General features: G+C 72.6%; 51 protein-coding genes (2 of these 51 only partly in view). 19 read left to right on the top strand and 32 right to left on the bottom strand.

The window, feature by feature from the left end; all coding sequences use genetic code 11:
- From ACIOD2_RS05895 to ACIOD2_RS05920, 6 genes are all read right to left on the bottom strand, one after another.
- A protein-coding gene (locus ACIOD2_RS05895; RefSeq protein ID WP_400534845.1) for a beta-ketoacyl synthase N-terminal-like domain-containing protein crosses the window boundary here: on the bottom strand, nt 1-117 show its 5' portion. Its footprint begins 5193 nt before the window's first position; 117 of the gene's 5310 nt are visible here — the first part of the coding sequence; its start codon is at nt 115-117; the stop codon falls past the left edge of the window.
- Nucleotides 114-3776 carry an amino acid adenylation domain-containing protein gene (locus ACIOD2_RS05900; RefSeq protein WP_400534846.1) on the bottom strand — a complete coding sequence of 1221 codons (3663 nt, stop codon included), beginning with the start codon at nt 3774-3776 and terminating at the stop codon, nt 114-116. The genes ACIOD2_RS05895 and ACIOD2_RS05900 overlap by 4 nt, the downstream gene beginning before the upstream one ends.
- A 60-nt stretch (nt 3777-3836) precedes the next feature.
- Complete coding sequence (locus ACIOD2_RS05905; protein ID WP_400534847.1) at nt 3837-7268, bottom strand: beta-ketoacyl synthase N-terminal-like domain-containing protein; 3432 nt, start codon at nt 7266-7268, stop codon at nt 3837-3839.
- 405 nt (nt 7269-7673) lie between these two features.
- Complete coding sequence (locus tag ACIOD2_RS05910; protein ID WP_400534848.1) at nt 7674-7925, bottom strand: hypothetical protein; 252 nt, start codon at nt 7923-7925, stop codon at nt 7674-7676.
- An 87-nt stretch (nt 7926-8012) separates the two neighbouring features.
- A complete protein-coding gene (locus tag ACIOD2_RS05915; RefSeq protein WP_400534850.1) occupies nt 8013-9281 on the bottom strand; it encodes a PucR family transcriptional regulator in 1269 nt (422 codons plus the stop codon).
- Between the two features lie 81 nt (nt 9282-9362).
- Nucleotides 9363-10121: an ATP-binding protein gene (locus ACIOD2_RS05920; protein ID WP_400534851.1), complete on the bottom strand. Its 759-nt coding sequence runs from the start codon at nt 10119-10121 to the stop codon at nt 9363-9365.
- Nucleotides 10122-10268: 147 nt separating this feature from the next.
- Here ACIOD2_RS05920 and ACIOD2_RS05925 point away from each other — a divergent pair, with 147 nt between their 5' ends.
- Both ACIOD2_RS05925 and ACIOD2_RS05930 read left to right on the top strand, forming a co-directional pair.
- Entirely contained in the window at nt 10269-10856 is a 588-nt protein-coding gene (locus ACIOD2_RS05925) for a hypothetical protein (protein ID WP_400534853.1), read from the top strand.
- A 246-nt stretch (nt 10857-11102) separates the two neighbouring features.
- Complete coding sequence (locus ACIOD2_RS05930; RefSeq protein ID WP_400534854.1) at nt 11103-11543, top strand: DoxX family protein; 441 nt, start codon at nt 11103-11105, stop codon at nt 11541-11543.
- Nucleotide 11544: 1 nt separating this feature from the next.
- On the opposite strand, the gene ACIOD2_RS05935 is transcribed toward ACIOD2_RS05930, so the two are convergent.
- Together ACIOD2_RS05935 and ACIOD2_RS05940 are read right to left on the bottom strand one after the other, a co-directional pair.
- Complete coding sequence (locus tag ACIOD2_RS05935) at nt 11545-12060, bottom strand: VOC family protein (protein WP_400534856.1); 516 nt, start codon at nt 12058-12060, stop codon at nt 11545-11547.
- A gap of 304 nt (nt 12061-12364) precedes the next feature.
- Complete coding sequence (locus ACIOD2_RS05940) at nt 12365-13138, bottom strand: D-Ala-D-Ala carboxypeptidase family metallohydrolase (RefSeq protein WP_400534858.1); 774 nt, start codon at nt 13136-13138, stop codon at nt 12365-12367.
- 197 nt (nt 13139-13335) lie between these two features.
- Here ACIOD2_RS05940 and ACIOD2_RS05945 point away from each other — a divergent pair, with 197 nt between their 5' ends.
- Both ACIOD2_RS05945 and ACIOD2_RS05950 read left to right on the top strand, forming a co-directional pair.
- Nucleotides 13336-14202: an alpha/beta fold hydrolase gene (locus tag ACIOD2_RS05945; RefSeq protein WP_400534860.1), complete on the top strand. Its 867-nt coding sequence runs from the start codon at nt 13336-13338 to the stop codon at nt 14200-14202.
- A gap of 4 nt (nt 14203-14206) precedes the next feature.
- Nucleotides 14207-14797, top strand: a complete 591-nt coding sequence (locus ACIOD2_RS05950; RefSeq protein ID WP_400534862.1) for a TetR/AcrR family transcriptional regulator — start codon at nt 14207-14209, stop codon at nt 14795-14797.
- Here ACIOD2_RS05950 and tsaA read toward each other — a convergent pair.
- Nucleotides 14794-15294, bottom strand: a complete 501-nt coding sequence (gene tsaA / locus ACIOD2_RS05955; protein WP_400534864.1) for a tRNA (N6-threonylcarbamoyladenosine(37)-N6)-methyltransferase TrmO — start codon at nt 15292-15294, stop codon at nt 14794-14796. The genes ACIOD2_RS05950 and tsaA overlap by 4 nt on opposite strands.
- 39 nt (nt 15295-15333) lie before the next feature.
- Nucleotides 15334-16461, bottom strand: a complete 1128-nt coding sequence (locus ACIOD2_RS05960) for a S1 family peptidase (protein ID WP_400534866.1) — start codon at nt 16459-16461, stop codon at nt 15334-15336.
- A gap of 1125 nt (nt 16462-17586) precedes the next feature.
- On the opposite strand from ACIOD2_RS05960, the gene ACIOD2_RS05965 reads away from it, so the two are divergent.
- Nucleotides 17587-18675, top strand: coding sequence for a mandelate racemase/muconate lactonizing enzyme family protein (locus ACIOD2_RS05965; RefSeq protein WP_400534868.1), 1089 nt, complete (start codon nt 17587-17589; stop codon nt 18673-18675).
- 68 nt (nt 18676-18743) lie between these two features.
- Here ACIOD2_RS05965 and ACIOD2_RS05970 read toward each other — a convergent pair whose 3' ends face one another.
- The 3 genes from ACIOD2_RS05970 to ACIOD2_RS05980 all read right to left on the bottom strand — a co-directional run bounded on the left by ACIOD2_RS05970 (nt 18744) and on the right by ACIOD2_RS05980 (nt 21487).
- Nucleotides 18744-19073, bottom strand: coding sequence for a hypothetical protein (locus tag ACIOD2_RS05970; RefSeq protein ID WP_400534870.1), 330 nt, complete (start codon nt 19071-19073; stop codon nt 18744-18746).
- 188 nt (nt 19074-19261) lie between these two features.
- Nucleotides 19262-20971, bottom strand: coding sequence for a sulfatase (locus ACIOD2_RS05975; RefSeq protein ID WP_400534871.1), 1710 nt, complete (start codon nt 20969-20971; stop codon nt 19262-19264).
- Nucleotides 20972-21088: 117 nt separating this feature from the next.
- On the bottom strand, nt 21089-21487 hold the full coding sequence (locus ACIOD2_RS05980) for a PPOX class F420-dependent oxidoreductase (protein WP_400534873.1): 399 nt from the start codon (nt 21485-21487) through the stop codon (nt 21089-21091).
- Nucleotides 21488-21692: 205 nt separating this feature from the next.
- On the opposite strand from ACIOD2_RS05980, the gene ACIOD2_RS05985 reads away from it, so the two are divergent.
- The 7 genes from ACIOD2_RS05985 to ACIOD2_RS06015 all read left to right on the top strand — a co-directional run bounded on the left by ACIOD2_RS05985 (nt 21693) and on the right by ACIOD2_RS06015 (nt 27151).
- Nucleotides 21693-21887 (top strand): antitoxin, encoded by a 195-nt coding sequence (locus ACIOD2_RS05985; protein ID WP_400534874.1) that lies wholly within the window; start codon nt 21693-21695, stop codon nt 21885-21887.
- 75 nt (nt 21888-21962) lie between these two features.
- A complete protein-coding gene (locus ACIOD2_RS05990; protein WP_400534875.1) occupies nt 21963-23138 on the top strand; it encodes a VanZ family protein in 1176 nt (391 codons plus the stop codon).
- A 103-nt stretch (nt 23139-23241) separates the two neighbouring features.
- Nucleotides 23242-23628, top strand: a complete 387-nt coding sequence (locus tag ACIOD2_RS05995) for an STAS domain-containing protein (RefSeq protein ID WP_400534877.1) — start codon at nt 23242-23244, stop codon at nt 23626-23628.
- Nucleotides 23629-23717: 89 nt separating this feature from the next.
- On the top strand, nt 23718-24107 hold the full coding sequence (locus tag ACIOD2_RS06000; protein ID WP_400534878.1) for an ATP-binding protein: 390 nt from the start codon (nt 23718-23720) through the stop codon (nt 24105-24107).
- Nucleotides 24100-25728, top strand: coding sequence for a PP2C family protein-serine/threonine phosphatase (locus tag ACIOD2_RS06005; protein ID WP_400534880.1), 1629 nt, complete (start codon nt 24100-24102; stop codon nt 25726-25728). Before ACIOD2_RS06000 ends, ACIOD2_RS06005 begins: the two co-directional genes overlap by 8 nt.
- On the top strand, nt 25725-26801 hold the full coding sequence (locus ACIOD2_RS06010; protein WP_400534882.1) for a B12-binding domain-containing protein: 1077 nt from the start codon (nt 25725-25727) through the stop codon (nt 26799-26801). The genes ACIOD2_RS06005 and ACIOD2_RS06010 overlap by 4 nt, the downstream gene beginning before the upstream one ends.
- Complete coding sequence (locus tag ACIOD2_RS06015) at nt 26798-27151, top strand: STAS domain-containing protein (RefSeq protein WP_400534884.1); 354 nt, start codon at nt 26798-26800, stop codon at nt 27149-27151. The genes ACIOD2_RS06010 and ACIOD2_RS06015 overlap by 4 nt, the downstream gene beginning before the upstream one ends.
- Here ACIOD2_RS06015 and ACIOD2_RS06020 read toward each other — a convergent pair.
- Entirely contained in the window at nt 27148-27942 is a 795-nt protein-coding gene (locus ACIOD2_RS06020) for an MBL fold metallo-hydrolase (protein WP_400534886.1), read from the bottom strand. The two genes, ACIOD2_RS06015 and ACIOD2_RS06020, sit on opposite strands and share 4 nt — an antisense overlap.
- 54 nt (nt 27943-27996) lie before the next feature.
- Here ACIOD2_RS06020 and ACIOD2_RS06025 point away from each other — a divergent pair, with 54 nt between their 5' ends.
- The gene (locus ACIOD2_RS06025; protein WP_400534888.1) at nt 27997-28380 is read left to right on the top strand and encodes a MerR family transcriptional regulator; all 384 of its coding nucleotides are present in this window, start codon (nt 27997-27999) and stop codon (nt 28378-28380) included.
- On the opposite strand, the gene ACIOD2_RS06030 is transcribed toward ACIOD2_RS06025, so the two are convergent.
- A complete protein-coding gene (locus tag ACIOD2_RS06030; RefSeq protein ID WP_400534890.1) occupies nt 28361-29887 on the bottom strand; it encodes a carboxylesterase/lipase family protein in 1527 nt (508 codons plus the stop codon). The genes ACIOD2_RS06025 and ACIOD2_RS06030 overlap by 20 nt on opposite strands.
- A 46-nt stretch (nt 29888-29933) precedes the next feature.
- On the bottom strand, nt 29934-32006 hold the full coding sequence (locus ACIOD2_RS06035) for an MMPL family transporter (RefSeq protein ID WP_400534892.1): 2073 nt from the start codon (nt 32004-32006) through the stop codon (nt 29934-29936).
- Between the two features lie 74 nt (nt 32007-32080).
- Between ACIOD2_RS06035 and ACIOD2_RS06040 the strand changes: the two genes are divergently transcribed.
- The gene (locus ACIOD2_RS06040) at nt 32081-32524 is read left to right on the top strand and encodes a MarR family winged helix-turn-helix transcriptional regulator (protein WP_400534894.1); all 444 of its coding nucleotides are present in this window, start codon (nt 32081-32083) and stop codon (nt 32522-32524) included.
- A 320-nt stretch (nt 32525-32844) separates the two neighbouring features.
- A complete protein-coding gene (locus tag ACIOD2_RS06045; RefSeq protein ID WP_400534896.1) occupies nt 32845-33282 on the top strand; it encodes a hypothetical protein in 438 nt (145 codons plus the stop codon).
- Between the two features lie 65 nt (nt 33283-33347).
- Here the strand turns inward: ACIOD2_RS06045 and ACIOD2_RS06050 are convergent, their stop codons facing one another.
- The 5 genes from ACIOD2_RS06050 to ACIOD2_RS06070 all read right to left on the bottom strand — a co-directional run bounded on the left by ACIOD2_RS06050 (nt 33348) and on the right by ACIOD2_RS06070 (nt 39483).
- Nucleotides 33348-33974, bottom strand: a complete 627-nt coding sequence (locus tag ACIOD2_RS06050) for a DUF4360 domain-containing protein (protein WP_400534898.1) — start codon at nt 33972-33974, stop codon at nt 33348-33350.
- Nucleotides 33975-34157: 183 nt separating this feature from the next.
- On the bottom strand, nt 34158-35027 hold the full coding sequence (locus ACIOD2_RS06055; protein WP_400534900.1) for a spermidine synthase: 870 nt from the start codon (nt 35025-35027) through the stop codon (nt 34158-34160).
- Entirely contained in the window at nt 35027-35386 is a 360-nt protein-coding gene (gene speD / locus ACIOD2_RS06060; protein WP_323328806.1) for an adenosylmethionine decarboxylase, read from the bottom strand. The genes ACIOD2_RS06055 and speD overlap by 1 nt, the downstream gene beginning before the upstream one ends.
- Complete coding sequence (locus ACIOD2_RS06065; RefSeq protein ID WP_400534901.1) at nt 35379-36527, bottom strand: type III PLP-dependent enzyme; 1149 nt, start codon at nt 36525-36527, stop codon at nt 35379-35381. Before ACIOD2_RS06065 ends, speD begins: the two co-directional genes overlap by 8 nt.
- Nucleotides 36528-36936: 409 nt before the next feature.
- A complete protein-coding gene (locus ACIOD2_RS06070) occupies nt 36937-39483 on the bottom strand; it encodes a glutaminase domain-containing protein (RefSeq protein ID WP_400534903.1) in 2547 nt (848 codons plus the stop codon).
- Nucleotides 39484-39749: 266 nt separating this feature from the next.
- On the opposite strand from ACIOD2_RS06070, the gene ACIOD2_RS06075 reads away from it, so the two are divergent.
- A complete protein-coding gene (locus ACIOD2_RS06075; protein ID WP_400534904.1) occupies nt 39750-41369 on the top strand; it encodes an amidohydrolase in 1620 nt (539 codons plus the stop codon).
- A 1-nt stretch (nt 41370) separates the two neighbouring features.
- On the opposite strand, the gene ACIOD2_RS06080 is transcribed toward ACIOD2_RS06075, so the two are convergent.
- Nucleotides 41371-41637, bottom strand: a complete 267-nt coding sequence (locus ACIOD2_RS06080; RefSeq protein WP_400534906.1) for a DUF1883 domain-containing protein — start codon at nt 41635-41637, stop codon at nt 41371-41373.
- Between the two features lie 75 nt (nt 41638-41712).
- Complete coding sequence (locus ACIOD2_RS06085; protein ID WP_400534908.1) at nt 41713-42432, bottom strand: hypothetical protein; 720 nt, start codon at nt 42430-42432, stop codon at nt 41713-41715.
- On the opposite strand from ACIOD2_RS06085, the gene ACIOD2_RS06090 reads away from it, so the two are divergent.
- The gene (locus ACIOD2_RS06090) at nt 42398-43000 is read left to right on the top strand and encodes a hypothetical protein (RefSeq protein ID WP_400534910.1); all 603 of its coding nucleotides are present in this window, start codon (nt 42398-42400) and stop codon (nt 42998-43000) included. The two genes, ACIOD2_RS06085 and ACIOD2_RS06090, sit on opposite strands and share 35 nt — an antisense overlap.
- Before the next feature lie 451 nt (nt 43001-43451).
- Here ACIOD2_RS06090 and ACIOD2_RS06095 read toward each other — a convergent pair whose 3' ends face one another.
- Complete coding sequence (locus tag ACIOD2_RS06095; protein WP_400534912.1) at nt 43452-43931, bottom strand: MarR family winged helix-turn-helix transcriptional regulator; 480 nt, start codon at nt 43929-43931, stop codon at nt 43452-43454.
- Between the two features lie 52 nt (nt 43932-43983).
- Between ACIOD2_RS06095 and ACIOD2_RS06100 the strand changes: the two genes are divergently transcribed.
- The gene (locus ACIOD2_RS06100; protein ID WP_400534914.1) at nt 43984-45429 is read left to right on the top strand and encodes a phenylacetate--CoA ligase family protein; all 1446 of its coding nucleotides are present in this window, start codon (nt 43984-43986) and stop codon (nt 45427-45429) included.
- Between the two features lies 1 nt (nt 45430).
- Here ACIOD2_RS06100 and ACIOD2_RS06105 read toward each other — a convergent pair whose 3' ends face one another.
- The 4 genes from ACIOD2_RS06105 to ACIOD2_RS06120 form a co-directional block, all read right to left on the bottom strand.
- Nucleotides 45431-46492, bottom strand: coding sequence for a hypothetical protein (locus tag ACIOD2_RS06105; RefSeq protein ID WP_400534916.1), 1062 nt, complete (start codon nt 46490-46492; stop codon nt 45431-45433).
- A 75-nt stretch (nt 46493-46567) separates the two neighbouring features.
- The gene (locus ACIOD2_RS06110; RefSeq protein WP_400534918.1) at nt 46568-49129 is read right to left on the bottom strand and encodes a hypothetical protein; all 2562 of its coding nucleotides are present in this window, start codon (nt 49127-49129) and stop codon (nt 46568-46570) included.
- A gap of 50 nt (nt 49130-49179) precedes the next feature.
- Entirely contained in the window at nt 49180-49488 is a 309-nt protein-coding gene (locus ACIOD2_RS06115) for a DUF4326 domain-containing protein (protein WP_400534920.1), read from the bottom strand.
- Between the two features lie 664 nt (nt 49489-50152).
- Nucleotides 50153-51085 (bottom strand): aminoglycoside phosphotransferase family protein, encoded by a 933-nt coding sequence (locus ACIOD2_RS06120; protein WP_400534921.1) that lies wholly within the window; start codon nt 51083-51085, stop codon nt 50153-50155.
- Nucleotides 51086-51320: 235 nt separating this feature from the next.
- On the opposite strand from ACIOD2_RS06120, the gene ACIOD2_RS06125 reads away from it, so the two are divergent.
- A complete protein-coding gene (locus ACIOD2_RS06125; protein WP_400534922.1) occupies nt 51321-51695 on the top strand; it encodes an STAS domain-containing protein in 375 nt (124 codons plus the stop codon).
- 1 nt (nt 51696) lies between these two features.
- On the opposite strand, the gene ACIOD2_RS06130 is transcribed toward ACIOD2_RS06125, so the two are convergent.
- From ACIOD2_RS06130 to ACIOD2_RS06145, 4 genes are all read right to left on the bottom strand, one after another.
- Nucleotides 51697-52404 carry an RraA family protein gene (locus tag ACIOD2_RS06130; protein WP_400534924.1) on the bottom strand — a complete coding sequence of 236 codons (708 nt, stop codon included), beginning with the start codon at nt 52402-52404 and terminating at the stop codon, nt 51697-51699.
- Between the two features lie 9 nt (nt 52405-52413).
- On the bottom strand, nt 52414-52743 hold the full coding sequence (gene cutA, locus ACIOD2_RS06135; protein ID WP_400534926.1) for a divalent-cation tolerance protein CutA: 330 nt from the start codon (nt 52741-52743) through the stop codon (nt 52414-52416).
- A gap of 70 nt (nt 52744-52813) precedes the next feature.
- Nucleotides 52814-54418, bottom strand: a complete 1605-nt coding sequence (locus ACIOD2_RS06140) for an Hsp70 family protein (RefSeq protein WP_400534928.1) — start codon at nt 54416-54418, stop codon at nt 52814-52816.
- Nucleotides 54419-54423: 5 nt separating this feature from the next.
- Nucleotides 54424-55634, bottom strand: the 3' portion of a protein-coding gene (locus tag ACIOD2_RS06145) for a hypothetical protein (RefSeq protein ID WP_400534930.1). 19 nt of this gene lie beyond the right edge of the window; the window shows 1211 of its 1230 coding nt (coding positions 20-1230); its start codon lies beyond the right edge, outside the window; it ends in the stop codon at nt 54424-54426.

The raw sequence follows: 55634 nt of genomic DNA on the forward strand, positions 1-55634 counted from the left end.
GAGGTTGCGCCAGAACTGCCGGAGGTCGCCGGCGCCGGGGACGCGGGCGGCCATCCCGACGATCGCGATCGGCTCGGCGCCGGGTTCGCCGGTGCCGCTTTCGAAGTCGTGGGTCACTGGTGGCGCTCCTGTTCGTGGCCGTTCGTGGCGGCCGGGCGGCGGGGTCTTCTGGACGGGGTGCGTCCCCGGCGGGCGGCGACCCGCTCGGCGGCGCGGGCCAGCGCGGTGTCGGGCCGGGCCTCGGCCGCCGCGTGCAGGTGGGCGGCGAGGGCGCGGACGGTGGGGTGGCTGAACAGCTCGACGACCGGGATGCGGCGGCCGAGCCGTCCGGTGATCTGGGCGTGCACCTGCATCAGGGCGAGCGAGTGGCCGCCGACGTCGAAGAAGTTGTCGGTGACCCCGACGCTTTCGACGCCGAGGACCTCCCGCCAGGCCTGCGCGATCACCGCCTCGGTCGCGGCCAGCGCCGCGACGTCGATGACGACCGGGTCGGGCGCGGGTTCCGCGCGGGTCATCGCGCCCGGCGCGGCGGTGCGCACCGCGGGCCGCGGCGTCTCGGGCAGGCACGTCCCGACCGGCCGGTCCGGCGTGGCGGCCAGCCCGGCGAGCAGGTCCGCGTAGTCCGCGGCGAGCGCGGTCATCCGGGCGGCGTCGAACAGGTCCGGGTTGTAGAGCAGCTCGACGCCGTGGCCGAGGACGTACACAGTCAGGTCGAACGGCGACCCCGGCTTGGCGACCGGCAGCCAGCCCGCCCGCACACCGGGCAGCTCCAGGTGCGGCACGGTGAAGTTCAGGACGTTCACCATCACCTGCACCAACGGCGCCCGCGCCGGATCGCGGGGCACGCCGAGGGCGGTCACGAGCTGTTCGATCGACGCCGCCGGGTGGGCGGTCGCGGCCAGCAGCTCGGCCCCGCCTCGCCGGGCGTGCGTGGCGAAGTCCGCGTCGTCGTCGGCGCGCAGCCGCACCGGCACGATGTCCACGAAGAACCCGGCGACGTCCTGAGTCTCGGGCAGCTGCCGGTCGGCGACGACGGTGGCGACCAGGTGGTCGTCCCCGCCGGTGAGCCGGCGCAGCAGCTGCCCGAACGCGGCCAGCAGCACCCCGGCCTGGGTGGTGCCGGTCCGGGTGGCCAGCTCCCGGACGGCGTCGGGGGCGCCGTCCGGGAACACCTGGTGCACGCTCGCGCCGTGGTAGGTCTGCACGGCGGGGCGTGGTCGATCGCGTGGTAAGTCCACTGTGGATGGTGCCCCGGCCAGGTGCTCGGTCCACCAGGCGAGGTCGACGGCCTCGCGACGGCCGTCGCGGTCCGCGCGCCACGCCGCGTAGTCCGCATAGGACGCGACCAGCGGCGGCAGCGACTCACCGGCGTAGGCCGCCGAGAGGTCGGCGCACAGCAGGTCCTGGGACCAGCCGTCGAACACGGCGTGGTGCAGCGTGAAGCCGAGCACGTGCTCGTCCGGCCCGAGTTCGTAGAGCCGGACCCGCCACGGCGGCTCGCGGTCGAGGTGCACCGGGGTCGCCGCGTCGACGGCCAGCCGGTCGTCGAGGAACGGCTCGGTCAGGCTGGTCGTCGGCAGCGGAATGTCTTCCACAGGAAGGCATTCGGCCTGCGGGACACCGTCGACCGGGCGGATCCGCCAGCGCAGGATGTCGTGCCGCTCGGCCACCGCGCGCAGCGCGGCGTGCAGCCGGGTTACGTCCAGCGGGCCGGACAGCCGGAAGGCCATCGCGATGTTGTACGGCGCCGCGTCCGGGGCGAGCTGGTCCAGGAACCACAGGCGCCGCTGCGGTGGGGACAGCGTGGGTGCGTGTCCCGTGGTCAGGCCGGGTCCGGTCAGCGGAGCGGCGGCGGCCACCCGCCGGGCGACGCCGTCCAGGGTCCGTCCGGCCAGGACGTCCTCGGTGGCGACGTCGGCGGCCAGATCCGCGCGCAGGGCCGCGACCAGCCGCATCGCGGCGATCGAGTCGCCGCCGGAGGCGAAGAAGTCGGTGCCTGCTCCGGCGCCGAGGACCTTCCGCCACACCTGCGCGACCGCTTGGGCCACCGGCGTTTCCGGCTGGCCGAGTTCGTCCGGCGTATCGACTTCGGCCAGGGCGCGCAGGGCGGGCCGGTCGATCTTGCCGGTCACGGGGTTCATCGGGAGGGTCTCGATCCAGCGGATGACGGCCGGGCGCATCGCCTCGGTCAGCCGCGCGCCGGTGTAGGCCCGGAGGTCTTCGCCGGAAGGCAGGGAATCCGCGGCCCCGTTCGACGGCGCACTCGCCCGGACACCGGTCGAACCGGCGACCCCCACGCCCGGCGACACCGAAGCCGCACTCACCCCGGAGCCACCCGAACCAGCCACCGCACCGCCCGACTGCGCCGAAACCACACTCACCCCGGAGCCACCCGAACCAGCCACCGCACCGCCCGACTGCGCCGAAGCCGGAGTCAGGAACGCGACCAGCCGGGTGCCGCCCGGGCCCGGGACCGCTTCCACCGCCACCGCGCCCACCTGCGGGTGCGCGGCCAGCGCGGCTTCGACCTCACCCAGCTCGATGCGCTGCCCACGCACCTTGACCTGGCGGTCGGCGCGGCCGGCGAACTCCAGCCGCCCGTCCGGCAACACCCGCGCCAGGTCGCCCGTGCGGTAAGCCCGCTCCCCCGGTGTGAACGGGTCCGCGACGAACTTCCGCTCGGTCAGCTCCGGGCGGCCGAGGTACCCGGCGGCCACCCCCGGGCCGCCGATCAGCAGCTCGCCGACCTCGCCCGGCGCGACCGGCCGCAGGTCGCCGTCCACGACGTACGCGCGGTGGTTCGGGGTCGGCGTGCCGAGCGGCAGCGGGTCGGCGGGCCGGCCGGTCACCTCGTCGGTGACCACGACGACGGTCGTCTCGGTCGGGCCGTAGACGTTGAAGAACCGGCGGCAGGGCAGCCAGCGGGCGGCCAGTTCGGCGGGCACCGGCTCGCCGCCGCACGCCACGGTCTGCCAGCCCGGCACGTCCGCCGGGTTCAGCATGGCGAGCAGCGTCGGCGTGATGAAGCCCCAGTCGACGTCGTGCTCGACGACGAACCGGCGCAGCCGTTCGGGGTCGGCGCGGTCCGCCGAGCCGGCCAGCTGCACCGAGCCGCCGCAGGCCAGCGGCACGAAGACGTCCATGGTGAACGCGTCGAAGCCGAGTGAGGAGATGCCCAGCGTGCGGGTGCCCGGGCCGACGCCGAGGCGGTCGGCGAAGCCGGTGACGAACGCGACGACGTTGCGGTGACTGGTCAGCACGCCCTTCGGCCGTCCGGTCGAGCCGGACGTGTAGAGCACGTGGGCGGTGCTGTCCGGGGTGGCCGGGCAGACGCCGGGCTCGCCGGGCGGCGGGACGTCGAGGGCTTCGATCCCTTCCACCGCACCGAATTCCGCGACGGCGGCGTCGCCGACGACGAGCGTGACACCCGCGTCGGCGGCGATCCCGGTCAGCCGGGCCCGCGGGCCGCCCGGTTCGAGCGGGACGTAACAGCCACCGGACAGCAGGACACCGAGGACCGTCGCCACGAGCGCGGGACGCCGGTGGGCGCACACGCCGACCCGGGTTTCGACGCCCGCGCCGCGTTCGCGCAGCAAGGCCGCGACACCCCAGGCGGCGGCGACCAGGTCAGCGTAGGTGAGCCGCGTTCCGCCCTGCCGCACGGCGAGCGCGTCCGGCGTCCGCCGGGCCTGTTCCAGGATCAGTCCGGCGACCGTGGTGTCCGGATAGGACTGTGGCGGGCCGTGCGTGCCCGCGACGGGCAGCGTGTCGGTCACGGTGAACTCCCCAGTTCGGTGTGCGGCCCGGGACCGCGGTGGCGGCCGGGCTGGTGCTGGTCACAGGTGATCACCCGGAACCGGCGGGTCGATCCAGAACCTGGTGCGCTGGAAGGGATAGCCGGGCAGCGGCACCCGGCCCGGCTCCGCGCCGTCGTGCCGGGCGGCCCAGTCGACGTCGCCGCCGTCCACCCAGCGCGCGGCCAGTTCGTGGGCCGCACCGGCCGGCCCGGCGACGCCGGTCGCCTCGGCCAGCAGGACGTCGAGGGCTTCGACGGCCTCCGCGGCGGTCGTCGCGACCACGGCGGCACGGGCCGCGAACTCCCGGCGTCCGACGGCGAGGGTGTAGGCGACGTCGGCCAGCGGCGGCGGGTCGTCCGCGAGCCGGTCGCGCAGACGGGAAAGCGCTTCTTGCAACGCTTTCCCGTCCCGTGCGGACACCGGCAGCACGTACGGGCCGTCGGCGATGACCCGCGGCCCGGCGGCCGGCGCCTCTTCGACGACGACGTGGACGTTGGTGCCGCCCATCCCGAACGAGCTGACCCCGGCCACGCGGCGTTCCGCGTCCGGCCAGTCGGCGGCCTTCACCGGGACGTACCAGGGTCCGCCGGCCAGGTCGACCTCCGGGTGCGGCGCGGTGAAGTGCAGGTTCGGCGGGATCACGCCGTGGCGCACGGAAAGCACGGTCTTGATCAGCCCGGCCACCCCGGCGGCCGCGTCGAGGTGCCCGATGTTCGTCTTGACCGAGCCGAGCGCGCACGTGCCGGACGGGACGTCCCGGTACACCCGGTTCAGCGCGGCCACCTCGATCGCATCGCCCAAGGGCGTGCCGCTGCCGTGGGCCTCGACCAGCCTGACCTCGGCCGGGTCGACCTCCGCGACGGCCAGTGCTTCGGCGACGGCCGCGGCCTGCCCGGCCGCGCCCGGCACGGCGTACCCCGCGCGGTCGGGACCGTCGTTGGTCATCGCCCAGCCGGGCAGCACGGCGTGGATGTGGTCGTGGTCGGCGAGCGCGTCGGCCAGCCGCCGCAGCACGACGACCCCGGCGCCGGAACCGAACCCGGCGCCTTCGGCTGCGACGTCGAACGCGCGGCAGCGACCGTCCGGCGAGGCGAGCCCGCCGCTGCGGTACCGCGGCCAGGTGACGCTCACTCCCCCGGCGAGCGCCAGGTCACAGCGGTATTCGGCGAGGCTCTGGGCGGCGAGGCCGACCGCGGCCAGCGAGCTGGAGCAGGCGCTCTGGACGGCGAGCGCGGGCCCGGTCAGGCCGAGCCGGTAGGCGACCTGGCCGGGCAGGTGGTCGGTGAGCTGGCGGCCGAGCAGCCGGCCCTCCCAGTCGTCCGGGTCGACGTCACCGGTCACCGCCGGATTCCCGAAGAGGTGGAACAGGAAGTAGCGGTTGACCCCGGCGGAGGTGAAGACGCCGACCGGGCCGGTTTCCCGTGCCGGGTCGCGGCCCGCGTCTTCCAGGGCCCGCCACGCCGTCTCCAGGAAGAGCCGGTGCTGCGGGTCGGTGCGGGCGGCCTCGTCGGCGGTGAAGCCGAAGAACTCCGCGTCGAAGTCCTCGACACCGTCCAGGCGCCCGCCGGCGCGGACGTGCGCCGGGTCGCCGCGCAGCCCGGGCCCGATACCGAGCGCGGCCAGCTCGTCGTCGGTGTGGTCGTGGATCGCGTCGACGCCGGCGCACAGGTTCCACCAGAACGCGGGTGCGTCGGGCGCGCCCGGGAACCGGCAGGCGATCCCGACAACGGCGATCAGGTCGCTGCCGTCCGACTCCGACGGCGGCTCGGCCGCTCGCGGACTGTCCGAAGTGGACTCACCGAGGTAGGCCGCCTGCGCCGCGACGGTGGGGTGTTCCAGCAGGCCGAGCAGCGGGACGTCGGTGCCGAACGCCGCGGCCAGCCGCTGCTGGACGCGACCGAGCAGCAGTGAGTGCCCGCCGACGTCGAAGAAGGCGTCGGTGACGCCGAAGCTCGCGTGGCCGAGGACGTCGCGCCAGATCGCGTGGACCTGCTCCTCGGTCTCGGTCATCGGCGGGACCTCGGCGGGTGCGGGCGGACGCGGGTTCGGAAGCGCTTCCTCGTCGAGCTTGCCGGTGACGGTCAGCGGGAACGCCGCCACCACGACCACCCCGGAGGGCACGGCGTAGCCGGGCAAGGCATCGGCCAGCGCGGCCCGCAGGGCGGCCGGATCCGGCTCGGCACCAGGGGCCGGAACCACGTACGCCAGCAGCTCGCCGTCGCGGACGATGGCCCGCGCCTCCGCCACCAGCGGTGATTCGGCGAGCTTCGCCTCGATCTCCGTCAGCTCGACGCGGAACCCGCGCACCTTGACCTGGCGGTCCAGCCGGCCGAGGCAGACCAGGTTGCCGTCCGGCAGGACCTCACCCAGGTCGCCGGTGCGGTACGTGCGGAGCCCGTCCGATGTGGTGCCGAACGCCGGGCTCGGCCGGTCGAGGTAGCCCTCGGCCAGGAACTCGCTCCGGACCTCCAGCTCACCACCTTCCAGCACGGTCAGCTCGTAACCCGGGAGCGCGGTGCCGATCGGCAGCGGGCCGGTGGCGTCCGGGGCGACGTCGGCGCTGGTCAAGTGGTGGTGCGCGGCGAACGTCACCTCGGTCGCGCCGTAACCGTTGACGAACACGCAGCCGTCGGCGAAGCGGCCGCGGCGGACGTCGGCGTAGGTCGACGGCTCGCCGCCCAGGAGCACCGTCCGGACCGACGGCAGGTCACCGTCGAAGCTGTCGAGCAGGTGGCGGTAGACCGTCGGCGTCGAGTGGTAGATCGTCACCTCGTGCCGCGCCAGCTCCCGCGCGGCGTGCGCGACGCCGTGGACGCGCAGGTCCACCGGCACGACGGCGGCGCCGGTCAGCAGCGCCGGGTACAGGTCCGGGATCGCGGCGTCGAACCCGAAGGACGCCAGCAGGCTCAGCCGGTCCGCCGCGGTGATGCCGAGGCTCGCGATCTGGTTTTCCACCACGTGCAGCAGGTTGCGGTGGGTCTGCGCGAAGGCCTTCGGGGTGCCGGTGGAGCCGGACGTGAACAGGACATAGGCAATCGTGTCCGGATCCGGGTCGGGCACCGGCAGTGGCGCGGTCTCCGACCCGACCGGGACGACCCGGGCGGAACCGTTGCGGCACAGGGATTCCGCGAGCTCGACGTGCTCGGCGTCGGCCAGCACGGCCGACACACGCGCGGCGTCGACCTGGTGCGCGAGCCGGCCACGCGGGAACGTCGGGTCCAGCGGGACGTACCCGCACCCGGCGGCGAGCGTGCCCAGGATCGCGGCGATCGCCCGCGTGCCGTGCCCGGTGACGAGCCCGACCCGGTCGCCCGGCCGGACGCCCGCGTCGAGCAGCCGTGCGGCGTGCCCGCCGGCGAGCCCCGCCAGCCGGGCGTAGCTCACCACCGCGTCGTGCTCGACGACGGCGATCCGGTCGGGCGACTGCCGGGCGATTCCTTCGAAGCGTCTGATGCAGCCGGCTTGCGTCATCGCTCGAGGAGGGCCCGTTCCGACCGTGAATGGGCGCGCGGCAGCCAAAGCGGTGACGTGGACTTCATCTCACTCCCCAGTGCGATTCATGGTGAAGAATCACGCAAGGTTAAAGCTCACGACGTCCCCTGTGGATACGTAATCCGCAGAGTTCGGCCGAATGGACTATCGATCCAGGCCGCGACATGGGGTTTTCCCACGTGATCGTCAGCGCCGCACGTCCGGAACGTCGGATTGTGCCGCACTGCCGACCACAGTGGACACCCGGTTGACTACTCCCCGCAACCACTTCGGAACGTTATTCGATCGGTCGGATATTCACCGACTCCCGGCGCGGAAAAGAAGTCTCCGCACGGAACGGCGTGGCATTTTCACGAAATCGATCCAGAACCCGGCCGGCTCGCGTCAGCCCGCGTTCGCCAGCAGCCCGCCACTCGCGGGCGTGTGCGCCATCAGGCACGCGTGGCACGGCATCCCGCGCAGGCCGTCGAGCACCTCGGCCTCGCCGGGGCGGATCGACTCGCCGCACAGGGCCGTCAGGCGCTCGGGCACCGCGCCGGCGGGCGGGACGGGGATCAGGTGACAGACGCGTCTGCTCTCGCCGACGACGCCTCGGCGTAGCCGCACCAGTGCGAGCATCCCACCGTTTTCACCCATGATCGAAAGGTAGGGGAAAGATCCGGCGAAGACTTCGTGCCGGGGACCCAACGATCTTCGCCGCCGGTGGTCCGGGGCACCAAAACCTCAGGTGGCGGCCAGTACCGCGGCGCCGAGCCGGTGGCACAGGCTCAACGCGAGCTCGACGTCCAGCCGGTTCACCCCGAGCTCCCGCGGCAGCAGCTCCTGTGCCTTGCGGACGCGGTACTGCACGGAGTTCTTGTGCATCGTCAGCTCGGCCGCCGCCGCGGTGTAGCTGCCGCCCGAGGTGAGGAACACGAGCAGGGTCTCGCGCAGGCGCTCGCAGTGCTCGTCGCCGGTGCTCAGCGGCCCGAGGGTGCTCGTCACCCACAGCCGGGCGGCGTTGAGATCGGACGTCATCAGCGCCATCGTGCCGACCTCGCGGAAGGTCAGGACGCGGTCGCAGTGCTCGCCGGCCGCCAGCGCCAGCGCGTGCACCCGCAGGGCCTGGTGGTGGGTGTCGCGGAAGCCGTCGACGCCGGTGGCGGGGTCGCCGACGGTCACGCGGACGCCAGGGTCGACCGCGGCGAGCACGTCGTCGAGGTGGGCGCGGGTGATCGCGGTGTCCGGGCCGAGCGGCAGCCAGACCCACGCGCTGGCTTCGTCGCGCGGGACGAACAGCGGGCGGCCGTGGTCCTGGACGCGGCCGAGCACCGCGCCCGCGACCGCCTCCAGCACGGACAGCACGTCGTCCGCCTGGCCGGTGTGCCAGAGGATCATCCCGGCGTGGGTGCCGCGCAGGCGGTAGCCGATGACCGTCTCGGCCGCGTCGACCGAGGCGGCGTCGAGCGGGCCGCGGTTCTCCCCCAGCAGGTCCTGCACCTTGGCCGCCCGCGCGGCACTCCGGTTGAGCAGCCACCGGTCGCGTTCGTCCTGGTAGACCGCGACCAGCTGCCGGGTCACCCGGGTGACGAACCCGAACACGACCTTCAGCAGCTGCCGCATCATCTCCCCGAGCAGCTCCGCTTCGCCGACCTGGCGGGTGCACTCCTGGAACCCGAAGTCCAGCATCGCGGCCTGCCCCAGCTCGTAGGCCCGGATCAGGTCGAACACGGGCGTGCCCCGCTGCGCCAGGCGCCGCGCGTACTCCAGGGCCGCGGCCGGCGCCTCGACGTGGGAGGGGTCGATGCTGTGCTGGAAGATCTGCAGCCCGGTCTCGATGTTCTGGTAGACGCTCGCGGTCAGCAGGCTCACCATGCGCTCGTCGTCGTGGACCAGCTGCGGCAGCTCGGCGGCGTAGAGCTGCACCAGCTCACCGGTGAGATCCCCCGCGCGGCCCGCCAGGGTGGCGGCGACCTGCCGGATGCGCTCCGAGACGACCTCTTCGTCCACCATGGAGCCACCTTAGAGGGCGACGATCATGCTTTCGAGGTGGCTCGTCGATCAATTCGAGTTCTGTCCCGGACAGGTTCGGGCTCAGGGGCCGAGCGTCCCCGACCGGCGGCGTTCCGGCGTGGCCAGGACGGCCCAGACCACCTTGCCGCCCGTCCACCGCTTGCTGCTCCCCCAGGCCCGCGCGGTCTGCGCGACGATCCGCAGGCCCAGGCCGGGCTCGAGCAGGTCGGGGCGGTCCAGCAGCACGGCAGGCCGGGAGTCGCCGTCACTCACCGCGATCGTCAGCAGCTCCTGACGCAGCTCCAGCCGCAGCCCCGGCAGCGACGTCGTGTGCCGGGAGGCGTTGTCGGTGAGCTCGGCCGCGATGAGCGTGCCGTCGTACTCGAGCGCGGGAACACCCCATTCGCGGGTCCGCGCACTGACGAAGGCCCGCGCCTGCGCGATCCCCTGTTCCCCGCGGGCGAGGGTCCGCTCCGCGCGGCGGCGGATCGGGTGGGGCAGCGCCCGCTCGGCAGTTTCGACGTCGGCGTGCACCGGCACGAACCGGTCCAGGCCGTAGGTGTCGAACGCCTCGACGTGCGTGGGCTGGCTGGTGACCAGGGAGAACGGGATACCCGGCCAGCGTTCGAGCCGGGTGGCGACGAACGGGAACAGGCTCGGCGAATGCCGTTCGAGGACGAGGTCGTCGATGTCGGCGATGAGCCCCGGCGGGCTGTCCGCGGCGATCTTGAGAAGGCCGTCGCGCAGGAAGGGATAACCGGTAATGTCGAGCCGCCCGGTCACGACGACCAGCGCGCTCGCCTGCCGATTCCGCAGTTCCAGCCCGATGCCTTCAGGCACGGGCGCCCACAGGACGGCGCCACGGCGCCTTCGTTCGCATGGGTGTCACGCTAGTCCCCGCCCCGGACGGGGCAAAGAGCCGATCGCGCGGGATGCAACCGGTTACGGCCCTCGCGCGTGTACTCCCCGACGTCTGGGGAGGACGACATGGAACCGTACCCGTTGCAGACCGGCGAACGCGTGCTCTGGTCGGGCGCGCCGGTGGTGCGCCGCCACTGGCTCTACGAAAACTACGTGCTGCTCTTCGGCTTCGTGCTGCTGGTGAGCGGTCTGATCACGCTCGTCGCCGTCGGCGAGTCGAACGCGCAGTACTACGGCCTGGGCCTGTTACCTGGCCTCGCTGCCGCGTTCTCGACGGAGTGGCAGCACCGTCTGCAGATCCGGCGCGCGCGCCTGAACGTCGAGACGTACTTCGTGACCGACCGGCGGATCGTCTTCGTGGCGCAGTGGCCGACCGGCGCGGAGTTCCGCTGGGTGTGGCTCAACCTCCTGCAGCCGGCCCGAGCCAGGGTCGGCGACGACGGCACCGGGACGGTCACCTTCGGCACCGACCCCCTCGCCCGGTGGCGGCTGATCAAGATGTCGTACCGGGGCGCGTGGGCGCCGTTCACCCCCGAGCTGTGGGCGATCCCGGACGCCGAACGGGTCGCGGCACTGATCCGTCAGGCCCAGTCCGGGACGATTCCGAAAAGAGCCGGAAACATTCTCGAAACCCCCGGCGGACCACTCGGCTAACTGGTCTGGACCAGACTGGCGAAATGCCAGACCTCCGGGGTTTTCCCTTGCCCGGCAAGGCGGTTAACCGGTAAAGCCGACCGGCCCGGCCAGTGGTACACATTTTCGCGCGTGATGTCCTCACGCGACTTTCGGGGGGTGTGGCAAATCCTGGCGGGCCGGTATATCTGGTCGTACCGAATCCGCGAAGGCCGGCCACACCGCCGGCCCGCCGGATGCCGCCCGCACCCGCCTCCCGGAGGAACCATGGACCGTCTGGCCCCGGCCCGCGAGCACGTCGTCGGGCTCTACCGCATCGTGATCGGCTTCCTGTTCGCCTGCCACGGCGCCAAAACGCTGTTCGGCGTCTTCGGCGCGAAGACGACCGCCGCCGTCGGGGCGTGGCCGGGCTGGTGGGCGGCGGTGATCCAGCTCGTCTGCGGCGTGCTGGTCTGCGTCGGGCTCGGCACGCGGGTCGCCGCGGTGCTCGGCTCGGGCTCGATGGCGTTCGCCTACTTCACGGTGCACCTGCCGGACGGCCTGCTCCCGATCCAGAACGGCGGCGAGGCCGCGACCCTGTTCTGCTGGGCGCTGCTGGCCGTCGCGTTCGTCGGCCCGGGCCGCTTCGCCTTGGGCAACCTCCGTGCGCTGCACCGGACTTCGTCGCCGGCACGCAACCGCGTCCGGGCGAACGAGCTGGCTTCCTGAGTCAGGGACGGGAGATGCCGACGCCACTGCGGGCGTCGGCGCCGTACTTGGCCAGTTCGCCCGCCAGGTCCAGCCGCCCGATCGCCTTGCTCTTGTCGCGGTCGGCGTCGGTCAGCAGCTCGCGCGGGATGATCCAGACGACCTCGAACTCGATCCCGCTGGGATCCTTGGCGTACAACGACTTCGTGGTGCCGTGGTCGGACGAGCCGACCAGCGCGCCCGCCGCTTCGAGCAGGCCGGCGATGCGGTCGAGGTCGCCGAGGGTGTCGACCTCCCACGCGAGGTGGTAGAGCCCGACCGACGTCTGCCCGGCGCCCGAGTCCGCGGCGTGCGCGCCGAGCTCGAACAGGCCGAGGTCGTGGTCGTTGGTCGAGCCCGGGGCCCGCAGGAAGGCCGCGCCGCGGTGCGCGTCGCCGCCCTCGATGTAGTCGAAGCCGAGCAGGTCCCGGTAGAACGCCACGCTCTCGGCCACGTTCCGGACGTACAACACGGCGTGGTTCAGGCGAAAGATCGACATCGGTGCTCCTGGCCCGTGCTGCGCGCGCGAATCGGTTGAAGTTTCAACTTAAGGCTAGGCGCGAACGAGCGGCCGGTCAAGCGAGCGCGAGCGACGCTCGATCAGCACGAAAGACCCACTCTCCGTGGGCCTCGTGACCGACCGGGCGACAAACCTTCGACACCGCATCGAGGCCCTGGTCGGACGGCCCCGGAGTTCGTAGGGTGGTTGGACCGCAGGACATCGTGTCAGCTGTCCCGCGGGCGGTGATGCCCCTGGATCCGACCTTTCCCCGAAGCCTCGCCCGGGGGCATCACCATCGACTTCAGCTGACCGTGCCGCTCTCCCACCACCAGCTCTGCGAGCCGTAGGCGTACTCGATCCGGCTGTCGACGTGCTGGTGCGCGTCCGAGAGCGTGTAGCGCTCCAGCCCGGAGAACCCGCAGGCCTCGGCGAGGACGTACACCTGCCGCGTGCTCAGGCCGCTGACGTAGACGTCCGCCGCCGTGCCGTAGACGTGCATGCTGTTCGACGCGCCGCCGACCGCCTGGTTGTGCGCGACGCTGCGGAAGCCCGACGAGATCGTGATCGCCCGGTTGCCCGCCTTGGTCCGCAGGGCTTCGAGCTTGTACATCAGCCGCCGGACGTTCTCCTTGACCGTCGCCGCGCCGACCTTGCCGCCGCCGAACCCGGTGCCGTCGTTCGACGTGAACTCGCTGAATTCGAAGTGCGCGGTCGATCCGTCGGCGGATTCCAGGGCGTTGAGGGCCGTGAAGTCGTCCGAATCGGCGATGCCGTTGGCGGTCAGGTGGTTGGCCGATTGGAACCGCTTCAGAGCGGCTTCGGTCCCGGGTCCGAAGTCGCCGTCGACGGCGACGTAGGTCTGCCGCGGCCCGTCGGCGGCCCAGCCCGCGATCCGGATCTGCAGTTCCGTCACGGCGGCACCGGTCGAGCCGGACCGCAGCGAAGACGGCCACGAGTAGGCCGCGGCGACCCCGGGGAACGCGGCCATCGCGGCAACGCTGCCGGCCAGGGCGATCCCGGCCCCGGCGGCGGTCTTGAGCAGGGTGCGGCGATCGAAAGCGGCGAACGGGCTCATCAAGGCCTCCGGGTACTCGGCGAGGAGCCCGCAGCAGACACCGCGGGCCCAAACAACCGCCAACACCCCGGCGGCCGCACACCGGTCCCCGCCAACCTCGGCGCCGATCTGGTGAATTCCTGACGACGCTCACTCGCGGTCACCGTGCGCTGAGCCATCTCATTTACATACATGCTGTACGTATGTAATCTGCCGGCATGACACGAAGCGAATCCTTGGGTCGGGAGCACCGGGTCCGGCTGCCGGCCGGCGAGGTGCGGTACTTCGAGCGGGGCACCGGCGCCCCCGTGGTGTTCGTCCACGGGGTGCTGACGAACGCGGAGCTCTGGCGGAAGGTGGTGCCGGACGTCGCCGCGGCCGGGTTCCGGTGCCTGGCCCCGGATCTGCCGCTGGGCTCGCACGACCTCCCGATGCGCGCGGACGCCGACCTCTCCCCCGCCGGCGCCGCCGACGTGATCGCGGACTTCCTGGAGGCGCTGGACCTGCGCGACGTCACGCTGGTCGCGAACGACACCGGCGGCGCGCTGACACAGATCCTGCTCAGCCGGCGCCCGGAGCAGGTCGGGCGGGTCGTGCTCACGCCGTCCGACTGCTTCGAGTACTTCTTCCCGCCGATCTTCAAGCCGCTGCCGGCGATCGCGCGGATCCCCGGCTCGATGGCCGTGCTCGGCCAGCTGTTGCGCTTCCGCGTGCTCTACCCGCTGCCGATGCTGTTCGGCTGGGTGGTGAAACGGCCGCTGCCCGACGACGTCGCGCAGGCCTACCTCGCGCCGCTGCGGAAGTCCGCCGGGGTGCGGCGCGACCTGCGCAAGCTGCTGCGGGACGTGCACCGGCGGCACACGCTGGCCGCCGCGGAGGCGCTGCGGACGTTCGACCGGCCGGTGCTGCTCGCCTGGGCGGCCGAGGACAAGCTGTTCCCGATCGGCCTCGCCCACCGGCTCGCCGCGCTACTGCCCGACGCGAAGCTCGTCGAGATCGCGGACTCCTACACGTTCGTCTCCGAGGACCAGCCCGCCGTGCTGGCCCGCCACGTCGTCGAGTTCGCGGGTGTCATGGCAGATTAGGCGGGTGCGACGTACCCAGCAGGACCGTTCCGCCGGCACGAAGGCCGCTCTGGTCGCCGCCGCGCGCGAGCTGTTCGCCACCCGCGGCTACCAGGCCGTGCCGGCGGACGAGATCACCCGCGCGGCGGGCGTCACCCGCGGCGCGCTGTACCACCACTACGCCGACAAGCAGGGCCTGTTCCGCGCGGTCGTCGAGGAGCTGGAACGCGAGCTGACCGACGAGGTCGGCGCCGCGTTCGACCGGGGCACGGACCCGCTGACCGGCATGGCGCTCGGCCTCGGCGTGTTCCTCGACGCGTGCCTGCGCGAGGACGTCCGCAGGATCTCCCTCACCGACGCGCCGGCCGTGCTCGGCTGGGACGTCTGGCGCGAGATCGAGGCGGAGTACGGCCTCGGCCTGATCGTCCGCGTGCTGGACCAGGCCAAAGTGGACGGCCTGATCGTCGAGCTGCCCGTCCCCGCGCTGGCGCAGCTCGTGCTGAGCGCGGTGATGGAGGCGGCCCGGATGATCGCCGCGGCGGACGACCCGGCGCGCACCCGCGCCGACGTCCAGCAGGTGCTCGGCGCCTGGCTGGCGAGCCTGCTCAAGACCTAGCCGGGTTCCTCGGCGAGCCGCGCCGGGGTGACGCCCTCGGGCACGTCCACGGCGTCGAACCAGCCGCAGGCGGGCTCGCCGGGCGGCCGGTCGAACCGGGTGACGTACGGCTTGAGGTCCAGCACCGGCGTGCCGTCCAGCAGGTCGACCCCGGCGAACCGGATCGTGGTGCCGGAGACGTCGAGCAGCCGGACGAGGCTCAGCCCGATCGGGTTCGGCCGGCGCGGGCCGCGGGTGGCGAAGATGCCCATCCGGCGGCCTTCGCGGCGCAGCAGGTACGGCACCTGCGTGAGGCCGCCCGGCCGGTCGGGCCGGTCCAGCCAGCTGAGCAGCCACGCGTAGTCGAACCCGGCGAGGCCCGCCAGTCCTTCGGCGAAGCGCGCGTCGAGTTCGATCGTGCCTTCCTCGGCGCGGTTCGCGGCCGCCTGGACGGGCGTGTGCTCGAGCTCCGTCCGGGCGGTGCGGACGACGCCGATCGCGGGCAGGGGCGAGGTCATCGGCCCAGCCTAGGTCCCGCGACCGGCGTCGTGCCCCTGCTAGCCCGTGACGAGCCCGACGCCGAAGGTCTGCAGGATCTCGTTCACCGGCTGGAACCACGTCTCGCCGCCGGAGCTGCAGTTGCCCCAGCCGCCGGAGGTGACGCCCTGCGCCTGGTCACCGGTGATGAAGGAGCCGCCGGAGTCGCCCGGTTCGGCGCAGACGTTGGTGCGGGTCACCTGGTAGACGGCGCCCTGGGAGTAGTTGACGGTCTCGTTGAGCCCTTCCACGACACCGCAGTGCCAGTGCGTCGTCGAACCCGAGCGGCACACCGAGGTGCCGACCGGCGCGACCCAGGAGCCGCGGACGATCGCGTCGCTGACGGTGCCCCAGCCGAGCACGACCGGCGCGGTCCACCAGCCGTTGCCGATGCGGATGAACGAATAGTCGTTGCCGGGGAAGGAAGAGCCGGCGAAGGTGCCCATCGCCGAGCCGTCCCAGCCGACGACCGAGCTGCCCGCGCCGCCGCAGTGGCCGGCACTGACGAACCCGCCGTTGACGGAGAAGCCGATCGAACAGCGGGTGTTGCCGTTGATGTAGTACGGGTCGCCGCCGACGGTCCCGGCGGAGAACGTCTCGGCCTTCGGCGTCGACGTCACGGTGACGGGGCCGGCTTTCCGGGCCTGCGCGACGAAGGCGTCGACGTCGGCGCCCCGTGCACCCGGCTGCAGGGTGACGACGACGCTGCCGGTGCGCGCGTCGGTCCGCCAGCCGCTGACGCCGGCCGGCGCGGGGTGCGCCTGGGCCGTGGCGTCGATGGCGGCCTTCGCGGCGTCGAGCTTCGCCGCGCTGACCGCGGCGGCCGTCGGCTCGGCACCGGCCTGCCGGACGGCGGCGGCCGCGGCGGGATCGGTCACGCCGACGACGAGCTTGCCGAGCGCGGGGTCGAACCAGGCCCCGCCGAACGCGGCGCCGGCGGCGCGCTGCGCGTCCGGCAGCACCCGTGAAGCGGTCATCTCCTGCCCCAGCCGGGTTTCGGCCTGGGCGGCGGTCAGGCCGAAATCCCGTTGCATGGCGGCGATCAGGCCGGGTGACGCCTGCGCGACGGCGGGGGTGAGGGCACTGCTGGCGAGACTGGCGGTGAGGACGGCGGCGCCGCCGAGAGCCAGGGCGATTCTTCGACGCATGGGGACTCCTCCGAGGCCGGGGGAAAGAAACACACTGTCCGCCGAGTGTGCGGCCGGGTCCGGGCCAGGTCCAGAATTGTCCGGTTTTCTGTCCGCAGTTAGCAGGAGCGAACGACTGTCCACTGTGTACTTGATGCCTGAATGCGTTGTCTTACAACGCTTTCCGTGGCGCACAGAAGTAGCGCGAACCGGCTTCACCGGTTCGCGCCGCGCGTCGGGAACCCTCCATTACAACGTTGTAAAAGGTCTGAACCAAGTAGAGCACGGATCCGCGCGCACCGGCCGAAACCAGAGTCGGCAGGGCAGCAGAGGTGCATGACAGTCCCCTGTGCGGACGCCGTTCCCGCCACGAACGAGCACCGCCTCGCCCGACGGCGGCCCACAGCACGACGCTGCCGACATCGCGCGTAGGCCGGTCGCGACGCCGCTGTCCACGCCTCCGCGGCCACCCCAAGCCACGGTCAACCCCACAGCGCGACGCAACGCCGAAGGCCCGTCGCGACCACCGCCTCCGCCTCCGCGGCCACCCCACAATGCGACGCAACACCGAAGGCAGGCAGCGAAACCGCTGTCCCGCCTCCGCGGCGCCGCAGCGCGACGCCCTGCCGAAATCCCTCCGGAGCCGGCCGCGACGCCACTGCCTCTACGATGCCGAACCCGCGCCCCGGCCACTGCCGCAACGCCGACATCGCACAGAGCCGGTCGCGACACCACTGCCCCTGGCCTCCGCGGCGCGGCCACCCCACAGCGCAACGCAAAGCTGAAAGGCCGGCGGCGAAACCGCTGTCCCCGGCTTCGCGATGCCGAACCCGCGCCACGGCCACCCCCGCAGCGCGACCCAACACCAAAGGCCAATCGCGACCACGGCCCCGCCTCCGCGAAGCCGAACCCGCACCGCAGCCACCGCCGACATCGAGCCAGAGCCGGTCGCAGACACCACTGCCCAGGCCTCCGCGGCGCCGACCCCCGCACCGCGGCCACCCCCACAGCGCGACCCAATACCGAAGGCCCGCCTCGACACACTGCCCCGCCTCCGCGGTCCCACCCCACACCCAGGCCGTTGACAGGGCCACCCACACCCCGTCAGAATCCTATTTCCTATAGGATTCAGCGTCAGGGGGATGAGTGGCTGTCGTCACGCGGGCGGAAGCTTTTCTCGTCGATGTCGCGGTCGAGCAGGCCCGCACCGACGCCGTGCAGGCGTTCGTGTCCCAGGAGACCGTCTTCGTCGAGCTGAGCACCGACGACGGCGGGAGCGGGCTCGGCTACTCCTACACGATCGGGACCGGTGGCAGCTCCGTCGTCGCCCTGCTGCGGGACCACCTGCTCCCCCGGCTCGTCGGCCGCGACTCGCGGCTGGTCGAGGCGCTCTGGCGGGACCTGTTCGCCGCCACCCGGGCCACGACCGTCGGCGCGATCACGTCGCTCGCGCTGGCCGCCGTCGACATCGCGCTGTGGGACCTCAAGTGCCGCCGGGCCGGCGAGCCGCTGTGGCGGGTCGCCGGCGGGTTCGGCGCGCGGGTTCCGCTCTACGACACCGAAGGCGGCTGGCTGCACCTGAGCACCGAAGAGCTCGTCGCGGGCGCGAAGGCCGCCGAGACCGCCGGCTGGGGCGGCGTCAAGGTCAAGATCGGCAAACCCTCGGCCGGCGAGGACTTCGAACGGCTCGCCGCGGTCCGCGAAGCCGTCGGCCCGCGGTTCGACCTGATGGTGGACGCCAACCAGTCGATGACCGCCGCCGAGGCGATCCGGCGGGCGGCGGTGTTCGCGCCGCTGGACCTGTTCTGGCTGGAAGAGCCACTGCCGGCCGACGACGTGTCCGGGCACGCCCGCCTCGCCGCGTCGACGCCCGTACCGATCGCCGTCGGCGAGTCGCTGTACTCGATCGCGCAGTTCCGCGACTACCTGCAGCGCGGCGCCGCCTCGATCGTGCAGCCCGACGTCGCCCGGGTCGGCGGCATCACGCCGTGGCTCAAGGTCGCCCACCTGGCCGAAGCCTTCAACGTCGAGGTCTGCCCGCACTTCCTGATGGAACTGCACGTGAGCCTGACCGCGGCCGTCCCGAACGGCCGCTACGTCGAGCACATCCCGCAGCTGCGCGCGATCACGCGAACCGAAATGACCGTCGAGAACGGGCACGCGGTACCGCCGGAATCACCCGGCCTCGGAATCGACTGGGACCGCGACGCGATGGACGACCGGCGCGTTTCCTGACCGTCGGTAAAAGCACGCGCTTCCGCCCGGCCACCCGAAAGGGCGACCGGGCGGAAAGCGGCGGGAAATCAGATCTCGTCGACCTGGTAGCCGTACACCCGGGCCGGGACGAGCAGCGCGCCGGTGCATTCCGCGACGGCCGGGCCGAATCCGTACGGCACGAAATCGCCGACCACGTACCAGAAGGCGCTGCCGTTCGTGCAGTGCGCGATCACCCGGTAGCCGTAGCCCTCACCAGGGAAGCAGCTGACGGAAACCCCCTGGCCGAAAAGCACGCCGTAACGCTCTCCGAAGCAGCCGGGTGGTGCGAAATCGCTGCCGGCCGCGGCCGCGGTCCCGACCGTCAGACCGAACAGGGAAAAAACTGCGACGGCGAGTGCCGCCAATTTCCTTCGCATGACCACTCCTCAGCGCGGAGAACCCCGACATAAGGAGCCTAGAAGTGCGTGAGAATTACCGGCAATTCATCGGGCAAGTGAATCCCGCGCAGCGGAACGTCACCACACTGCTCCATCCGGGCTAGCCCGGGCCCCCGGACCGACAGCAAAGGGTGACGCCCTTGCCCCAGGGCTCACGCAAACCCGGTTCAGTGGGCGAAAGCGGTCAGGAACCGGTCGCGGAAGGAGTCCATCTTCCAGACCGGCGCCTGCGCGGCCGGGTGCAGGCCGTCCGTCCAGCCCCAGCCGGAGATCCGGTCCAGCACCTTCGGGTCCTTCGCCACGATCGTGATCGGCACGTCGTGGACCGCGCCCTGCGGGGTCACCACCGGCGGCTGGTGGTCGCCGAGGAAGACGAGCACCAGGTTGTCGTCGCCGTAGTGCTGCACGAACGAGATGAGTGTCTTCAGCGAGTAGTCGGTCGCGTCCCGGTAGGCGTCGCGGATCTTCGCGGGGTCCTTCCAGACGGACTCCGGCGCCTCCCCCGCCGCCGGCTGCGGCGCGAAGACCGAGCCGTCGCCGACCTGGTTCCAGTCGACCAGCCAGGGGCGCGGCGACCACGGCGCGTGGCTGGAGACGAGGTCCACCTCCGCCATCACCGGCTTCTGGGCCGACTTCGCGAGTTCGTTGCGCTGCAACATGGAGAACGTGTACTGGTCCGGCATCGTGGCGTAGGCGTAACCCGGCCCCTGGTAGCCGATGTTCCGGAAGTCGTAGTAGGCGTCCGGGTGGTAGAACCGCTGGCCCTCCGGCCAGTCCTTGGTGTGCGCGGGCACGTCCCAGACGGTCTTCCAGCCCGCCTTCTGGAACGCGCCGCCGAGGGTCAGCCGGTCGCTGTCGAGCAGGTTGTTGTAGCGCTGCTGGTTGTCGATCCACATGCCGGACTCGACGGTGGAGTGCGCGAGCCAGCTGCCGCCGCCGAACGTCGAGGACGACAGGAACGCGCTCTTCGCTCCGATGCCGGCCGCGCGCAACTGCGCGGTGCCCTCGTCGAGCGTCGCGCCGATCTTCGGGGCGAACCCCGGGTCGTCCAGCGCGATCCGGCCGTAGCTCTCGACAAACGTGAGCACCACGTTCTTGCCGCGCAGCCCGGCGAGCAGCTGGTCACCGGGGGTGTTCCGGAAGGCGTCCTCGGCCGCCAGCTCACTGAACGGCCGCTGTTCCCGCAGGTCGGTGCTCACCTGGCGCAGGTCGTCGTAGGCCAGCGCGGCGGCGTTCTGGGCCGCGATCGGCTGGCCCGGCGCGATCTCGACGCCGAACACCGAGCAGACGATCCAGATCACCCCGAGCACGGCCACCACCCGCGACGACCCGGTCCGGCGCCCGGCGGCGATGCGGGTCAGCCGCAGCATCGCGAGCACCATGAAGGCGACGACGGCGATCGCGAGCAGCACCGCCCCGGCCAGCACGGCGTAGGCCGCCGCGTTGCCGATCTCCCCGGCGAGGAACTCGACGCCGGCGTTGAAGAAGCTCCAGTCGTAAACCGGGTCGAACGGCTTCTCGAGCGTCGCGTAGAAGCCCGTGTCGAGCGCCTTCATCACGGTGAGCAGGCCCAGCACCAGCCCGACCAGCACGGCGACGACCCGTCGCGGGCGCGGCGGCAGGACCAGCACGAACGCGGCGATGATCAGGCCTTCCACCGGCACGCGGACCAGGGCTTCTGGCGAGAACGAGTTGAGGTCGTCCGGCGCGAGGAACGCGAAGAGCACCAGGAGCGCGGCCAAGGTGGTCACCACCACGCCCGCGACGGCGTGCCGCCGGGCGGCCCGCGGCAGGCCGAAGTCGGGCAGCGCCGTACCTCCGTCCGGGGTGCGGCGTCGGACACGCCGCGGGTGCGGCAGACCGGTGGTTCCCATCATGGCGCGGCCTCACATCAAGGTTCACAGGGGTCGGCCGCCGGGCCCCTGCGGCGGGGACGGCGGTCCTCACCCGATATACGGATCGTGGCGGTGCGTGGTTCACGCACCGCCTCGACGTCAGGCCGCGGGTGGCCAGAGGTACTCCTTTTCCGGGAGGATCCGGACGATCAGCCGCTGGGCACCGGGTTCCGGGGGTGGTGTCTGCCCACCCATGTACCGGCGGTACATTTCGTGCAGCAGCGCCTTTTCCGGATCGGCGGTGAGCTCGACACTCCCCCGGATCTCGACGTAGCGGCCGGGTCCACTCGCGACCAGCAGGCTGACCCGCGGATCGCGGCGCATGTTCCGGGTTTTCAGGCGGCCCTCGATCGTGCTGAACACGACGCTGTCGCCGTCCCGTTTCACGAAGACGACGGACGACTGCGGCCGGCCGTCGGCGTTGGACGTCGCGATGATCGCGGTGTGCGGGCCGTCGAGGACTTCACGGGCGGCTTCGGTCAGGGAAATGCGGTTCATATCCGTTCCGACCGGGCGCGGGCCCGAAAGGAATCGCCGTTACCCGATACCCGCGGCCTCAAACCGGGATCGCCGTCTTTCACCCACGAAAGAGCCTCGATACCCCCTACCGGGGAAGGAAATCGGCCGTTCGGTTGCGGGCCGGTCGGCCGGGTGTTTTGCTCGGGACGACCGAAGCCCCGCTATTCCGAATGGAGCCCTACCGATGAGTCTTTTCGACAAGGCGAAAGAGGCCCTGGGCAACAACCCCGACAAGGCCGACCAGGGTGTCGACAAGGCCGCCGAAGCCGCCAAGGGGCGGTTCGGCGAGCACGCCGACAAGATCGACCAGGGCTCGGGCAAGGTGAAGGACTTCCTGCACAAGCAGGGCGGCGGCCAGCAGGACGCACCGCCGCAGTGACGCGATGCCGGTGACTGCCCAGCCGTCCGGGCGAAGCACGCTTCGCTCGCGCCTCGGCTGGGTACCACCGGCTCCGTGGTCGCCACCTATCTCGTCCCCGTCCGTACCGCCCTCTACCTCTTCCCGCTCATCGTGCTGGTCGTCATGCTGCCGGCGGCGTTCGTCAGCTACCGCCGCCGCGGACGTGCCGGCGGGTGGACGACGGTCGTCTTCTACACCTTCGTCTTCTACCTCCTGGCGATCGCCACGCAGACCGTGCTGCCGCTGCCCGACAACCCGAACTTCTGCGCCGGGCACAGCTACGCGAGTTCTCCCCAGTTGCGGCCGTTCTACTTCGTCGAAGTCGTGTCGCAACGCGCCCGAGGCCACTGGAGCCCGAGCGCGATCCTGCACAACCCCGCCATCTGGACCACCGCGCTCAACGTCGTGATGCTGGTCCCGCTCGGCCTGTTCCTGCGCTACGCCCAGCGGATGCGCGCGGTGCCGACGATCCTGGCCGGGTTCGGCCTCTCCCTGTTGTTCGAGCTGACGCAGCTGACCGGGCTGTGGTTCGTCTACCCGTGCCCGTACCGCCTGTTCAGCGTCGACGACCTCATCCTGAACACCGCCGGTGCCGCGCTCGGCTGGCTGATCGCCGGACCGCTCGGCCGGGTGCTGCCCGCGCTGGAGCCGGAGCACGACCGCCGTCGCTACGCCACGAAGGTCACCTTCACCCGGCGGCTGTTCGCGCTGGCCACCGACCTGCTCGGGTTCGCCGCGCTGCTCGGGTTCCTGTTCGGCCTGCTGACGCTGTTCGGCGAGGACATGCGCCACCGCGACACGCCGGTCGTCATCCTCGCGATCGTGTGGTTCGTGGTGCTGCCCGCGGTGACCGGGTCGACGCCGGGCAAGCGGGCGATGCTGCTGCGGGTCGCCCGGCGCAGCGGCCGCCGGGCCGGGCCGATCTCGCTGCTGGTCCGCAACGGCGTCCTGCTGTCCCCGCTCTGGCTGACCTGGCTGCTGCTCGACCTGGACCGGTGGGACCTCGCGAACCACCCCGAACAGCTGCTCCTGCCCCTCGCCCTGGCCGCGTCGGCGTTCGTCGTGCTGGTCTGGACGCCACTGGCCGTGCTGCTCGACGACGAGCACCGCGCACCCTACGAACGGCTGACCCGGACCGTGAACGCCGCGATCGTGCCCTCACCTGCGGGCCCACCGCCCGAACCGGTCCCCGCACCCGCCCGGACCGAGGAAGTCCTCAAAGGACGGTAACGGCTGTGCGCTGCCCGGAGCGGGGGGCGCTGGTAGATTCCTCGAGCGGGTTGAGCCGCCAGCCCGCCGTTAGTCGATCCCGTCCCCTCCTGGAGCACAACCCATGACCACCGACGCAACGCGGCCCCGGCAGCGCGCCTCCGGTGAAGGCTGGTCGTTGGACGAGCACGACGCCGGGGACGTGACCGTCTTCGTCCTGCGTGGCGAGTTCGACCTGGCCGTCTCGGCGAAACTCGCGGACCTGCTGCCGGCCGAGCCCGGCGCCCGCCGGATCGTGCTGGACATGACCGGCGTCGAGTACTGCGACTCCAGCTGCCTGCAGGTCCTGCTGCGCCTGGGCACCCGGCTGAAGGAGGCGGGCGGCCGGTTCGCCGTCGCGACCACCGTCCACGCCGTCGTCCGGCCGATCGAATTGCTGGGTCTCGGCGACGTCATGCCGCTGCACCCGACGGTCGCCGCGGCCCGCGCCTCCTGGGGTGATGAGACATGACCATCTCGAGCACCCGTGTGGGTGAGCCCGGTTCGGGGCACTCCGCAGGGGACGACATCCCCGCGGGACCCGGCACGGAGGAGGCGGACATGAACCTGCGTCCGGCCCGGCACGAACTCGGCATCACCTCCGAGCTGACCGAACTGGCCAAGGTCCGCGGCTGGGTCCGGTCCGTACTCGCGGGCTTCCCGGCGAGCGTCGTCACCACCGCGGTCATGGTGGTCGACGAGCTGACCTCGAACGCCCTGCGCCACGGCCGCGCGCCCTACCACGTGCGCCTGCTGCCCGGCGTGGCCAAGCTGCGGATCGAGGTCGACGACGCCGGCGGCGAGGTGGCCCGGCGCCGCACGCCGTCCGATCAGGGCGGCCGCGGGCTGCTGCTGGTCGAACGCTGCGCGGCGGCCTGGGGCCAGCTGCGCCGCCCCGGCGGCAAGACCCTGTGGGCCGAGCTGGCGACCGACCCGGGTGCCCATGGCTGAGCGCCTCGAGACCGCCCCCGCAACCCCGCTCACCGTCGACCGGGGCTGGGAGGCCGCGCCCGCCGCGGCGATCGTGGCCGACGGCGCCGGGCTGATCCGGGCCCTCAACGAGTCCGCCCGCCTGCTCTTCCCGGACGCCGCCCCCGGCCGCCCGCTGGCCGGCGCGGTCGCGGACTGGCTGGCCGAGGCCGACGAGCGCCGCACGAGCGAAATCACCCGAGGCGAGGTCGGCGAGCGGTTCATCGCCGCGCACCCGGTCCCGCACGGCGACGCCGTGACGTGGTGGCTGGTCGACGAGACCGACGTCCGGGCCGCCCAGGACGCGCTGGCCCACGAGCAGGAGCGGACGGCGTTCCTCGGCGAGGCCTCCGCCGCGCTGCTGGGCTCGCTCAACCTCGAACGCTGCATGGAGGTCGCCGCCCGGCTGGCCGCGGAGCACCTGGCCGACGCCGCCATGGTGCTGGCGCCCGCGACGGGCGGGCTCTACCCCGCCGTCACCTGCGTGCGCGGCGGCGAGCCGTCGCGCGGCCGGCTGGAGATCGACCCGGACGAGCTGCCCGGGCTCGGCGAGGCGCTGCAGGGCTTCCCGCCCGTGCCGTCGCGCTGGCTCGACCCGGACGCCGCGCCCCGCTGGGTGCTGCCGGGCGAGTTCGGCCCGGTCGGCTCGATCGTCGTGACTCCCCTGCCCGGCCACGGCGTGCCCGCCGGTGCCCTGGTCCTGCTGCGCAGCGGCGACCGGCGGTCCTTCAGCGAGCAGGAAGAGCTCTTCGCCCGCCTCTTCGCGGCCCGGGCGGGCGCGGCGATGTCGGCGGCGCGGGTGTTCGCGCTGCAGGCGTCCATCACCGACACGCTGATGCGGGAGCTGCTCCCGCCGACCCTCGAGCAGCTCGGCGGGGTCGAGTTCGCCGGCCGGTACCGCCCGGCGCTCGACGGTGAGCGGATCGGCGGCGACTTCTACGACGTGCACTCGGTGATCGACGGTGACGCCGAGGAGTCGCTGGCCGTGCTCGGCGACGTCTGCGGCAAGGGCCTCGACGCCGCCGTGCTGACCGGCAAGATCCGCACAACGCTGCGGGCGCTGCTGCCGATGGCCGGTGACCACCACCGGCTGCTCGGCCTGCTCAACCGCACCATCGCCGGCGGCCACGACACCCGGTACGTCACGCTGGTGCTGGCGTCCGCGCGCCGCGAGGGCGCCACGGTGCGGCTGCGCGTCACCTGCGCGGGCCACCCGCCGCCCCTGATCGTCCGGGCGGACGGCCGGGTCGAGGAGGCCGACACCCGCGGCAGCCTGATCGGCGTGCTGCCCGAGATCGAGTCGGTCAGCGCGGACGTCACGCTCAACCCCGGCGAGACCTGCCTGATGTTCACCGACGGCATCATCGAGGCCAAGGGCGGCCCGCTCGGGGACGTCATGTTCGGGGAGGACCGGCTCCGGCAGATCCTCTCCGAATGCGCGAACATGCCGGCCGACGCCGTCGTCGAGCGGGTGCACATGCTCGCGGCGCAGTGGATCGGGCGCGGCGACCACGACGACATGGCGGTACTGGCGATCACCGCACCGCGCGGGCAGCACCTCGCCGCGGTCGGCGGGCACGGCCGCGGGAGGTACACCGCGTGAGCGCCTCGACCCGCACCGGCCCGGCCAGGATCGCCGAGAACGCCGACCGGCTCTGGGACGCCGTCACCACCGGCGACGAGTACACCGCGGGCGACGTCGTGGTCCAGGCGCTGAGCCAGGGCCTCGACCCCGAGAGCGTGCTGCTCGACGTGATCGGCGCGGTGCAGCGGAAGGTCGGCCAGGAGTGGGCGGCCAACCGGCTGACCGTCGCGCAGGAGCACGCGGCGACGGCGATCAACGACCGCGTCATCGCCACCTTCGGCTACGTCCTGAAGCGGCCGGAGCCGCACCTCGGCCGCGTCACCGTCGCCTGCGTGGACGGCGAGTGGCACGCGATGCCCGCCCGCCTGCTCGCGGAGGTCCTGCGGCTGCGCGGGTTCCACGTCGACTACCTGGGCGCGCAGGTCCCGGCCCCGCACCTGGTCGCCCACCTGCACCGCACCGGGCCGGACGCGGTCGCGCTGTCCAGCTCGATCGCCACCCGGCTGCCGACGGCGCACGCGACGATCACCGCGTGCCAGGCCGCGGCGACCCCGGTGATCGCCGGCGGCGCCGCGTTCGGGCCGGACGGCCGGTACGCGCGGCTGCTCGGTGCCGAAGCCTGGGCCCCGGACGCCCGTTCGGCCGCCGACAGGCTGGCCGAGCCGCTCCCCCGGCCCCAGACCGGGCACCAGCCCCTCGACGACCTGCCCCACCTGGCCGATCAGGAGTACACGCTGGTCACGCGCACGTCCGGCCAGCTCGTGAAGGCCGTCCTGGCCGGGCTGGAGGAGCGGATCCCGGCGATGCGGGCCTACACCGACCTGCAGCGCCAGCACACGGCCGAGGACATCGCGCACATCGTCGAGTTCCTCGCGACCGCCCTCTACGTCGGTGACGGCGAGCTGTTCACCGGGTTCCTGACCTGGACGGCCGGCATCCTCACCGCGCGCGGTGTGCCGGCCGCGTCGCTCGTGCCCGCGCTCGACCTGCTCGAGGCGGAGCTCCGCGACTTCCCGCGGGCCACCGGGCTGCTCGGCACCGCGCGCACGCACTTGGCGGGCCACGCCGCCGGATCGGGGCTGTCCGCATGAGCACCGCACTGACCTGCACCTGGACGTCGCCGCGGGCGGACACCGCTCACGTCGTCATCGTGGGCGAGCTCGAGTACGCGACCGCCGCGATGCTGCCCCGGCTGGTCGGGGCCCGGCTGGCCGACGCGCCCGAGGTCGAGGACGTCCGGCTCGACTGCGACGGCATCGAGTTCTGCGACTCCTCCGGGTTGTCGGCGCTGCTGCGGGTGCACACCGTCGTCACCGGTGCGGGCCGCCGGCTGCACCTGGACAACCGCCGGCCCGCCCTCGACCGGCTGCTGGCCCTCACCGGCACCTTCACGCACCTGACCGGCGAGGCCCCGGCCTCCCGCGCTCGCGCCGACTCCTAGGCCCGCAGCTTGGCCAGCTCCCACGGGTCGTGGGCGCTGAAGACCGTCACCTCGTCACCGTGGCGGCGGACCAGCTCCCGCAGCCGTGCCTGCGTCCCCAGCCGCAGGTCGTGGTGGATTTCGGAGCGGGTCTGGACGACGTCCAGCACGGGGTGCGGCTCCGGCAGGACGTCGAGCTCCCGGTGGTAGTAGTAGGCGTCGCCGCAGTGCAGCAGCCAGCGGGTGCCGTCGTGGACGGCGACGCCAGCGTGGCCCGCGGTGTGCCCGCCGAGCGGCACCAGCCGGATCTCCGGCGGCAGCCCGGTCAGCGGCACGGACGCGAAGCCGAACCAGTCGTCCCCGACCGGCGCGTCGTAGGCGGCCCAGGCCGGGCCGTGCGCCCAGTGCGCGGGGCGGTAGCGGAAGCTCGGCGCTTCGGCGATCGCGGCGTCCAGCTCCGCGCGCAGCACGTGCACCCGCGCGCCGGGGAAGTCGGGCAGGCCGCCGCAGTGGTCGACGTCGAGGTGGGTGACGACGACGTGCCGCACGTCGGCCGGGTCGAACCCGAGCCGGGCGACCTGCCGGATGGCCGTCTCGTCTTCGGCGAGCGCGGGCTGGGTCATCGCGACCCAGTCGGCGCCCAGAGTGGTCTCGGGATCGCGGACGTCGCCGAGGCCGAGTCCGGTCTCGACCAGGACGAGGCCGTCGCGCTCGGTTTCGGCGAGCAGGCAGTGGTTGACGGCCGGGGCGGCCGGGAGTCCGGGGGCTTCGATCTGCCGCACGGACCCGCAGTTGAGGTGGTGGATCTTCATGGGGACAGCCTCTGACTTGAAGTACGATTCAAGTCAAGCCCCTGGGAGGTCCGGATGACCGAAACCCTGCTCGACATCGCCGAGGTCGCCGAACGCGCCAGGCTGGCGCCTTCGGCGTTGCGGTTCTACGAGAAGCGCGGGCTGGTCGCCCCGGCCGGCCGCAACGGCCTGCGGCGCACCTACCACCCGGACGTCCTGCGGCGGCTCGACCTCGTCGCCTGCGCCCGCGGGGCCGGGTTCACCATCGCCGAGATCGCCCGGTTCCTCGTGGCGACCCCGAGCGACGCGGCGCTGCGCGAGCGGATGGCGTCGAAGGCGGACGAGCTCGACGGCGCCATCGACCGCCTGACGCGGATGCGCGACAGCCTGCGGCACGCGGCGCACTGCGACCACGTGCCGCTGGTCGACTGCCCCGACTTCAAGGTGACGATCGGCTGACCCGGTTCAGCAGGGGCAGCGCGGAAAACGAGTGGTCCTGCCAGATCCGGCGGGAGGCCTCCTCCGGGTAGGGGGTGACCGCCGTCGAGGTGTCGAAGAGTTGCGTCAGGCGACGGGTGGTGTCGTACGCGGGCCAGCCGGGGTCGCCGTGGGTGGCGAACGCCGTCCACGCCGCACGCATCCGGGCCGACAGCTCTTCCGCTTCGGCGGTGTCCTGGCCGATCAGCGCGGCGGGCCGGCCCCGGTCCAGGTTGCCGAAGACCAGCGGCACGTCGAGGCCGTGGCACGCGCCGAACCCGCCGCCCATCCCCGGCGCGGGCCAGGTCAGCTCGTAGAGGTGGGCGCGGCCGCCGGCCGCGACGTGCGCCTCGGCGAGGTGCAGGCTCGGCATCCGGAACAGCCAGTCCGAGTGGACCAGCTCGTACAGCTCGTCCGGGCCCGCGTCCGGGAAGGCTTCCCGGTACCGGCGCGCACCGTCCGCGCCGGGTGCGAAGACGTCCAGAGCCGTCGCCGCCTGCTCCGGCGTCACCTGGCCGAGGATCCCTTCGAGGGCGGTGAACAGCCGCTGTTCGTCGCGGGTGTGGCCGGCAAGCAGCTCGACGTCCCGGCCGGCGAGAGCCTGCCACGGCGTGCCCGGCAGGACGTCGCCGTCGACGACGGGCGCGAACGGGATCGACCGGTGCGCGGCCTGGCCCCAGTGCGTCCGCTCACCGATCCCCGCGGTGACGGCGTCACCGGCAGCCGACAGCAGGTCCGGATCCACGTCGGACAGCTCGGCCACCGTGGGCCGCAACCCCAGCTCGGCGGCGCAGGCGGCGGCGATGTCGGCGGCGAGCTCCGGGGAGAAGAACGTACCCGGCACGCTCTGCGCGATGGCCCGGCGGAAGAGCCCGGCCGCCCGCGGCATCGCCAGCAGGGCGGCGACCGAGCCGCCGCCCGCCGACTCGCCGAAGACCGTGACTCGGGCAGGATCGCCGCCGAAGGCCTGGATGTTGTCGTGCACCCACCGCAGCGCGGCGACCTGGTCGAGCAGGCCACGGTTCGCCGGCGCCCCTTCGAGCTGCGCGAAACCCTCGACACCGACGCGGTAGTTGAAGGTCACCACGACGACCCCGCCGTCGCGCGCGAGGCGGGCGCCGTCGTACTCGGGGAGGCCGGACGTGCCGATTCCGTAGGCACCGCCCTGGATCCACACCATCACCGGCAACCCGGCGGCGGGACCGGGTTCGGGTGACCAGACGTTGAGCGTCAGCCAGTCGTCGCCCGGCGCGTCCTTCGCGAGCTCGTCCATGCCGAACGCCCCGGCCTGCGGAGGCGGCGGGCCGTACGAGACGGCCTCCCGCACCCCGTCCCAGCCCCGCACCGGTTGTGGTGCGGCGAACCGCAGGGCGCCGACGGGCGGCTCGGCGAACGGGACGCCGCGGAACACCGCGAGACCCGCTTCCCTGCTGCCGCGCAGGGTTCCGGCTCGTGTGCGGACTTCGGGGCGGGACGCGACTGCGGTCATCGCAGGGATGGTCCTCGCCCGACCGGGACGCGCGCCAGCCATTTACCTACGGCTGATCGACTTTCCGGGCCAGCTTCGACGGCCACCAGACGCGGCGGCCGACGTCCACGGTGAGCGCCGGGACCAGCAGCGAGCGCACGAGGAACGTGTCCAACAGGACGCCGAACGCGACGATGAAGGCGATCTGGGCGAGGAACAGGATCGGGATCACCGACAGCGCCGAGAACGTCGCGGCCAGGACGACGCCGGCCGACGTGATCACCCCGCCGGTCAGCGACAACCCGCGCAGCGTGCCGTCACGCGTGCCGCGGGTCAGCGCTTCTTCCCGCACGCGCGTCATCAGGAAGATGTTGTAGTCGATGCCCAGCGCCACCAGGAAAACGAACCCGAACAACGGCACCACCGGGTCCGCGCCCGGGAAACCGAAGAGGTGGTTGAACACCAGCGCAGACACACCCATGGTCGCGGCGAAGGACAGCACCACCGTCGCGATCAGCAGCAACGGCGCGAGCAGCGACCGCAGCAGCAGCGACAGCACGAGGAAGATCACCAGCAGCACGATCGGGATGATCAGCTCCCGGTCGCGCACGGACGTCTGCTGCGTGTCCAGCTGGATCGCCGTCGGGCCGCCGACCTTCGCGGCCGCGCCGGGCACCGCGTGGACGGCGTCACGCAGCCGGCCGACGGTTGCGACCGCGGCCTCGGAGTCCGCCGGATCGTTCAGCACGGACAGGATCTGCACCCGGCCGCCCACGACCTTGGGTTTCCCGTCGGGGCCGGGCAGCGGGAGCGACTGCGCCACACCGTCCACTTGGGACGCCGCGAGCACGGCGGGCAGCGCGCCGGCCTCGGCGATGGTGATCGCGGGCGCGCCGAGACCGCCCGGGAAGTGCCGGCCGAGGACGTCCTGCCCGGTCCCGGACTCGACCTGGGTGAGGAAGACGTCCGACTGGGCGGTGCCGGACGCCTTGAGCTGCGGCAGGAACGCGACGCCGATGCCGAGCACGAGCGCCGTCACGATCCACACCGCGCGCGGCCGCCTGCCGACCAGGCCGGCCACCCGGCCCCAGATCCCGGCGGTCTCCGGGTGCGGCGAGCCGAGCGCGGGCTTGAACGGCCAGAACGCGCCGCGGCCGCAGAGTGCGAGCACGGCGGGCAGGAACGTGGTGGACGCGAGCAGGGCGGCGCCGATGCCGATCGCCGCGACCGGGCCGAGCCCCTTGTTGGAGTTGAGGTCGCTGAACAGCAGGCACAGCACACCGAGCACGACGGTGCCCGCCGACGCGGTGATCGGCTCGAGCGTGGCGCGCCAGGCGATGCGCAGGGCGTCGAACCGGCTGGGGGTGTCCCGCAGCTGTTCCCGGAACCGCGCGACCGTCAGCAGGGCGTAGTCGGTCGCCGCGCCGAACACGAGGATCGAGAGGATGCCCTGGCTCTGGCCGTTGAGCGCGAGGACGTCGTTCTTGGCCAGCAGGTAGACGACGAGGCTGGCGAGCCCGAGCGCGAACACCGCCGAGAGCAGCACCAGGAACGGCAGCAGCGGGCTGCGGTAGACGACGATGAGGATCAGCGCGACCACACCCCCGGCGACGAGCAGCAGGATGCCGTCGATCCCGCCGAACGCCTTGACCAGGTCGGCGATCTGCCCGGCCGGGCCGGTGACCAGCACCGTCAGGCCGTCCGGCGCGCCGGTGAGCCGGGCGCGGACCTCCTTGACGACGTCGGCGGGGTTGCCGTCGGCGAGGATCGGCACGGCCAGCTGCACGGCCTGGTCGTCGCGCGGCGCGTTCTGGGGCTTCCCCAGCGGCCCCACGACGCCGGGGACGGTGCCCAGCTCCTGGGCCTTGGCCGCGAGGAAGCGGCGGTCTTCGCTGGTCAGGCCGCTCGTGCGTTCGGCGACGACGGTGGCCGGCAGCACCTGGCGCGGGGTGAACGCCTTCTGCTCGTCGGACACTTCGGTGGCCTCGGCCGAGGCCGGCAGGAAGGCGGCGTTGTCGTTCTTCGCGACTTCGCTGAGCTTCCCGGCGAACGGCCCGCCGAACCCGCCGATCGCGAGCCAGGCGATCACCAGGAGGGCCGGGATCAGCCAGCGAAGACGGCGTGGGGCGGTCTCGTTCATGGTCGCTAAAGTCCCTTCGAGCGCGAACACGCCCAATTGTTCAGCAGGCTGAACATTCTGCACGACGGCACGGAGTGACGGTGAGCACAGCCCCCGAACCGGACCTGAGCACGTGGCCGACCGGCCGGCTCCTGGCCGTGGCCGCGCGGCTCGTCGAGCAACGCTGGGTCGCCGTGCTCGCCGGCCTGGACCTCACCCACGCTGGCCTGATCGCGCTGCACACCCTGCGCGGCGGGCCGCTCCCCCAGCGGACGCTGGCCCAGCGCTGCCAGGTGACCGACCAGACGATGAGCCGCACCCTCGACCGGCTCACCAAGGCCGGCTTCGTCACCCGCACGCCGGACCCGGCCGACGCCCGCCGCCACGTCACGCGGATGACCGCGAGCGGCCGCGCGGTCCTCGACCGCGCGGTGCGCGCCGAACGCGAGGACCCGGCCCTGCTCGGCGGCCTCGGGGACGACGAGGCCTTCCGCGCGCGACTGCTCTCATTGATCGACGGTCTGTCGGCGGGCGGTTGAGACCACCCGCGGCTGGGTAGCTCTTCAGGCATGTGGATCGCGGTGAGCACCCCAGTCGCCCTGTTGATCGCAACCGTGCTGATGGAGCGGTTCGAGCGACGATGCAGCCTCGTGCCCACCGCGAAAGCCGAACGACCACCGGTCGGCAACTGAGTCCGTTTTCCCTTGCGGCCTGGCACTTTCCCCGCGGAAGTGCCAGGCCTTTCGTGTGCGCGCCGTTCACCCTTTCGAGTGATCCACACCTCGCCGAGAACCTCGGCGCCGGCCCCGCTGTCTTACGGGTAGATCCGGTGGACGCCGGGTCGAGGGAGGAGATCACCATGCGCACCACCACGAAGCCGCAGCGCACACTGCTCGGCCTGGCCCTCGCGGCCGGGCTGGTCACGGCCACGAGCATCGGGATCGCCGGCGGGGCGTCGGCCGATCCGGGAACCACCGAGGGGAAAACCATGACCGAAGCACACCAGCAGCCGCCGAAGGGGGCGCGCGCCACCGTGCAGGTGAGCCCGAACCCCACCACCCGGCGCGGCGAAGAGGTGACCATCACCGGGAACTGCGGGGGCGGCACCGGCCTGAAGTCCGTGCTCGGGGGCTTCCCCGAGCACCCCGCGCTGGAGAACGTCCGGATCATCAAGTCCGGGCCGGACGAATTCGAGGCCAAGGCCACGCTTTCCGAACAGATCGGGAACGGCGTCGGACCCGTTTTTGTCGACTGCGGCGGCGAGGCGGGAGTGACCCTGCTGGTCACGCACGTCTGAGCCGCGGAAAGCCCGCCCACCGGTACCCGGGTTCCGGTGAGCGGGCCACTCCGAATAGGTCCGGCTCAGCAGTTCTTCCAGGCGAAGTGGTAAACCGTGTCGACACTCGCGTGTTCGGAGTCCATTTCGATATAAGTGGACCCCGAGGACGTTCCGGCGTCCGCCCGCAGTTCCGCGTTGATGTTGAGGTTGCGGTCCTCACCACACGGCGCGAACACCAGCGCGGCGACGTCGGTGGTGTCGGTCGCGCGCCACTGGCCGTGGAACGGGCCGGGGAAGGTGTGGCGCACCCGCGCGGTCGGTGACGTCCCGGCGAAGTAGTAGTTCGCCTGCTCCAGCGCGCTCGCCCCGCTCTCGATGTGCGCGAACCCGCGGTAGTCCGCCTCCGCGATCGCGTACGTGAACCCTTGCGGCACATGCACGAGCACGTTGATCTGGCAGTTCTTCCGGGCGTCGAGAGCAGGGGCGCCGCCGCCGGCCTTGGCGGTGAAGTTCGAGTACCGCACCGTGAAGGAGGTGTTGTCGGAGGCGACGTCGGCCGACGCGGTCGCCGTGCCGGCCGGGCAGCCCGAGCCGTTGATGGTCTTGATGTCGAGCGTGATCTTTTCGGTCGGCACCGGATTCGCCGAAGAATCGGCGGGTGCGGCGAGCAGGGACAGAATTGTTACGGCGACGACCGACATACCGAGCATGACGCTCCTCCAAATGGGCCACGATGCCTTGTGATCACGATGATCGCTCGCGGAAGGGATCGTAGCGCGATCGCAAACCGCCCGAGGGCCACTGAACGGAGTAACACGGCCACCGAAAGTACGGGAAATCCATTTCCCGTACTTTCGCGGCGCAATAGTTGATTATTCGAAGAAACGGAGGCCCTACTGGACTGGACCAGTATTGCGCCGGAGTGAATACGGCGGTGTCGCGGACGCGAGCAACGTTTCGGCGTCCAGTGTCACGGCCCCGCTCCCCCGCTCCCCGAACCGCCGCGCCACCAGCGCGCCCGGCTCTTCGACGCGGTCCACCCGCCCGGACAGGAAGGCCCACTCGTGCTCGTCGGACCCGAAGTACAGCACGGTCCCGAACACCTCGCGGAACCGCCGCCACGACGCGAGCAGCGTTTCGTTGCGCCACAACGTCGGGCAGCCCGCCTGGCAGGTCACCACCCCGCCGGGTGCCAGCAGCCGCGCGCAGCGTCCGAGGAAGTCCTTGCCGTACAGGCGGTTGTGCTGCGCGTCCGGATCGGTGTTCTCGTCCGGCAGGTCGATCACGACGACGTCATAGGTGTCACCGCGCTCTTCGGCGGCGGCGAGGAACGCCCAGCCGTCCTCATAGGACAATCGGACCGGCCCGTCACCGCGTTCGGCTTCGGCGAGATCGGCCGTCGTGTAGCCGTAGGGCAGGTGTTCGGCGCAGGCGCGCACGGCCTGTTCGTCGATGTCGACGTGGTCGACGACCTCGGCACCCGCGGCCAGGGCCAGTTCGCAGACGACGCCTTCGCTCGAGCCGATCACGAGCACCCGGCGCACCTGGTCGGCGAGCAGGAGCGCCGGGACCATCAGCGCCTCGTGGTACACCAGCTGGCTCGCCTCGGTGCTCTGGCGCTCGCCGTCACAGAACAGGGAAACACCCTGCGCGGTACGCCCGATCAGCACGTCCTGGTAGGCCGTGCGCGCGCTGAACACGACGTCTTCGACCTCCCACACGCGGGTGAGGCCGGGGCCGAGCGGTTCGTGGATCGCGGTCATCAGGGTTCTCCCCGGCGCAGGACGGACAGGTGGACCGACGCGGCGTCCAGCGCTTTGGCCAGCAGCCGCACCGCGTGCTCGGGATCGGCGCGCTCGCCGCAGGTGAACACGTCGGCGAACAGCGACCCGTGCTCGGGGTACGTGTGCACCGAGGCGTGGGACTCGGCGAGCAGCGCGATCACGGTGGCGCCCTGGGGCGCGAAGCTCTTGGCCACGACGTCGACGACCGTCGCGCCCGCCTCCGTCACCGCCGCGCGGAGCAGCTCCCCCAGCTTGGGTGCGTCGTCGAGCAGGCCCGGGTCGACGCCGTGCAGCTCGGCCAGGACGTGCCGTCCGGTGAACCGGCCGATTTCAGGCATCTCCCCACTTCCCCAGGCAGTAGGTGCGCAGCGGCTCGATGCCGTTGAACTCCACCGAGGCGTAGGACGCGGTGTAGGCGCCGGTCCCCGGCAGGTCGAGGCGGTCACCGGCGCGCAGCGACAGCGGCAGCTCGTACGGCGTCCGCTGGTAGAGCACGTCGTCGCCGTCGCAGGTCGGCCCGGCGAGCACCACCGGCCCGGCGGGTCCGTCGTGCGGCCCGACCGGCTCGAACCGGTAGGCGATCGCCTCGTTCTCGGCCTCGGCGAGCCCGTTGTAGCGGCCGATGTCGAGGTACACCCACCGCCGCTCGCCCCGGCGCGCGATCAGGACGACCTCGGTGCGCAGCAGGCCGGCGTCGGCGACGAGCACCCGGCCCGGCTCGAGCAGCAGCTCGGGCCGGGCGTCCGGAAAGTGTGTGTCGAGGGCCGACTCGATCGTCGCCGCGTAGGTGGCCAGCGCCGGGACGTCGGTGCGGTGGGCCGTCGCGAAACCGCCACCGAGGTTGAGCCGGGTCATCGGCACGCCCTGGGCGGCGGCTTCGGCGAACAGCTTCGCCGCCGTGGCGATCCCGATCTCCCAGGCGGCGACGTCAGGCTGCTGCGACCCGACGTGGAAGGCGATGCCGGGCCGCAGCCCCAGCTCGGCCGCACGCAGCACCAGGTCGAGGGCCTCGGCCGGCTCACAGCCGAACTTGCGGCCGAACGGCGTCACGGAGTCCGGCGCGTCGAGCACCACGCGGATCGACACCGCCGCGCCCGGCGCGTGCCGGGCCAGGTTGCCGACGTCGTCCACGGCGTCGGAGGTGAACTCGCGGACGCCGCGCTCGTGCGCGTAGGCGATGTCACGGGGCTTCTTGATCGGGTTGCCGTAGGCGAGGTCCGCCGGGTCGGCGCCGCGCTCGAGGCACCTGGCGAGCTCGGCGGGCCCGGCGACGTCGAAGCCGATCCCGGCCGCCACCAGCGCGTCGAGCACCGGCGGGGCCGGGTTGGCCTTGACGGCGTACCGGATCAGCGCACCGGGGAACGCCGCGCGGAACTCCGCCGCCCGGGCGGCCACGACGTCGGTGTCGACGACGAGGCACGGGGTCGGCGGGTCCCGCTCGTCGAGGAACCGGCGGACCCGGCTGAAGTCGGCACACACGGCGCCAGTCTTGCAAACGACGCCAGCCGAACCGCCACAGGTGGTCCGGCGGTCCATCCCGGACCCCGGGCGTGCTCATCCACACAGCACCTCACCGCGCCGTCAGACCAACCGCCACAGCCGGCCCAGCGATTCGACCCGAACCCCGGGTTCGGTCCTCATCCACGCGCGGACCCGCCGGGCGCGCTCGTCCGCACAGCAACCTCGTCACGCCGCCACAGGTGGCTCAGCGATTCGTCCCGGACCTCGGGCCGGCCCCTCCCTCCCCACCGACCAGCCGAAGGCCCGCCGACACGCTCAACCACTCAGCACCTCTTCACGCCGCCACAGGTGGCTCAGCGATTCGTCCCGGACCTCGGGCCGGCCCCTCCCTCCTCGTCGACCAGCCGGAGACCCGCTCGTCACGCCGTCAGACGAACCGCCACAGGTGGTCCGGGGTGCCGTTGTCGTCCCACTGCGTCACCTGTGCGCCGTCGGCGGTGGACTGCTGGTCGACCGCCATGACCTTGCCGCTGCGGACGTTGACGACCTTCGACCAGCCGCCGCCGGCGTCGACGATCCGCCAGTTGTGGTCCGGGGTGCCGTTGTCCTGGTACTGCTGCACGTGCGCGCCGTTGTCGAGGCTCTGGTCGTGCACGGCGAGGATCTTGCCGCTGTTGCGGTTGACGATCCGGACCGTGCCGTCGCCGTTGTCGACCACCGCCCAGAGGTGGTCGGCGCTGCCGTTGTCCGACCACTGCGTGACCTCGGCGGTGTCGGCCAGGGACATGTTCGACACGGCGAGGACCTTGCCCGACCGCTGGTTCTGGAGCTTGCGCCAGACCGTCGTCGACCCGGCGGGCCGGGTCAGCAGGGCCAGGTAACCCCCGGCGACCGGGCGGGCCTGGAAGCCGCGCTGGGTGGCGTCGGCGACGACGTACCAGTCGGTGAACGGCACACGTTGCGGTGTGGTGTTCGCGAAGCTGTAGACGCCCTCGACCATGGTGTTGCGGATGTTCGGCTGGTCGGTGAGCCAGGCCGCCGTCCACAGCTCCCAGTCGGCCTTCGTGTAGTTGTTGCGCGGGTCGAGCAGCACGCCGTGGGCGGTCGCGCGGGCCTGGTACCAGGCCGCTTCCTGCGCCGCGACGCCCACCGGGACCAGGTCGAGGCCGAGCACGCGGTCCGCGAAGCCGTTGTACTTCAGGCTCCACGTGCCGGGCTGGTCGTAGGCGAGCTTCAGGTGCTGGTTGGACGTGTCCTGCGCGAGCGTCACCCACTGGCTGACGTAGCTGCGCGAGACCGACCGGTACCGCTGGGCGTCGGCGGTGTTGCCGGTGGCGCTCGCGACGACGCCCATCGCGCCGACGCCGATGATCCCCTTGAGCGCGAGGTTGGCGCTGTGGGCGATGAACCCGGTGAAGTCGTCGGTCTGGTTCTGGAAGCCCGGGTCGAGGGTGTTGCCGACCAGGTACTCGGCCCACTGCCGCAGGATCCGGTAGTGGGTGGTGGCGAACGCGCTCGCCTCGGCCGCCGGGAGCCGCTGGATCAGCGCGGCGGCCATGATCAGCATGTTGGCCGACTCCTCGACCGGCATGCTCTCCTCGTTGCCGTCGTTGTGCCCGGTCGCGTCCGGGTAGTGGGTGCCGACGTCGTGCTCGGCGAACTGCATCGGCCAGCCGCCGTGCTCGGGGTAGTCGAGCAGCGGCTCCAGGATCAGCCGCAGGTACGCCGGGGAAAGGTAGAGGTAGGCCGGGAACGCCGGGTACGTGACGTCCACTGTGGACATGTTGCCGCTGGAGGAGATCTCCTTGAGGAAGGCCCACGGCGAGCCGCCGCGGTCGACCAGTTCGGTGCCGCCGAACGCCTGGCGCAGGGCCAGCGCGCAGATCGCGGCGTAGTGCTCACCGGTGGTGCCGCCACCGGCCGCGGCCACGGCGTCGTCGTGCAGCCGCTGGTCGATCGCGGTCGCGGCCGACAACGCGCTCGCGTAGTCGGCGGCGAACCACACGGCCATGTCCTGCCAGCTGCCCCAGTAGTGCGTCCACCAGGGCTTCAGCTCCGCGCCGAGGTAGCGCACCGCGGGCGTCCGGACGTGCCCGATGGAGAGGGTGAACGGCGCCGACGACCCACCCGCGGCGATCGTCCCGAGGTTCCGGTTGAACGCCAGCACCGGCCAGCGGTCGCTGATCGCGCGCGGCTGCGCGGTGTCGCTGGTGTTGGGCAAGGCGCCTTGACCGGCGGAGGCGGCGCGCACGACGGTGTCCTGCCCGATCTGCCACGTCGTCCCGGTGGCCGGTGCCGCGACCACCAAGGAACCCCAGGTGGCCTGTTCGCCGCTCTCCTGCAGCACGCCGGGGGTCGCCGGGGTGCAGCTCAGCAGCGTCTGGCCGCCGGACTGCTGCTGCGTCCACGTGACCGGGGTGGCGGTGTTGCCGTGCACCCACTCGGCGGAGGTGTCGAAGTGCAGGTCGACCGCGTGCGCGCGGCCGTCGGCGCTGGCGGCCTGGATCGTCACGTAGCCGAACGGCACGGACTGGCGCTGCAGGTTCGCCGGGTCGACCGGCGAGAAGAACGTGACGGTCAGGTTGACCCCGCCGCCGCTCAGGACGTAGGTCGAGCGGGTGCCGGTGACCTGCAGGCTCACCTGGGTCATCGGGGTCAGGGCGGGCCCGGACGGCAGCGCGGGCGAGCCGGCGAAGACGTAGGCCACGCCGTCGATGCGGGCGAGGCCGCACAGCGCGGTGACGTGCCCGTTCCAGAAGCTCGCCCAGCTGCCGGGCAGGTTGTCGGCCGGCTGCCAGGTGGACAGGTAGGGCGAGCGGACGATCAGCGGCGTGGCGGGCGGCCGGATCGGGCTGAAGGTGCCCGCGGACGCCGTGCCGGGCAGCCACAACGCGGCGGCGACGGCGGCGGCCGTCCCGCCGGCGAGCCGCAGGAGGTCGCGGCGGGTCAGGTGATCGCGTTCTCGGGAGGACATCGGTGGCCCCTTCCACGGCGTGCGACGAACAGCGCAGGGACACTTTTACATCGTTGATACAACGTTGTAAATCCGCCGATGGGTTTGCCTGCCCGGTTGCTCCGAGTGCCGAACGGACCACGCTGCGCGCAGGTCCGGTGCCCCGCACCCCGGGTGCTGACCTGGGTCGATCCGTGGTTCGGCGCTGTGAGCCGCAGGGCGGACAGCTCGCCCCGGCGCGGACCGTGTCTGGCCGGTTCCTGTCCACTCCGGGCATGATCGGGACCATGCCGAGCCGACCCGCCGATCTCGTCTTCACCGGCGGGCCGGTGCACACCGTCGACCCGGCCCGCAGCCGGGCCGGGTCCGTCGCGGTCACCGACGGCCGGATCAGCGCCGTCGGCGGCGATCCCCGGGCATCGATCGGCCCGCGGACCGAGGTCGTCGACCTGCGCGGGCGCCTGCTGCTGCCCGGGTTCCAGGACGCGCACGTCCACGCCGTCGGCGCCGGGATCGAGCTCGGGCGCTGCGACCTCACCGACGTCACCACCGTCGCCGACTGCCTCGACCGGGTCCGCGCCCACGCCGCCCTGCACCCGCGGCTCAAGTGGCTGACCGGCAGCGGCTGGTCGATGGAGACGTTCGACGGCGGCCTCCCGGACCGGCGGCTGCTGGACACCGTCGTCACCGACCGGCCCGTCGTGCTGGTCAACCGCGACCACCACGGCGCCTGGCTGAACAGCCGGGCCCTCGACCGCGCCGGGATCACCACCGCCACCCCGGACCCGCCCGACGGCCGCATCGAGCGCGACGCCGGCGGAGTTCCCACCGGCGTCCTGCAGGAAGGCGCCATGGACCTGGTGACGCGGCTGCTGCCCGCGAGCACCGAAGCCGACGAGCTCGCCGGGCTGCTGCGGGCGCAGCGGCTGCTGCACTCCTTCGGCGTCACCGCCTGGCAGGACCCGCTGCTCGGCGAGTACGGCGGGATGCCGGACCCGGCACGCGCCTACGCCACGGCGACGGCGCGCGGGCTGCTGACCGCGCGCGTCACCGGCGCGCTCTGGTGGGACCGGGCCCGCGGCGCCGACCAGCTCGCCGACCTGCTGATGCGGCGGGAGTCGTTGCGCGGCAAGGGGGTTCGCGCGCAAAGCGTCAAGATCATGCAGGACGGCGTCGCGGAGAACCGGACGGCGGCGATGCTGCACCCCTACCTGTGCGGTGACCACAGTGGACTGAGCTTCGTGGACCCGGTCGCGCTGCGCGGGCACGTGACGATGCTCGACGCGCACGGGTTCCAGGTGCACTTCCACGCGCTCGGCGACCGCGCGGTGCGGGAGGCGCTCGACGCCGTCGAAGCCGCTCGCGCCGCGAACGGCTGGACCGACCACCGGCACCACCTCGCCCACCTGCAGGTCGTGCACCCCGACGACGTCCCGCGGTTCCGGCGGCTCGGCGCGACCGCGACGATCCAGCCGCTGTGGGCGGTGCACGAGCCGCAGATGGACGAGCTGACCATCCCGTTCCTGGGACCGGAACGGGCGGCGTGGCAGTACCCGTTCGGTGCCCTGCTGCGGTCCGGGGCCACGCTCGCCGCCGGCAGCGACTGGCCGGTGAGCAGCCCGGACCCGCTGCAGGGCATCCACGTCGCGGTCAACCGCGTCCCGTACGGCGAGGACGTGCCCGCGTTCTACCCGGACCAGCGGATCGACCTGGGCGCGGCGATCGCCGCGTACACGGCGGGCTCGGCGTACGTGAACCACCTGGACGACACCGGCACGATCCGGGTCGGCCACCACGCGGACCTGGTCGTGCTCGACCGGGACCCCTTCGACGGCCCCGAAAGCGAGATCGGGGCGGCGAAGGCCGCGATGACGTTCACCGGCGGCCGGTGCGTCCACGAGGCGTGACTCAGTCCTCGACGCTCACCCGCGGGTGCAGAGGCAGGCTCTCCAGCCCCTCGACGTCGAGCACCAGGAACCAGTGCGCGTTGGCCGGGATGTGGATCTTGAACATCGGCGCGGTGGCCACCCCGCCGTGCATCCGGTAGAACTGCCGGCGCCGGTAGGCCTCGAAGTTGACCGCCGTCAGGAGCCGAACGTTGGCCATGGCCGCCACCCGCACGGTGACCACCGCGTCTCTTCGTACCTTCCCCAGGTCGAACACCTTCGCTTGCATTTTCCGTCCCTCTTCCACGCGTGTACTTCACCCAGTTGTTTTCGCCGCACGACGACACGAGAGAGAGGAAGACGCCTAACCGGGCCCGGTCCCCGGTTTGCACGGCCGCCAGAGGGTCACGAAGTCCCCACGCGACCTGACAAAAGCGTGAGTGACCTGAATCGGCCGGTCAGAGGCGAGAACCGCCGGAGGAACGGAGAAACCGTCACCACCGGCGGATTCCCCCGGCGGCGGCGCACTCCCGGGCCATCCGCCGGGCACGTGTGCCAAGGACGCTGCGCCCGGCCGCGCGGCGGCGAGAATCTGCGGTGTCATCACGCAGTCCGCTGCTGGCGATGGGACGATCGCGGCCCGCAGCCGGACGACCACGGGCAGGCCCAGGTCGGTGGCGGGCAAGGGCGGATCAACGGTCACCGGTTCGGCGCGCACGGGCTCGGGAGCTTCGGCCTCCGGCGGGGCCGGCCCGGTCACGGGCTGCACGAGATCCGCGCCGGGCGCGACCAGCTTGGTCAGATCAGTCACGACCGGCTTCACCAGATGGGCAACGGGCTCGATCACATCACCGAGCACCGGGCCGACTAGTTTTGTCACCAGCAGCACAGAGGTTCGCGGCACGGGCGCCACCAGATCCGGAACAGGCCCGACCAGCCGAGTAACAACAGGCGCCCCCACCGCAATCGCCGACACCGCAGCACCGGAAACAACGGGCACGGCAACCGCAGAGATCGGCTTGGCCACCTGCGACCCGACGGACGCCACAATGCCGGAAACCGGTGCAACGATCGTCTTCGCCACGTCGGCCGCACCGGAAACCGGGGAAGCTGCCGCAGCAATCGGCTTCACCGCAGCTGAGTCAGCGGGCATCGCGCCACCCGCCTTCACCACGACGCCCGCCACACAAGCGGGGGAAGCTACCGCGGTTATCGGCTTCGCCACAGCTGAACCGGACGACATCGCAACATCCGCCGCACGAGCAACCGGTGCTGGCGGTGCAGCGGTCCGCTTCACCACGTCCCCACCGGTCGGGACCCCGATGCCCGCCACGGCACCGGATACCGGCGCCGCCGCAGCAACCGGCCTCACCGCTCGCGAACCACCTCGCGCCACGCCGAAGACCGACCTTGCCGATCCGGTCGCCGGCCTCACGACACCGCCGCTGGGCAGCACCCGGATGCCCACCGCGGAACCGGAAACCGGCGCCGCAGGTCGCGAACCGACCCTCACCACAAAGCCCGGTCTCCCCGCTCTCCCCTCGGTCGGCGCCACCACATGCGCGGCCGCGGCGGAAACCGGCGCTGCGTCAACCGACCTCACCGCTGGCGAACCGGCCGGCGCCACAACACCCGCCGTACCGGAAACCTGAACCGACGGTGGCGAAACCGTGGGGGCGTTCCGTGCCCCGATCACCGGTGCGGCCGCGAGACGCGGCCGCGTGCCGGGCGGCTTCGGTAGTGCCCACCGCTCAGATGGATCCACGCCGGAAACCGCCACGTGCGGCTGGGCGGTCGCTGCCTGGGCCGTCAGCCACCAAGGCAGCAGCCACAAGCCCGCCACCGCGGCGGCCACCACCAGCAGGCGGCGTGCGGCCATGGCCGCTCCGCCCGGTGACGCCACGGTGCGTGCCCAGGTCACGGTCGGCGAACCTCCAGATGCCTCCAGCTGCGGGAGCAGATCTGGACGTACCCCTCAACGCCGCGCGCCACACCGGCGCTACGCGGGGCCCGGTGCTTCCACTCGTCCGGCCTAGTTCTTTGGTGTCTCCGTGCTCGCGTAAATCCGCCAGTCAGCGGAGCGTGTCCCACCGGCCGCCGGTATCAGGGTTCCTGGTTCGTCCGGCGGGCTTCGGCCAGGGTGCCCAGCGCCATGACTCCGTGCTGCAACCCCTCGCGGAACGTCGTGCGCTGGCCCGGGCTGAGGTCGGCCAGCAGCTCCTGCTCCACCTCACCCACCGCGGGCGCGCAGGCCGCGAGCAGGGCGCGCCCGGCGGCGGTCAGGCTGGCCAGCAGGACGCGCTTGTTGTCCGCCTTGGGCGTCCGCTCGATCAGCCCGCGCTTCTCCAGCGCCAGCACCATCTCGTGCATCGTCTGCGGGCGCAGGAACGACCGGCGCGCCAGCTGCGCGGACGAAAGCGCGCCGCTGGCCTCCAGCACGGTGAGCGCCGTGTACTGCAGCGTCGTGAGCCCGAGCGGGCGCAGTGCGTCGTCCAGCAGCGCGCGGATGGCCAGCTCCAGCCGCTTGACCAGGTACAGGGTCAGCGGCGCGCCGGTGGCGGGCTGCTCCGCGGAGGTGCTCACGCGCCCATCATGGCACCTCGGAGCCCTACCGGCCGGACGCTATGCTGCGATCATGGACCACGGTCGGCAGGCCCGCGTGCGCCAGGCGTTCGACACCTTCTTCGCACCACCCGGGCCGGCACCCGCGGACCAGGTCCTCGACCTGTTCCGGCGGACCGCGGAAACCGTGCCCGCGTACCGGAAGTTCCTGCGGGACCACGGGATCACGCCGGAGTCGGTCACGACGCTCGAGGACTTCCGGCGGCTGCCGCTGGTCGACAAGGCGGGCTACCACCGGAAGTACCCGCTGCCCGAGCTGTGCCGCGACGGCACGTTCGCCGGGCTCGACATGATCGCCGTCTCATCGGGGTCGAGTGGGCACCCGACGGTCTGGCCGCGCGCGCTCGAGGACGAGCTGCAGGTCGCGCGCCGGTTCGAGCAGGTGATGGTCGACGGCTTCCACGCCGACGAGCGCGGCACACTCGCCGTCGTCTGCTTCCCGCTCGGTACCTGGGTCGGCGGCCTGTTCACCACGGCGTGCGTGCGCCACCTCGCGGCCAAGGGCTGCCCGATCACGGTCGTGGCGCCGGGCAACAACAAGGCCGAGATCCTGCGGGTGCTGCCCGAGCTGGCCCCGCACTTCGAGCAGGTGGTGCTGCTCGGCTACCCGCCGTTCGTGAAGGACGTCGTCGACACCGGCCTGGCCGAAGGCGTCGACTGGCCCGCGTACGCGATCAAGCTGGTGCTGGCCGGCGAGGTGTTCAGCGAGCAGTGGCGTGACCTCGTCGCGCAGCGGGCCGGGATCGCCGACCCGGTCCGCGACATCGCGTCGCTCTACGGGACGGCCGACGCGGGTGTGCTCGGCACCGAGACCGCCGTGTCGGTGGGGATCCGCCGGTTCTTCGCGGCGCACCCGGACCTGGCCCGCGAGGTCTTCGGTGACTCCCGGCTGCCGACGCTGGTCCAGTACGACCCGGCGAGCCGGTTCTTCGAGGAGCACGAAGGCACGCTCGTGTTCACCGGCGACGGCGGCATACCGCTGATCCGCTACCACATCGCCGACGACGGCGGGGTCCTGCCGCACGCCGAGCTGCTCGCGTTGTGCGCCCGTCACGGTTTCACCCCGCCGGACGGGCCGGAGCTGCCGTTCGTGTACGTCTTCGGCCGCTCGCTGTTCACGGTGTCGTTCTTCGGCGCGAACGTCTACCCGGAGAACGTCACGGTCGGCCTGGAGCAGCCCGGCATCAGCGACACGGTGACCGGCAAGTTCGTCATCGAGTCGGTGGAGGACGAGGACCGCGACCGGCGGCTGCGGATCACGGTCGAGACGGCGCCGGGCGCCACGGCGGACGCGGGCCGGATCGCGGAGTCGGTGCGGGCGCAGCTGCTGCGGCTCAACAGCGAGTTCGCCCACTACGTCCCGGCGGAGCAGCAGCTGCCGGACGTCGTGCTGCGCCCGGCCGGGGATCCCGAGTACTTCCCCGTCGGGGTGAAACACCGGTACACCCGGCCGTCCTGACTCAGGTCAGGCGGAAGGTGCCCGCGCACGGATAGCCCGGCAGGCCGGCGTTGTTCAGTTTCCCCGGTTGCGGATAGCCCAGCGACCACAGCTGCCCGGTCGCCGCCACGTTCGCCGCCAGCGACACGTCGGCGAAGAGCCGGATCCGCGTCTGCCGCCCGTCCGGGTGCAACGCCCAGCCGGTCAGCCGGGCCACACCGCGCGTGCGCGGCACGAACGCCGCGTCGAGCGCGACCCGCAGCTCCACCCAGACGTCCTCCGTGACCGGCCGGCGGATCCGCAGGAACCCGGCGAGCATCAGCAGCCCCAGCAGCACGAACACCCCGCTGCCACCGGCGACACCCCCCGTCGCGGCCGGGCCGAGGATGACGTCGGGCTCGACCGGCACGGTCGCCACGACGACGAATCCCGCGGCGCCCAGCACCAGGCACGTCAGCCCGGACACGACCGTCCGCCGGACCTGGAACGCCCGCTGCGCGGTGAGCACCGGATCGAGCCGCGGCGGCGTCGGACGGCGCGAGACCGGCTCCACCGGCGTCGCCCCGGGCAGCGGCGTGTCCTCGATCCGCGCGACCCGCACCGACATCGCGCCGGGCAGCCGGACGAACACCCGGCGGCCGGAGCCGAGCACCCACAGCCGCCGCTCGCCGGCCAGCTGCACCCGCGAGCCTCCCACGAGCCGGGTCCGCAGCCACCGCCCGTCCGGCAGCCGCGCGCACATCCGGGACCCCTTCACGAGCAACCCGTCCGGAGCGACGTCGAGCCGGCGGTACGGCTCCCCGAACAGGCGCCGGATCCGGAGGTACAGGCTCAGGACGTAGGTCCACACTGCCAGCGTGGGGCCGAAGACGACGAGGTAGATGTAGGGCAGCACGCTCCCCCGCTGCGCGATCACCGCGAGCAGGACGCCGTAGGCGACGAGCGCGCCGTTGAGCGCCATGCGGAGGATCACCGTGCTGGTCAGCTGCCGGACGTAGCCGGGGAACAACGGTTCCGCCCCCGACGGCAGGTCCGGCACGGGTTCGTGGGCGCGGACTCTGTCCGCGCCGGAAGCGATGTCCATGGCTCGTTCGTCCCCAGTCCCTGCGTGTGTTCGGCCGCGGCAGCGTATCGGGCCCGTTCCCGGGCGGGAGAACGCCTAGTGCTTGACGAGTTTCCGGAACCGCTCCCGCCGGTCGTCGGCCGAGGAGCCGTCGGCGATGTCGTCGTCGAACCAGGAACACAGCGCGCCCCACAGCTCGGCGCGGGTCGCGAAGTCGTCTTGGGCGTGCTCGATCTCGGCGACGTCGGCCACCAGCTGGTCGAGCCGCAGATCGCAGAACCGGACGTACTCGCGCACGACGATGTTCGGGTCCATCCCCGTCCGCCCCTTCGCACCCGCCGCGCCGCGCAGCTGGGCGTGCAGGCGTTCCTCGGTGTAGAGCGGGAAACCCGTGATGGCGCCGGGGTAGCCGCAGTCGGCCGACCACTCGCGGAACGCGCTGATCGCCTGGTAGCGCGTGTACCAGTCCTGCTTCCCGGTGGCCAGGTCGCTCAGGCGGCGCCAGGCGTCGCGGTCGGTGGCACGCCAGCGGTCGAGGACCCGGCCGTCCTGGACCGGAGCCGGGTCGAGCGCCCGGAGCCGCCAGAAGTGCGCGCGGCAGCTGGCGATCTCGCAGACGAGCTGGCGGACGTAGCTGACCTGCTCCCAGACGTGCGCGCGCTGCGGGCGCAGCGGCGCGGCGCGGTCCGGGGAGAACGTCACCATCTCGAAGACGCGGAACAGCTCGTGCCCGCGCAGCGCGGCGAGGTCCGGGTCCTCCCCCATCACCCACGACCGGCGCTCGGGCAGCCGTCCACTGTGGCTGATCGTCGCGGCGTGGTAGAGCTCGCGGACGGCGCGGCGGGCCACCTCGTCGCGGGTGTCCCCGTTCAGGCGGGGGTTCCGAGCGCGGTCACGCAGGTCGCGTTCGCCGCGCGGGCCCACTTCGAGCATCGCGACGGCGTACACGCTCGCCGCGTTGTAGCACTCCTCCCACGACTTGCGCGGCCCGGCGGCTTCGACGGTGTCGTCGAGCGCCTGCGGGTCCGGCGGCCAGCGCCGGTCGGGGCAGACGTCGGCCAGCTTCACGCGGCTGCCGGGGTAGGCCGGGCGGGGTTCGGGGACGGCGCCGGACATCGGCTCGACGTCCGCCATCGCCCGCCGCAGCACCGCCCAGACCAGCGAAAGGTCGAGCGCACGGTTGGTCAGCTGGTCCCAGCTGCGGCGCCAGCGCCGCCCGAACTTCCGGTAGTCCTCGACGAGCCGTTCGATCTCGTACTGCGAGAGCGCGCAGAAGTACGACCGCATCTCGGCGGCGCGCTGGTTGTACTCGGTGAGCTGCTCCGGCGTCGCGTCCTGGACGACCAGTTCCGGCACCGGCACGCGCAGCACGCGCCGGTGCAGTTCGAGGCGCTTCTCCTTCGGGATCGCGTACGGCCGGGTGCGGACGTCGAGCTCGACGTAGCGGCGGAACCGCAGCTCCAGCGCCGCCCGCAGCTCGGCGCGGCGCAGCGCCCGGGCGTCGCCGGGCACCCCCGCGGTGGTCCGGCGGACCCACCACGAGCCGGCCACCGAGTCGCCGTGGCCGAGGACCAGGGCGTGCCGGTAGCGGGCGATCAGCAGCGCGACGTCACGGCCGCGGCCCGCGTGGCGCGGCTGGCGGGCGAAGTCCTCGCCGATCCACCACCGGGCCAGCTTCGGCTTTCCCCTGCTGCACAACGTGATCACGTCGTCGTAGGTGGCGAGCGCGTCCAGGTGCAGGTCGAGCTGTTCCTGCAGGGCGGCGATCTCGAGTCTGATGTAGACGTTCGACGGGTCGTGGCTCAGCGCCCGGTAGTACTCGGCGAGGGCCTCGTCGTAGCGGCGGTAGGTGATGAAGTGGTTGGCGCGCTGGTAGGCGTCGAACAGCTCGTACGGGATCTTCGCGTCGCGCCAGGCGGCCCAGTGGATGTTCGAGCGGACGTAGGCGCTGCGCGGGATGACGAGCGCGGCGACGGCGTTGGCCGCGCGGTGCAGCACCCGCGGCCAGTTCTCGTCCTCGATCACCAGCGGGCTGGCGGCGAACCGCGGGCAGCGCACGAGCTCCAGGATCAGCTGGTAGCGGCCGGTGGTGTTGCCGGGCCGGACGGTGCCGGTCACGGTGAACGCGGCGGGCGGCTGCGCGAGCCGGATCAGCTTGGTCGCGGCCTTCCACCAGCCGTCCGCGGACTCGCCGGCGTGCTCGACGATCTGGATGAAGTCGTAGGAGCCGCCGACACCCGGCACGGAGGTCGGGGTGTAGAGCCGCGAGTCGTTGAGGATCCGCTTGAAGGCGGCGGTCAGCTCGACGGCGGAGTCGATCTCGCGGTCGTGGCTCTTCGCGGGCCGCTCGTCGGCGAAGAGCCGGATGTCGATCTGGTTGGCCCGGTAGGCGGCGGCTTCGAGCCGGGCCTTGCCGATGAAGTACAGCGTGAGGACGGCCGAGATGACCACCACGGACGTCTGCAGGACCGTCCAGGTGATGATGCTCGCGACCTTCGGGTCGCGGATGAAGGTGAGGTCCTGGAAGAACGGGAGGTACGGCACGATGGCGAAACCGGCCGCGACGACACCCGCCGTCACCGCCGCGAGCCACCACCGGATCCGGTGAGCCTCCGGAAGTTCCGCTTGATCGAACCCGCCGCGTTGTTGCCCGGCCACCCGTCGACCACCCCCTCGTGTCAGATTACTCGCCCAGGGGGTGCGATTCGTTACGGCCCGTGATCTGCGAATTCGGCGATGACCTGCGCGTGGCACAGCTCCGGGACGCACCAGCACCCGAGCCGCTTCCCGCGCAGCGCGGGCAGGAGGGCGAGCAGGTCGGGCCGGGAGAGCAGGTGCTCGCGATACCGCGCGACGACGTCGGCGCGGGTCCCGTCGCGGCCGGGCCGGAACGGGCTGGCGAGCTGCGAGCCCGCGAGGTGCCAGCCGCCGCGGTGCATGGCCCGCCCGACGTAGACGACGTCGGCGTAGTCCGGGTCGTCCCGGTGCCCCTTCAGGTTGACGACGGTGGTCGGCATGGGGTCCATCGTCTCATCGGGACGGCCGGTGCGTGGTGTGCCACCGGTGCGCCCGGGGTCCGGGCCGCGACCGCGAGCGGCCACTCGCGCCGGGTCGGGATGGTCAGCTCTGGCTGCGAAGGCAGCTCACCGCTTTGCCGACACGTGATCCGGCCGCGCTGCAGCCACCCGCACCGGGTCGGTCAGCCCCGTCGGCGACAGCCGCCGACCTGGACACGCGGCACGCCACCTCACCCCACCGCCGACGAGTGGTCCACCACCAGCTCATCCAACCTCAGCCGCGCCGGATCCGGATCGGACAGCTCCGCCCACGACAGCAGCCGCGACCTCGGCGGTGCGGCACACCAGCGCACCGCACTGCCGACGCGTGATCCGCGATCAGCTCATCCAACCGCCGCCGCGCCGCGGCCACCCACACCAGGTCCACATCAGTCAACTCCGCCGCGACACCAGCTCACCCCACCGCCGCCACGTGATCCGCGATCAACTCGTCGAGCCGCCGCCGCGCCGCGGCCACCCGCGCCGGGTCCGGATCGGACAGCTCCGCCGCGACGGCAGCTCACCGCACCGCCGCCATGTGGTCCGCCATCAACTCGTCCAACCGCCACCGCACCACGGCCACCCGCACCGGGTCCACATCAGTCAACTCCGCCGCGACACCAGCTCACCCCACCGACGCGTGGTCCGCGATCAGCTCGTCCAACCTCCGCCGCGCCGCGGCCACCCGCGCCGGGTCCGGATCGGACAGCTCCGCGCGCGACGGCAGCACCGCCGTCAGCCCCCAGCCGCGGCCGCGGGCCCAGGTCGCGTCGTCGATGTCGAGGGCCTTGCGGAACTGCTCGCGCCCGTCGGCGGACAGCACCGACCACGCGGCGATCAGGTCGCACGCCGGGTCGCCCACCGCCAGCGTGCCGAAGTCGATCACCGCGCTGAAGCGGCCGTTGCGGGACAACAGGTTCGCCGGGGCCGGGTCGCCGTGGATCCAGACCGGCGGGCCCTCCCACGGCGGCGCGGCACGGGCCGTCTCCCAGACCGCGGCCACCGCGTCGAGGTCCACGAGACCGGCCAGGGCCTCGATGCGCGGCGCCAGCCGGGCCGGCGCGATCGCCGAGTCGCGTTCGTCGGTCATCGCGACGCCGCGGAAGCCGTTGCTCCACTGTGGTGGCGGGCCGCCGGTGGCGTCCACCCGGCGCAGTGCCGCGAAGAACTCCGCGAGGCCGTCCACCAGGCCGTCGTCGCGGTCCGGGTCGACCGGGCCGCCGGGCAGCCAGCGCAGCACCGACCACGGGAACGGGTAGCCCGCGCCGGGCCGTCCCTCGGCCAGCGGCAGCGGGACCGGGAGCGGCAATTGCGGCGCCAGTTTCGGCAGCCACTCCTGCTCGCGCGTCACCTGCCCGGTCCACCGGGCGAACCGCGGCAGCCGCACCGACATGTCCGGCCCCAGGCGGTAGGTCGCGTTGTCGACGCCCTGCGTCGGCGCCGGCTCCACCGGAAGTCCCGCCCACCGCGGGAACTGCGTCTCGACGAGGCGGCGGACGACGTCCACCGTGATCGTCGCTTCGTCCGAAGACAGGTCACCAGAGACCACCGTGCACATCACCCGTTCCGGCAGGCAGCTGCCGGATCCGGCAGCGGGACGATCACAGCGGGTGCGAGTGGTGCTGTCCACCGAATTCGTCGGCGGTGGTTCACCAAGTGTCGATGGAGTAGGCTGATGATTCACGGTTGAGCCGTCAGCCGCTGCCGGACGTCCGCGCCCGGGAAGGCAGGCTGTGCACCGGTCTCCGCTCCTCGTCCGGCTCGTCCCCAGCCTCGAGGAAAGGTGTGCCGCGATGGTTCCCGAGCCGCGATCGGCCGGCCACGAGCTCACCACCGCCTGGGTGGACGCCCATGGCCGCTGCACGATCCACGTTCTCCGCCCCCGGCCCGGCACCGTGCTCGTGCGGGTGGACGGCGAGATCGACCTCGCCACCGCGCGGAAGCTCGACGAGGTCCTGCAGTCCCAGGTCGGGCCCGAGGCCGGCGAAGTGGTCATCGACCTCGGCGCCGTCACGTTCTTCTCGGTCGCCGGGCTGAACTCGCTGCTGCGGGCGCAGCTGCTCGCCGACACCGCGGGCGCCCGGCTCACGATCGACACCGGGGACTCGCGCGCGGTCCGCCGCCTGTTCGCCCTGCTGCCGGCGGAAAGCCTCTCCTCCGCCCGGTGAGTCACTCCTCGATCGCGCCGCCGACGGAACGGAGGTGCGCGCGGAAGGTGCGGGCCGGGTCCGCTTCACGCGCGACGAGGAAGTCGGCGAACCTGACCTGCTCCCGCAGCGACTCGCCGGTCCGGATCCGGTCGGCCTGACGGCGTTCGGTGTCCCGGATCCCCTCGGCGAGGGTGAACAGCTCCCCCGCGCGGGCCGCCGGGACGAACAGGACGCCGTCGTCGTCGCCCAGCACCAGGTCCGCGGGCCCGATCCGCCACGTCCCGACGATCGCCTCGGCCAGCCCGCCGTCCACGCGGGGGCCGACGCTCAGCGGCCCGGTCGGGAGCGAGCCGAGGCTGAACACGGGCAGGCCGATCTCGCGGATGTCGGCGGTGTCGCGGTGCAGGCCCCAGATCACCACCCCGGACAGGCCGGCCGCGCGCGCTTCGAGCACCACGAGGTCCCCGACGCAGCTCTCGTCGAGCCGTCCGCCGTTGTCGACGACCAGGACGCCGCCGGAGACGGCGTGTTCGAACGCTTCGAGGAAGACGTCGACGCTGCCGACGTGCCGGGCCGGGATCGCCGGGCCGAGCAGGCGGCCGCCCGGCACCACCGCGCGGGTCCCCGAGGGCGCGCAGCGGACGGGAAGCCCGGCGCGGACGCAGGCGTCCGCGAGGTGGGCGGTGGTCAGCGTCGCGAACCGCCGCCTGAGTTCTTCGTGCTCCATTCCCTGACCTTAGTCAGGAAAGCGGGTTTCCGCGGTCAGCCAGGCCAGGTACTCCGCGCTGCCGCCTTCGATCGGCGTGGCGATCACCTCGGGCAGGTCGTAGCTGTGCAGCTGCCCGATCCGCTCGGCCAGCGCGGCGACCCGGTCGGCCGTCGTCTTGATCTCGACGCGCCACTCCTGGTCGGTCTGCACCTCGCCTTCCCAGCGGTAGACGCTGGTCACCGGGCCGACCACCTGCGCGCACGCACCCAGCCGCGCCTCGACGGCCTGCGCGGCGAGCTCACGCGCCGCCGCTTCGGAGTCGGTCGTGGACGTCACGATCACGTGCTCTGCAGCCATGCCCGCGAGGCTACCGGCGCGGGCCGAGCACCCCCGACGGCACTCGGCCCGCGCCCGTACCTCCCGGCGCTCAGGGCGTGGGCTTCGCGCTGGTCGTGCTCGTCCAGCTGGTGGTCGTCGTCGGGGTGGTCGTGTGGGTCGGGGTCGTCGTCTTCGGCGGGGTCTTGCGGTGCGTCGTGACCGGCGGGTTGGTGTGCGGCGCGGCGACCGTCGCGTGGGTCGTCTCGGGCGTTTCCGACGGCGACGGGATGTCGGCCGGCGTCGGCGTCTCGCTCGTCGAGACCGCCGGGGTGGGGTCGCCGCCGGACGGGGTGCCGCCGCCGGAACTGCTCACCGCCACGGCGACGCCGCCGATCGCCACCACCGCGACCGCGCACAGGCCGATCACGACCCCGCGGCGTGAGGCGCGGCGGCCCGGGCTCGCGCCCTCGGACTTGCCGCGGCCGAGCGGCGGCGGGGGCGTGCCCACGCCGGGGGTGGCCATCGCGCGGGTCTCTTCCCGCGGTGCCGGTGCCCGCCGGGCGTCGGGACGCACCGGGACCCCCGTCGGCGGCGTGCGCGGGTGCGGCGGTGCCGGCACCGGGAGCTGGGCCTGCGTCGCCTGCACCAGCCCGGACCGGCCGGAGGCCAGCGCGGCGGCGCCGAGCGCGACGCCGTACTTCGGGTGGATGTCGACCGCGGTCGGGCGGCCGAGCTCGGCCGAAACCAGCTGCGACACCAGGGGAATCCGCGACGAGCCGCCGACCAGCAGCACCGCGCCGAGGTCGGCGGGCTGGAGGTTCGCCGAACGCAGCGCCCGGTGCAGCGAGCCGATCGTCGCGGTGATCGACGGCCGGATCATCTCCTCGAACTCGCCGCGCGTGAGCCGCACCTCGGTCTGCACCGACGGGAGCAGCACCGGCACTACCGTCTCGGTGTCGGCGGACAGGGCTTCCTTGGCCAGCACGCATTCCTGGCGCAGCCGCACCACCGCGGCCACCGCGCCGGGGTCGTCCGGGTCGATCTGCGACAGCTTCCCGTCGAGCGCGCGGTCGACGTGGCCGAACACGGCCTCGTCGAAATCCACACCGCCGAGGCCTTCGATGCCCTCGGGGGTACCGAGGATTTCGAAGCCGCCGCCGCGCTTGCGCAGCACGGTCGCGTCGAACGTGCCGCCGCCGAGGTCGTACACCGCCACGACCGCGCCGTCTTCCAGCCGTTCCTGCGCCGCGTAGTGCGCGGCCGCCGCCTCGGGTTCGGTGATCAGGCCGACGCGGTCGATCCCGGTCAGCCTCGGCACCTGCTCGAACAGCTCCCGCTTGTACGGGCCCCAGTTCGCCGGGTGCGTCAGCGTGATCCGGTCGGGCCGGCCGCCCTGCTGCCCGGCGACCGTCCGCACGACGTGGCCGAGCAGCTGCGCCATCAGCGACGCCACCGAGTGCGGCGCACCGCCGAGCAGCACCGGCGTCGGGTCGCCGAGCCGCCGCTTGAACTCCCGCGCCACCCGGTCCGGCTCGACGGCTGCCCGCCGGTTCGCCGCGTCCCCGACCAGCACGCTGCCGTCCGCCCGCAGCAGCACCACCGACGGGATGGCCGCCGTGCGGTCGCCGAGCGACACCATCTCGACGTGGCCGGCACTGTCGACGGCGGCGGCCGTGAAGGTCGTGCCGAGGTCGATGCCCAGTCCGTAGCCCATTGTTGTCAGCCTCCGCCGTCCGCGTGCGCATGGTGATCGAAGTGGTGGTGCTCGTCCGCGTCCGGAACCGGCTGCGGTTCCTCGGGCGGTTCCTCGTGCTCCGGCGGGCCGGGTGGCTCCGGCGGCCGCGGGTCGTGCCGGTCGTGCTCCGGCTCCGGCGGCTCGTCGGTGGTGTCCGCCGGCTCCGGCTCGTGGTGGTGGTCCTTCGGCGGCTCGAACGGGTGCTCTTCCCGGGGTTCGGGCCGCGAGCCCGTCACTTCCCCGGCGTCGTGGTGCGCCCGCTCGGGCTCGTTCGCGAAGCTCAGCGGCTTCGACGCCGGGTGGTCGGCGAGCGCGGACGACGTCGCCAGCGTCGACGTCTCGACCGCGACCGGGGCCGCGACCGGGGCGTCCACTGTGGACGGCTGACGACTGAACGTGACGACCGGCGCCGACGGCGGACCGGGCACCGACGGCGCCGGCGCGGTGACCGACGTCGTCACGGACGTCCCGCGGGCGCGGTCGCCGACCGTCTCGGTCTGGTGGATCGTCGGCCCGGCCGGCTCGCCGAACGGGTCCTCGGCGGTCGCCTTCTCGTCGGCGGTGATGCCGACCTCGATCCCCGGCGGGCCGGTGTCGGCCTCGTCGAGCACGACCGTCTCCTCCTGGAACACCTCGATGTCGCCGTGCCCCGGCGCGTCGGGGGTCAGCGTGTAGCTCAGCGAACCCTCGTGCTCGACGCTGATCGTGCCGTCCGGGTTCTCGTGCACCACGACGTCGGCGTCCTGGAAGATGTCGATGTCCGTGTCGCCGGGGGTGCCGTCGCCGGGCACGACGATGTGCTGGTGGTCGACGTAGACCTCGTCGCGGCCGTGGTTGTGCACGACGAAGCGTTCCGTCGCGTCGATGACGAAGTTGCCGAACGCGTCCTCGTGGACGTCGATCTGCTCGAACTCCTCGACGGTCGGCAGGTCCGCCAGCGGCGTGCCGTCGGTGGTCTCCGGGTGCCAGGTCGTGCCGGTCTGCGCTTCGACGGAACCGTCCTCGCCGCGGGTGACGGTGGTCGTCTCCACGTGCGGCACGTACTCGTGGCCGGACGGTGCCTCTTGCGCCGTCTCGGCCGCGGCCGGTTCCGGCTGGGGCGGCGGCGCGCCCGGCGACCCCGGCGTGAGCGCGTTGCCCAGCACCTCGGAGACGGTGGCGCCGGCGACGGCCGTGACCGCCTTCTTGATCTTCC

Source organism: Amycolatopsis sp. NPDC088138, assembly GCF_044741685.1.
Lineage (GTDB): Bacteria > Actinomycetota > Actinomycetes > Mycobacteriales > Pseudonocardiaceae > Amycolatopsis.

Bases quoted from the DNA above. Each gene is read 5' to 3' on its own strand.
- ACIOD2_RS06090 (WP_400534910.1), top strand. From the start codon at position 42,398: ATGCCGGAAACCGGTGCAACGATCGTCTTCGCCACGTCGGCCGCACCG.
- ACIOD2_RS05935 (WP_400534856.1), bottom strand. From the start codon at position 12,060: ATGTCGATCTTTCGCCTGAACCACGCCGTGTTGTACGTCCGGAACGTG.
- ACIOD2_RS05910 (WP_400534848.1), bottom strand. From the start codon at position 7,925: ATGGGTGAAAACGGTGGGATGCTCGCACTGGTGCGGCTACGCCGAGGC.
- ACIOD2_RS06000 (WP_400534878.1), top strand. From the start codon at position 23,718: ATGAACCTGCGTCCGGCCCGGCACGAACTCGGCATCACCTCCGAGCTG.
- ACIOD2_RS06025 (WP_400534888.1), top strand. From the start codon at position 27,997: ATGACCGAAACCCTGCTCGACATCGCCGAGGTCGCCGAACGCGCCAGG.
- ACIOD2_RS06045 (WP_400534896.1), top strand. From the start codon at position 32,845: ATGCGCACCACCACGAAGCCGCAGCGCACACTGCTCGGCCTGGCCCTC.
- ACIOD2_RS06005 (WP_400534880.1), top strand. From the start codon at position 24,100: ATGGCTGAGCGCCTCGAGACCGCCCCCGCAACCCCGCTCACCGTCGAC.
- ACIOD2_RS05930 (WP_400534854.1), top strand. From the start codon at position 11,103: ATGGACCGTCTGGCCCCGGCCCGCGAGCACGTCGTCGGGCTCTACCGC.
- ACIOD2_RS06035 (WP_400534892.1), bottom strand. From the start codon at position 32,006: ATGAACGAGACCGCCCCACGCCGTCTTCGCTGGCTGATCCCGGCCCTC.
- ACIOD2_RS06120 (WP_400534921.1), bottom strand. From the start codon at position 51,085: ATGTGCACGGTGGTCTCTGGTGACCTGTCTTCGGACGAAGCGACGATC.
- ACIOD2_RS06030 (WP_400534890.1), bottom strand. From the start codon at position 29,887: ATGACCGCAGTCGCGTCCCGCCCCGAAGTCCGCACACGAGCCGGAACC.
- ACIOD2_RS06075 (WP_400534904.1), top strand. From the start codon at position 39,750: ATGCCGAGCCGACCCGCCGATCTCGTCTTCACCGGCGGGCCGGTGCAC.
- ACIOD2_RS05945 (WP_400534860.1), top strand. From the start codon at position 13,336: ATGACACGAAGCGAATCCTTGGGTCGGGAGCACCGGGTCCGGCTGCCG.
- ACIOD2_RS06015 (WP_400534884.1), top strand. From the start codon at position 26,798: ATGAGCACCGCACTGACCTGCACCTGGACGTCGCCGCGGGCGGACACC.
- ACIOD2_RS05915 (WP_400534850.1), bottom strand. From the start codon at position 9,281: ATGGTGGACGAAGAGGTCGTCTCGGAGCGCATCCGGCAGGTCGCCGCC.
- ACIOD2_RS05995 (WP_400534877.1), top strand. From the start codon at position 23,242: ATGACCACCGACGCAACGCGGCCCCGGCAGCGCGCCTCCGGTGAAGGC.
- ACIOD2_RS06105 (WP_400534916.1), bottom strand. From the start codon at position 46,492: ATGGACATCGCTTCCGGCGCGGACAGAGTCCGCGCCCACGAACCCGTG.
- ACIOD2_RS06140 (WP_400534928.1), bottom strand. From the start codon at position 54,418: ATGGGCTACGGACTGGGCATCGACCTCGGCACGACCTTCACGGCCGCC.
- ACIOD2_RS05905 (WP_400534847.1), bottom strand. From the start codon at position 7,268: ATGACGCAAGCCGGCTGCATCAGACGCTTCGAAGGAATCGCCCGGCAG.
- ACIOD2_RS06080 (WP_400534906.1), bottom strand. From the start codon at position 41,637: ATGCAAGCGAAGGTGTTCGACCTGGGGAAGGTACGAAGAGACGCGGTG.
- ACIOD2_RS05940 (WP_400534858.1), bottom strand. From the start codon at position 13,138: ATGAGCCCGTTCGCCGCTTTCGATCGCCGCACCCTGCTCAAGACCGCC.
- ACIOD2_RS05975 (WP_400534871.1), bottom strand. From the start codon at position 20,971: ATGATGGGAACCACCGGTCTGCCGCACCCGCGGCGTGTCCGACGCCGC.
- ACIOD2_RS05925 (WP_400534853.1), top strand. From the start codon at position 10,269: ATGGAACCGTACCCGTTGCAGACCGGCGAACGCGTGCTCTGGTCGGGC.
- ACIOD2_RS06100 (WP_400534914.1), top strand. From the start codon at position 43,984: ATGGACCACGGTCGGCAGGCCCGCGTGCGCCAGGCGTTCGACACCTTC.
- ACIOD2_RS05985 (WP_400534874.1), top strand. From the start codon at position 21,693: ATGAGTCTTTTCGACAAGGCGAAAGAGGCCCTGGGCAACAACCCCGAC.
- ACIOD2_RS06050 (WP_400534898.1), bottom strand. From the start codon at position 33,974: ATGCTCGGTATGTCGGTCGTCGCCGTAACAATTCTGTCCCTGCTCGCC.
- ACIOD2_RS06070 (WP_400534903.1), bottom strand. From the start codon at position 39,483: ATGTCCTCCCGAGAACGCGATCACCTGACCCGCCGCGACCTCCTGCGG.
- speD (WP_323328806.1), bottom strand. From the start codon at position 35,386: ATGCCTGAAATCGGCCGGTTCACCGGACGGCACGTCCTGGCCGAGCTG.
- ACIOD2_RS06130 (WP_400534924.1), bottom strand. From the start codon at position 52,404: ATGGAGCACGAAGAACTCAGGCGGCGGTTCGCGACGCTGACCACCGCC.
- ACIOD2_RS05980 (WP_400534873.1), bottom strand. From the start codon at position 21,487: ATGAACCGCATTTCCCTGACCGAAGCCGCCCGTGAAGTCCTCGACGGC.
- ACIOD2_RS06115 (WP_400534920.1), bottom strand. From the start codon at position 49,488: ATGCCGACCACCGTCGTCAACCTGAAGGGGCACCGGGACGACCCGGAC.
- ACIOD2_RS05960 (WP_400534866.1), bottom strand. From the start codon at position 16,461: ATGCGTCGAAGAATCGCCCTGGCTCTCGGCGGCGCCGCCGTCCTCACC.
- ACIOD2_RS06125 (WP_400534922.1), top strand. From the start codon at position 51,321: ATGGTTCCCGAGCCGCGATCGGCCGGCCACGAGCTCACCACCGCCTGG.
- cutA (WP_400534926.1), bottom strand. From the start codon at position 52,743: ATGGCTGCAGAGCACGTGATCGTGACGTCCACGACCGACTCCGAAGCG.
- ACIOD2_RS05970 (WP_400534870.1), bottom strand. From the start codon at position 19,073: ATGCGAAGGAAATTGGCGGCACTCGCCGTCGCAGTTTTTTCCCTGTTC.
- ACIOD2_RS06055 (WP_400534900.1), bottom strand. From the start codon at position 35,027: ATGACCGCGATCCACGAACCGCTCGGCCCCGGCCTCACCCGCGTGTGG.
- tsaA (WP_400534864.1), bottom strand. From the start codon at position 15,294: ATGACCTCGCCCCTGCCCGCGATCGGCGTCGTCCGCACCGCCCGGACG.
- ACIOD2_RS06020 (WP_400534886.1), bottom strand. From the start codon at position 27,942: ATGAAGATCCACCACCTCAACTGCGGGTCCGTGCGGCAGATCGAAGCC.